Origin of the sequence: Mycobacterium colombiense (assembly GCF_001672755.1) — a bacterium.
GTDB lineage: Bacteria > Actinomycetota > Actinomycetes > Mycobacteriales > Mycobacteriaceae > Mycobacterium > Mycobacterium colombiense_C.
Map to the genome: position 1 here is coordinate 1 of NZ_LZKI01000005.1, position 53,723 is coordinate 53,723.

The following is a 53,723-nucleotide window of genomic DNA, read 5'->3' on the forward strand; positions in this document are numbered from 1 at the left end:
GCGGGCGGTCTGGCCCAGGTTGCGGGCCTCGTTGCCGTCGTTTCCGGGGACCGTGATGATCAGGTTGTCGCCGTCGACGACGACCTCCGAACCCGAGACGCCGAGCCCGTTGACCCGGGCACCGATGATCTGCTGGGCCTGCGCCAACGCCTCACGGCTGGGCTTCGAGCCGTCCGGGGTGCGCGCGGTCAGTGTGACCCGGGTGCCGCCCTGCAGGTCGATACCGAGCTTCGGGGCGGCCCGCTTGTCCCCGGTGAGAAACACCAGCAGGTAGACGCCGACGAGCAATAACAAGAAGACCGACAGGTAGCGGGCAGGGTGCACCGGCGCCGAAGACGATGCCACGTTCCTTCTATCTCCTCGAAAATCGGTTAGTTACCCCGGACAGAGCCTACGTGGCCCGCACTTGCCCGTTGCGCAAGCGGTCCGTTGCAGCGATCGGTGGGCAATCCCGGTCAGAAATCCTTGGTGATCGAGTCCTCGTCGGCGGAGTCGTCGCCGTCGGCCAGGTCCTCGTCGTCGTCGGGCAGGATCCGGTCGCGGATCGCCAGCTTCATCCAGGTGGTCACCACGCCGGGTGCGATCTCCAGGTCGACGTTGTCGTCGGTGATCGCGACGACGGTGGCCTGCAGGCCCGACGTGGTGTGCACCCGGTCGCCGGGACGCAGCGACTCGTGCAGGTCGATGGTGGCCTGCATCGCGCGCTTCTGCCGGCGCGACGCCAAGTACATGAACCCGCCCATGATGAGCAGGAAGGGCAGGAACAGGATCAAACTTTGCATGGACGCGCCTGTCTTTCGTCGTAAATTATCGGGGCTTTCCTGGTGGCTGGGTGCCGGTACGACTCAAGCGTCGCGCACCTCGTAACGGTCCAGTGTGCCCGTTCAGTCTGGCAGGCCGCGGGTCACGACCGACCGCCACGGTGCACGGAGTGCCCGCCGGCGCCAGGGTCGATAGGCTTTTGGTGCGACGTGAGACGCGCGTCGCGGGGAGGAGTTATGTGGTGGCCAGGCTCGAGCAGACTCGCCAGCTGGTCACCGAGATCCCCGGTCCGGCATCGCTGGAACTGACCAAGCGCCGCGCGGCGGCGGTGTCGCACGCGGTGAACGTGTCGGTGCCGGTCTTCGTGAAGCGCGCCGCCGGCGGCATCATCGAGGACGTCGACGGCAACCGGCTGATCGACCTCGGTTCCGGCATCGCGGTGACCACCATCGGCAACTCGTCGCCCCGGGTCGTCGAAGCGGTGCGCGCGCAGGTGGCCGAGTTCACCCACACCTGCTTCATGGTGACGCCCTACGAGTCCTACGTCGCGGTCGCCGAGACACTCAACCGGATCACCCCGGGTTCGGGTGAGAAGCGCTCGGTGCTGTTCAACTCCGGCGCCGAGGCGGTCGAGAACGCCATCAAGGTGGCGCGCGCGTACACCCGCAAGCCCGCCGTGGTGGCGTTCAACCACGCCTATCACGGCCGCACCAACCTGACCATGGCGCTGACCGCCAAGTCGGCCCCCTACAAGAGCGGTTTCGGCCCGTTCGCGCCGGAGGTCTACCGCGCGCCGCTGTCCTACCCCTACCGGGACGGCCTGATCGACAAGGAACTGGCCACCGACGGGGAAAAGGCCGCCGCGCGCACCATCAACGTGATCGACAGCCAGATCGGCGCCGACAACCTGGCCGCGCTCCTCATCGAGCCCATCCAGGGTGAGGGCGGGTTCATCGTTCCGGCCGAGGGCTTCCTGCCCACCCTGCTGGACTGGTGCCACAAGAACGACGTGGTGTTCATCGCCGACGAGGTTCAGACGGGGTTCGCGCGCTCGGGCGCCATGTTCGCGTGCGAGCACGAGGGCATCGAGCCCGACCTGATCTGCACCGCCAAGGCCATCGCCGACGGACTGCCGCTGTCGGCGGTCACCGGCCGGGCGCAGATCATGGACGCGCCGCACGTCGGCGGTTTGGGCGGCACCTTCGGCGGAAACCCTCTAGCGTGCGCGGCCGCGCTGGCCACCATCGAGACGATCGAGAACGACGGATTGATCGAACGGGCCCGGCAGTTGGAACGCCTGATCACCGAACCGCTGCTGCGCCTGCAGGCCGGCGACGACCGGATCGGTGACGTGCGCGGTCGGGGCGCCATGATCGCCATCGAACTGGTGAAGTCGGGAACCGCCGAGCCCGACAAAGAACTGACGCAGAAGCTGACCGTCGCGGCCGCCGCGGCCGGCGTGATCGTGCTGACCTGCGGCATGTACGGCAACATCATCCGCCTGCTGCCGCCGCTGACCATCGGTGACGAGCTGCTGACCGAGGGCATCGAAATCCTCGGCGGACTCCTGCGCGACCTGTAAGACAGGGCGAGCCCCCCGCCCCGCGTGGGCAATCTCACAAACACCACAAAGGCCGGATCATGGTGGAATACCGTTACTTTAGCTAACGTTCTATGTGTCAGCGCGTACAGCGCAAATTGACTCGCTAACTTTCATTTGCAAGGGATCTGTTATGTCGACTGCTATTCATGACGAAGAACTCGACCGCCGTATCGAGCAACTCATTGCCAACGACCCCCAGTTCGCCGCCGCCCGCCCGGACCCGGCGATCACCGCTGCCACCGAACAGCCCGGGCTGCGGCTACCGCAGATCATCCGGACCGTGCTGGACGGTTACGCCGACCGGCCGGCTCTGGGGCAGCGCGTCGTGGAGTTCGTCAAGGACGCCAAGACCGGACGGACGTCGGCCGAGCTGCTCCCCCGCTTCGAGACCGTCACGTATGGCGAACTCGGCCAACGGGTTTCGGCCCTCGGCCGCGCCTGGGCCAGTGACTCGTTAAGCGCCGGCGACCGCGTCTGCGTGCTGGGCTTCAACAGTGTCGACTACGCCACCATCGACATTGCGCTGGGGACCATCGGCGCCGTGTCGGTGCCGCTGCAGACCAGCGCGGCGATCTCGTCGCTGCAGCCGATCGTGGCCGAGACCGAGCCCAGCCTGATCGCCTCGAGCGTCAACCAGCTGGCCGACGCGGTGGAGCTGATCCTGGCCGGCGAGCACCTGCCCGGCAAGCTTGTCGTGTTCGACTACCAGCCCGAGGTCGACGACCAGCGCGAGGCAGTGGACAGCGCCGTAGCACGGCTGGCCGGAACCGGTGTGGCCGTCGAGAAGCTCGCCGACGTTCTGCAGCGCGGCAAGGACCTGCCCCCGGTTCCCGAGCAGCAGACCGACGAGGACTCCCTCGCGCTGCTGATCTACACCTCCGGAAGCACCGGCGCCCCCAAGGGCGCGATGTACCCGCAGAGCAACGTCGGCAAGATGTGGCGGCGCGGCAGCAAGAACTGGTTCGGCGAGAGCGCCGCATCGATCACCCTCAACTTCATGCCGATGAGCCACGTCATGGGCCGCGGAATCCTCTACGGCACGTTGGGCAATGGCGGCACCGCCTACTTCGCGGCGCGCAGCGACCTGTCCACCCTGCTCGACGACCTCGAGTTGGTGCGGCCCACCGAGATGAACTTCGTCCCGCGCATCTGGGAGACGCTGTTCGGTGAATTCCAGCGCCAGGTGGAGCGCCGTCTGGCGGACGGTGGGGACCGCGAGGCGGTCGAGGCCGCGGTGCTGGAGGAACAGCGTCAGTACCTGCTGGGCGGGCGGTTCATCTTCGCGATGACGGGCTCCGCGCCCACCTCACCGGAATTGAAGAAGTGGGCCGAGTCGCTGCTGCAGATGCACCTGATGGACGGCTACGGCTCGACCGAGGCCGGAATGGTGTTGTTCGACGGGGAGATTCAGCGGCCGCCGGTGATCGACTACAAGCTGGTCGACGTTCCGGACCTGGGCTACTTCAGCACCGACCGCCCGCACCCGCGCGGTGAGCTGTTGCTGCGGACCGAGAACATGTTCCCCGGCTACTACAAACGGGCCGAGACCACCGCCAACGTTTTCGACGACGACGGCTACTACCGCACCGGTGACGTGTTCGCCGAGATCGCTCCGAACCGGCTGGTGTACGTCGACCGCCGCAACAACGTGCTCAAGCTCGCACAGGGCGAGTTCGTGACACTGGCCAAGCTCGAAGCGGTGTTCGGCAACAGCCCGCTGATCCGCCAGATCTACGTCTACGGCAACAGCGCCCAGCCCTACCTGCTGGCCGTCGTGGTGCCGACCGAAGAGGCTTTGGCGGACAACGACATTGAGTCACTCAGGCCGAAGATCGCCGACTCCCTGCAAAAGGTCGCCAAAGAGACCAACCTGCAGTCCTACGAGGTGCCACGCGACTTCATCATCGAGACCACCCCGTTCACGCTGGAGAACGGTCTGCTGACCGGGATCCGCAAGCTGGCGTGGCCGAAGCTGAAGCAGCACTACGGCGAACGGCTCGAGCAGATCTACGCGGATCTGGCCGCCGGACAGGCCAACGAGCTGGCCGAACTGCGCCGCAGCGGCGCCGAGGCACCGGTGCTGCAGACCGTGAGCCGGGCCGCGGCCGCCATGCTGGGCGCCGCGACCAACGACCTGTCCCCCGACGCCCACTTCACCGATCTGGGTGGAGACTCGTTGTCGGCCTTGACATTCGGCAACCTGCTGCGCGAGATCTTCGACGTCGACGTCCCGGTGGGTGTCATCGTCAGCCCGGCCAACGACCTGGCGGCCATCGCCACCTACATCGAGGCCGAGCTCCAGGGCTCCAAGCGGCCGACGTTCGCCGCCGTGCACGGACGCGGCGCCACCACGGTGCACGCCAGTGACCTCACACTGGACAAGTTCCTCGACGAGGCCATCCTGGCCGGCGCGCCGAGCCTGCCGAAGCCGGCGACCGAGGTGCGCACGGTGCTGTTGACCGGGGCGACCGGATTCCTGGGCCGCTACCTGGCACTGGACTGGCTCGAGCGGATGGACATGGTCGACGGCAAGGTCATCGCCCTGGTGCGGGCCAAGTCCGACGAGGAGGCGCGCGCCCGGCTGGACAAGACCTTCGACAGCGGCGACCCGAAACTGCTGGCGCACTACCAGGAGCTGGCCGCCGACCACCTCGAGGTCATCGCGGGCGACAAGGGCGAGGCCAACCTCGGCCTGGACCAGCAGACCTGGCAGCGACTGGCCGACACGGTCGACGTCATCGTCGACCCGGCGGCGCTGGTGAACCACGTGCTGCCCTACAGCGAGCTGTTCGGCCCCAACGCCCTGGGCACCGCGGAGCTGATCCGAATTGCGTTGACGTCCAAGCAAAAGCCGTACACGTACGTGTCGACGATCGGTGTGGGCGACCAGATCCAGCCGGGCAAGTTCGTCGAGAACGCCGACATCCGGCAGATCAGCGCCACCCGCGAGATCAACGACAACTACGCCAACGGCTACGGCAACAGCAAGTGGGCCGGCGAGGTGTTACTGCGTGAGGCACACGACCTGTGCGGTCTGCCCGTCACGGTGTTCCGCTGCGACATGATCCTGGCCGACACCACCTATGCCGGGCAACTCAACCTGCCGGACATGTTCACCCGGCTGATGCTGAGCCTGGTCGCCACCGGTATCGCGCCCGGTTCGTTCTACGAGCTCGACGCCGACGGCAACCGGCAGCGGGCGCACTACGACGGTCTGCCGGTCGAGTTCATCGCCGCGGCGATCTCGACGCTGGGAACGCAGATCACCGACACCGACACCGGCTTCCAGACGTACCACGTGATGAACCCGTACGACGACGGCATCGGACTCGACGAGTACATCGATTGGCTGGTCGAGGCCGGGTACTCGATCGAGCGCATCCCGGATTACTCCGAGTGGCTGCGGCGGTTCGAGACCTCGTTGCGGGCCCTGCCGGATCGGCAGCGTCAGTACTCGCTGCTGCCGCTGTTGCACAACTACCAGAAGCCGGACACGCCGATCAACGGCTCGATGGCACCCACGGATGTGTTCCGCGCGGCGGTGCAGGAAGCGAAAATCGGCCCCGACAAAGACATTCCGCATGTGTCGGCGCCGGTGATCGTCAAGTACATCACCAATCTGCAGTTGCTCGGACTGCTCTAACGGCAACAACGAAATCGCCCAGTCCCGTTGCGGGACTGGGCGATTGCTATTGGTCGACGCGAACTACTGCTGCGGGTGCGGCCAGCGCAGGTACGCGGCGTTAGCCCCGGCCCCCGCACCGGCGCGGTTCTTGCGCCATCCCCGCTTGGGCTCAGGGTCCACCGACGACCGCGGCTTGGTCAGCGCGCCCGAGGAGACCTCGGCCGGCTCGTAGACCGAATCCCGGTAGGGCTCAACGCCCGGAGCGGCGACGGGTTCGCCCGGCACCGGATGCACGTCGCGGGCCAGGCGCACGGCGGTGCGCGCCAGCACAACGCCGCCCACGAAGATGATCAGCGCGCCCAGACCCGAGAAGTACGTCACCTCGAGCACCGCGCGCTTGCGGTCGGTTGCGGCGATCGGATCACCGGCCGAACCGATTCCCAACAACGGGGCGACCTGGCCGCCCACTACGAACCAGGCGCCGGCCAGCACGGCCAGCCAGCCGCCCAGCATGGCGGCGACCCGGTTGCCGGCGACGATCAGTAACAGGCCGCCCAGTGCGGCGGCCGCTCCCGGCGCCACTTCCAGCCAGCCCCGGGCCGTGCTCCATGCCCAGTCCCGGTCGGGTGTGTAGGCGAAATTGAAGTGCGGACCAACAAACGGTATTAACGCCCCCCAAGCTCCCAAAATGACCAGGAGCAATCCGCTGACCGCGCCGCGCGAGCGCGGCATACTCAGCCCGCGGGGTCGGCCGTCTTCTGCGTATTTCATGACATCCCCTCGTTGAATACCGGGTCGAATTCCGGCCTGGGCTGGTTACCCAGCGCCTTCCACTACTAACCCACGAGGAGCGCGAAAGCCACCGGTAGTCGTGGCTTTTGAGGCTGTTGGGGCTGGTGTTACTGCTGAAGGCCGAGCAGCAGCAGCACGATGGCGATCGCCGGAAGGGTGCCCTGCGTCGCGGCGGCGCGCGCCTTATCGCGATCGGACGCGATCAGCACCACCGCGGCCGCGGCCATCGACCCGACGCCCGCGAAGATCAGCGCCGCTCCAATCCCTGTGTGCCCCAGAGCAATTGCGGCGATGCCCACAGCGGTGACAATGGCCAGGAACAAGTTGTAGAAACCCTGGTTGAAGGCGAGCAGCTTGGTGGTTTCGGCTTCGGCCGGGGTGGTGCCGAAGGTGGCTCGGGTGCGCTCCGAGGTCCAGGTCAACGATTCGATCACAAAGATGTAGACGTGCAGCAACGCCGCCAGTGCGGCGAACACCAACGCGGTGGTGATCATCGCTCCTCCTCGCCGGTCGAGGCCCGCGTGGCGGCGGCCACATTTTCGCTTGTCTCGGCCGGTGAACATTACCGACCGGCGGTGAGCCGGGCCACCCTGACGCGAAGAGGCACCGGTAGCCGGGCTACCGGTGCCTCTCGCCTTGGAGACTGCGCGCTACGCGCCGGCGTGGTGGTGCCGGTGGAACAGGCCACCACCGGTGCGCCGGCGGAACAGGCCGCCGCCGCGCCCGCGGGGCGCCCGCTCGGCCGCGACGGCGTCCGCCGGCGCGCCCGCCGGGCCGCGGGTCTCGTCATACATGGCCGGTTGGGCCGCCGGGACGGCCTCGCCCGCCACCGGCGCCGGTTGCGCCACCACGACGTCACGCGCATGCCGAACCGCCAGGCGTGCCACCGCGGCCCCACCCAGGAACACGATCAGGGCGCCCAGGCCGGTGAAGTAGGTGACGTCGAGCAGGGCTCGTTTGAGGTCCGTCGACGCCATCGGTTGACCGATGTCGCCGATGCCGAGCGTCGTCGCGAACGCGCGGCCGACCACGAACCAGGCGCCACCGGCGACTGCCAGCCAGCCGCCGAACACGGCGCTGGCACGGTTACCGGACATCAGGACCAGCAAGCCGCCCACCGCGGCCGCGGCCCCGGGAAGCACCTCCAGCCAGCCTTTGGCCGTGGTCCACGTCCATGCCGGGTCGGCCATATAGGCCCAGTCGATGTTGGGCCCGAAGAAGGGCACCAACGCGCCCCACGCGCCCAGCAGAATCAGGAGTAACCCGGTCAGCGCGCCGCGGGAACGTGGCATGTACAGCGCGCGAGGGCGATCGTAGTCGTGGCTCGTGGTCCTCATTGGAACCTCCTTCAGACAGGTATGACTGCTGTGAGGCTGGTTACCCGACGGCGCCGGGGTGTAACCGGTCACGCGCAGGTTGATGTTTGCTGGGGCCACCGGAACGGGCTCCGAGGGGCGATGGTCGCGGCCGCGCTGTCCTTGGCGCCGACGGCCTGAGCTGGACGGATACCGCGCCCGACGAACGTTCCCAACCGGCCGGGCGCAAAGGTCACGATTTGGCCGCGAAATGCCCGGGGGCGGTTGCCGCTAGTCGAACAGGCCGGCCTGGCCGAGGCCGGTCACCCCGGCCGGCGGCGTCATGCCGAGGTGCGTCCAGGCCTTGGCGGTGGCGACCCGGCCCCGCGGCGTACGCGCGATCATGCCGGCGCGGACCAGGAACGGCTCGCAAACCTCCTCGACCGTGGTGGCCTCCTCGCCCACCGCCACCGCCAGCGTCGACACCCCGACCGGGCCGCCGCCGAAGCTGCGGGTCAGTGCCGAGAGCACCCCCCGGTCGAGGCGGTCCAGGCCCAGCTCGTCGACGTCGTAGACCGCCAGCGCGGACTTGGCGACGTCGCGGGTGATCACGCCGTCGGCGCGCACCTCGGCGAAGTCGCGGACCCGGCGCAGCAGCCGGTTCGCGATGCGTGGGGTGCCGCGCGAGCGCCGGGCGATCTCCTCGGCCGCCTCGGCGCCGAGCTCGATGCCCAGGATCCCGGCCGAGCGCGCCAGCACCCGCTCCAGCTCGGCGGGCTCGTAGAAGTCCATGTGCGCGGTGAAGCCGAAGCGGTCGCGCAGCGGGCCGGTCAGCGCGCCGGACCGGGTGGTGGCGCCCACCAGGGTGAACGGCGCCACCTCCAGCGGAATCGACGTCGCCCCGGGGCCCTTGCCGACCACCACGTCGACCCGGAAGTCCTCCATCGCCAGGTAAAGCATCTCCTCGGCGGGGCGGGCGATGCGGTGGATCTCGTCGATGAACAGCACGTCGTGCTCGACCAAGTTGGACAGCATCGCGGCCAGGTCGCCGGCACGTTCCAGCGCCGGGCCTGACGTCACCCGCAGCGAAGACCCGAGCTCGGCCGCGATGATCATGGCCAGCGACGTCTTGCCCAGCCCCGGCGGACCGGACAACAGAATGTGATCCGGTGTGTTGCCCCGGTTTTTGGCTCCCTCGATGACGAGCTGCAGCTGTTCGCGCACCCGCGGTTGGCCGATGAACTCGCGCAGCGAGCGCGGTCGCAGGCTGACGTCGATGTCGCCTTCCGCCGGCGCCAGCGCCGCTGAAACTTCCCGAAGCTCTCGGTCCTCGTAGTCGTCGGTCATCGGGACTTGCCCAGCAACGACAGCGCGGCCCGCAGCGCGGTCGACGTCGTGGCGTCGTGTTCAGCGGCCAGCACCTTGTCGGTGGCCTCCTCGGCCTGCTTGGCCGCAAACCCAAGGCCGACAAGGGCTTCCACGACCGGACTGCGCACCGCGTGGCCGTTGAGGCCGGCGCCGGCCGGTGCGTCCGCCGCGCCGACGCCGACCTTGTCGCGCAATTCCAAGACCATCCGTTCGGCGCCGCGCTTGCCGATCCCGGGGACCCGGGTCAGCGCGGTGACATCGCTGTCGTGCAGCGCCTGGCGCAACGCGGCGGCGTCGTGCACGGCCAGGGTCGCCATCGCCAGCCGCGGCCCCACTCCCGACACCGACAGCAGCGTCAGGAACAGATCGCGAGTCTCGGTGTCGGCGAAGCCGTACAACGTCATGGAATCCTCGCGAACGACCATCGCGGTGATCAGCCGGGCCTCGGTCCCCGACCGCAGCGTGGCCAGCGTCGACGGCGTCGCGTTCACCCGGTAGCCGACGCCGGCGGCCTCGATCACCACGTGATCGAGCGCCACCTCGAGCACCTCTCCGCGCACCGAGGCGATCATCGCGCGGCCTTCAGCTTGGCCTTGTACTTCTGTCGCTGCTCGGCGGCCAGCGCCTCGGCGGCGGCCATCCGGGCGATCATCGGCGCCCGCCAGCAATGACATATCGCCAGGGCCAGCGCATCGGCCGCATCGGCCGGCGTCGGTTTGGCTTGCAGCTCAAGGATTCTGGTGACCATGGTGGTGACCTGTGCCTTATCTGCGGCGCCGTTGCCGGTGACCGCGGCCTTGACCTCGCTGGGGGTGTGGAAGTGGACATCGACGCCGCGCCGGGCGGCCGCCAGGGCGACCACGCCGCCGGCCTGGGCGGTGCCCATCACCGTCGACACGTTGAGTTGGGAGAACACCCGCTCGATCGCCACGACGTCCGGCCGGTGGGTGGCCAGCCAGTGCTCGACGGCGTCGCTGATCTTCAGCAGCCGCTCGGCCAGCGGGGCGTCCGCGGGGGTGCGGACCACGTCGACGTCCAGCGCGACGACCGTGCGCCCGCGCCCGCTCTCGACGACCGACAGACCGCATCGGGTCAGGCCGGGATCGACGCCCATCACCCGCATTCCCGCTCCCACCTAGTAGAACAGCTGTTCGATACCCTAGCGGCCGGCGCCGACGGGTCCCGGTAGGACACGCGGCCGTGCCGCCGATTCCCACGGTGGCGTTAGGGCGCCGAACCCGAGAAAAAGCTGTTAGCTTTAGCCCACGTTCGCTCGAGCAATGTGGCAACGGAGGGGTTGGCGTGGGATCTCTGCTGGTCATGGTCGCCGTGGTGCTCTTCACCGCGTCCATCGTGGTGCTCGTCGTGGCTTTGCGGCGGCCGAAGCAACCGGCCCAGCGCGGCGGGCGCCAGGACCCGATGGCCGCCGATGCGATGCCGCAGTTCGGTCCCCGCCAACTCGGGCCCGGGGCCATCGTCAGCTACGGCGGCATCGACTACATCGTGCGCGGTTCGGTCACCTACCGCGAAGGCCCCTTCGTCTGGTGGGAACACCTGCTGGAGGGCGGCGACCAGCCGATCTGGTTCAGCGTCGAGGAAGACGACGGGCGCCTGGAGCTGGCGATGTGGGTCACCCGCAAGGACGTGCCGCTGCGGCCCGGCGACCCGTACGTCGTCGACGGCGTGATGTTCCACGAGTCCGAACGCGGCCGCGCCTCCTACACGACCGAGGGCACCACCGGCCTCCCGGCCGGTGGCGAGATGGAATTCGTCGACTGCACCAACGCCGACGAGTCGGCGCTGCTCTCGTTCGAGCGCTGGGCCCCCGACATGCCCTGGGAGGTGTCGACGGGCAAGTCCGTCTCGCCCGGCGAGATCACCGTGTACTCGGCGCCCCCGCCCAGCCCGGCGTAGACCACGAGGCCTCCTCGGTGCCCCTTCATCGGCTCGCCGTGACCCCGGCCGACGTATCCGGCGAACGGCTGGGACTCGCGCTCAACGCGCCCGTACCCACGCCGCTGGCCAGCTGCCGGCTGGACCACCCCGGCGGCGGCGCCGCGCTGCTGCTCGGCGTGCTCGGCGCCTCACACGTCGTCGCCGTCGAGCACGCGTTCTCCGAGGAAATCTCCTGCACCGCACGCAGTCTCGGGGCCGACCTGCCCGAGCGCACCGAGGCGCCCGGCTACCGCCTGCGGTCCCGCACCGACGCCCACGACGAGGCGAGCTTCCGCCGCCTCGCCCGGGACCTGCGCGGCCGTTGCGCCCACCGGGCGGGCTGGCTCGGCGGCACGTTTCCCGGTGACGACGCCGCGCTGACCGTGCTGGCCGCCGAACCCGACGGCGCCGGCTGGCGCTGGCAGACCTGGCACCTCTACCCGGGGCGACCCGCCGGCAACGGCGGAACGGTGGTGCACACGGCCAGCCGGTGGCGCCCGTGAGCCGCAACCGCCTGTTCGTGATCGCCGGTGTGCTGGGCGTGGCCGGGGTGACGTGTCTGATCTTCGGAATCCTCTTGCTGCAGAAGAACATTGCGTCGTATGTCGCCGGTCACTACCACGAGTACGCCCGCGACGTGAACGGGACCCGCTACCAGTGCACCGGATCGCCCGACCAGGTGGCCGACGCGCTCGCCGACTACGCCGAACCCGACGCGCGGGCCGACAACGGCAAGACCGAATACCTGCGCTACAGCAACAACATCGTGATCGTCGGCCCCGACGGCACCTACCCGTGCAGCATCCGCGTCGAACCGCTGAGCGCCGGATACAGCCACGGCGCCTTCATCTTCCTCGGCCCCGGCTTTTCCCCGGGATCCCCATCGGGCGGCGCCGGGGGCACCCCGGGCGGCCCCGGCGGAATCAAGTGAACGCAAAGGAGAACACCATGTATCTCGCCGTCGAGATCGGCACCGTCGACCTCAATCCCGTGCTGAAAGGCGCAGTCGCGACGATCCTGTACTTCGTCGTCGGCATGGCTGTGCTTCTCGTCGGGTTCTACGCGGTCGACGTGCTGACCCCGGGAAAGCTGCGCCAGCTGGTGTTCATCGACCGCCGGCCCAATGCCGTGGTGGTCGCGGGCGCGATGTACATCGCCCTGACCGTCGTCATCATCACCGCCATCGCCAACAGCTACAGCCAGCTGGGCCAGGGACTCGTCGGGGTGGCGGTGTACGGGCTGATGGGCGTCATCCTGTTGGGCGTCGCGCTGCTGGCGATGCACCTGCTGATCCCGGGCAGTTTTCACGAGCACATCGACGAGCCGGATTTGCATCCGGGATCGTTCGCGGTGGCGCTGATACTGCTCGCCGTTGGAGGGGTGACCGCCGCGGCGGTGTCATGAGCGCCGTCAGGTCGGCGGGCGATGTGCGGGCGCCCGAGGCGACGCCGCCCGCGGCGGTGTCCGGGCGGTGGCGCGCGCTGTTGCTGGCCGCCGTGGCGGCGTGCGCGGCTTGCGGCATCATCTACGAACTCGCACTGCTGACGTTGTCGGCCAGTTTGGACGGCGGCGGGATCGTCGCCACATCGCTGATCGTCGCGGGCTACATCGCCGCGCTGGGCGTTGGCGCCCTGCTGATCAAGCCGCTGCTGGCGCACGCCGCGATCACCTTCATCGCCGTCGAGGCGGTACTGGGCATCGTCGGTGGGCTGTCGGCGGCGGCGCTGTACGTGGTGTTCGCGTTCCTGGACGGGTCCGTCGGGTCGACGTGGGTGCTGGCGGCGAGCACGGCGCTGATCGGTGGCCTGGTCGGCGCCGAGGTGCCGCTGTTGATGACGCTGCTGCAGCAGGGCCGGACAGCGGGAGCCGCCGATGCCGGACGCACGCTGGCCAATTTGAACGCCGCCGATTACCTGGGCGCGCTGCTGGGCGGGCTGGTCTGGCCATTCCTGCTGCTGCCGCAGCTGGGGATGATCCGCGGTGCGGCGGCCACCGGCATGATCAACCTGGCGGCCGCCGCGGTCGTGGCGATTTTCCTACTGCGCCAAGCGGTTTCGATACGGCAGCTGCTGCTGGCGCTGTGCGCGCTGGCCGCCGCCGTGGGGTTGCTCGCCGCCCTGCTGCTGCGTTCGGCCGACGTCGAAACAACAAGCAGGCAAAGGCTTTACGCCGACCCGATCGTCGCCTACCGGCACACGGCCTATCAGGAGATCGTCGTGACCCGCCGGGGCAACGACACCCGGCTGTATCTGGATGGGGGCCTGCAGTTCTCCACCCGCGACGAATACCGCTACACCGAAAGCCTCGTCTACCCCGCCCTCGGCAACGGCGCCCACTCGGTGCTGGTGCTCGGCGGCGGCGACGGCCTGGCGGCCCGCGAATTGCTGCGCCAGCCCGGCATTTCCAAGATCGTGCAGGTCGAGCTCGACCCCGCGGTGATCGACATCGCGCGCACCACGCTGCGCGCAGCCAACGGCGGTTCGTTGGACAACCCGCGGGTGGCGGTGCTGACCGAGGACGCGATGACCTGGCTACGCGGACCGAACATGGACCGCTTCGACGCGGTCATCGTGGACCTTCCCGATCCCGACACACCCGTGCTGGGCCGGCTGTACTCGACGGAGTTCTACGCACTGGTCGCCCGGGCGCTGGCTCCCGGTGGGCTGATGGTGGTGCAGGCGGGCAGCCCGTTCTCCACCCCGACGGCGTATTGGCGCACGGTTTCCACGATCCGGGCGGCCGGCTACGCGGTCACGCCGTATCACGTGCACGTGCCCACGTTCGGTGACTGGGGATTCGCCCTGGCGCAGCGCGCGGACGTCGCGCCCACCCCGAAGGTGCCCAGCGACGCGCCCCCGCTGCGTTACCTCAACCAGCAGGTGCTCGACGCCGCCGGCGTGTTCGGCGGCGACATCGGCCCGCGCCCGGTGGAGCCGTCGACTCTGGACAATCCGCGCATCGTCGAGGACATGCGGCACGGATACGACTAGCTACTCTTCGTCGAGCGCCGCGAGCACCTCGTCGGACAGGTCGACGTTGGTCCAGACGTTCTGCACGTCGTCGCTGTCCTCCAGCGCGTCGACCAGCTTGAACACCTTACGCGCGCCCTCGACGTCGACGGGCACGCTGACCGACGGCTGAAAGCTGGCCTCGGCCGATTCGTAGTCGATGCCGGCGTCCTGCAGCGCGGTGCGCACCGCCACCAGGTCGGTCGGCTCGGAGATGACCTCGAAGCTCTCACCCAGGTCGTTGACGTCCTCGGCGCCGGCCTCCAGCACGGCGGTCAGCACGTCGTCTTCGGTCAGGCCGTTCTTCTCCAGCGTGACGACGCCCTTGCGGGTGAACAGGTAGGACACCGATCCGGGATCGGCCATGTTGCCGCCGTTGCGGGTGACTGCCACCCGGACCTCACCGGCCGCACGGTTGCGGTTGTCGGTGAGGCACTCGATCAGCACCGCCACGCCGTTGGGGCCGTAGCCCTCGTACATGATCGTCTGGTAGTCGGCGCCGCCGGCTTCCTCGCCCGCGCCCCGCTTGCGGGCGCGCTCGATGTTGTCGTTGGGCACCGAGGTCTTCTTCGCCTTCTGGATGGCGTCGTAGAGCGTCGGATTGCCGGCCGGGTCACCGCCGCCGGTGCGGGCGGCGACCTCGATGTTCTTGATCAGCCGGGCAAACTCCTTGCCACGGCGCGCGTCTTTGACGGCCTTCTGGTGCTTGGTGGTGGCCCACTTGGAATGGCCGCTCATCGGTGTCCTATCTGAAAGTCCTCTTGTTTTTGTGGCCAGACGAGTCTACGTGGACGGTTCGGGTGAGTTGCCCGGCGACTACGCGGCCGTCTCAGCGGCCCCAGGAGTCACAGCATCGCGGGGATATGCCCGCCGTGGCCGGTGTATACCGGCCGAACCGTCAGCCGGTGACGAGATCGACGAACAGGTGGTGGATGCGCCGGTCGCCCGTCATCTCCGGGTGAAAAGCCGTGGCCAGCTTGCGGCCCTGCTTGACTGCGACGACGTGCCCGGCCGCGCTGGCCAGCACCTCCACGCCCTCACCGGCGCGCTCGACCCACGGCGCGCGGATGAACACCGCGCGCACCGGATCGCTGAGCCCCGCGAACGGGATGTCACCCTCAAAGGAATCGACCTGACGCCCGAAAGCGTTGCGCCGCACCGTCATATCGATGGCGCGCAGCGGCAGTGCCTGGCGCCCGCCCGCACCGGCGTCCAGGATCTCACTGGCCAGCAGAATCATCCCGGCGCAGGCGCCGTAGGCGGGCAACCCGTCCGCCAGCAGGCCCCGCAGCGGCTCCAGCAGGCCGAGGTCGAGCAGCAAATGGCTCATTGTGGTCGATTCCCCACCGGGAATGACCAGCCCGTCGACCGCCTCGAGCTCGCCGCGCCGGCGCACCGGCATCGACTCGGCCCCGGCCTCGCGCAGGGCGGCCAGGTGCTCGCGGGTGTCACCCTGCAGCGCCAGGACCCCGATCCGCGGGGCGCTCACTGGTTGGTCGGCTGGTATCCGCGTTTGAAGCGGGTCAGCCCCTCTTGCATGACGGCCGCGACCATCTCGCCGGACTGCGTGAAGATCTTGCCCTGGCACAGCGCGCGACCGCCGCTGGCCGACGGCGAACTCTGGTCGTAGAGCAGCCACTCGTCGGCCCGGAACGGGCGCATGAACCACATCGCGTGGTCCAGCGAGGCCACCTGCAGGTGCTCCCGCACGTCGAGATGGGTGACCTGCGCCGACCCCAGCAGGGTCAGGTCGCTCATGTAGGCCAGCGCGCAGATGTGCAGGACCGGGTCGTCCGGCAGCGGGTCGCGGTGGCGGAACCACACCTGCTGCTGGGAGGCCTTGCCCGGCAGCAGATGCAGGCGCTCGCGCGGCACGATGCAGACGTCCCACTCCTCGAACTGCTTGAACCCGGCGTCGTCGAAGACCTTGATCGAATCCAGGCCCGGCAACCCGTCGGGCGGCGGCGCCGCCGGCATCGGGTCCTGGTGGTGAATGCCCTCCTGATCGGTATGGAAGGAGGCGCCCATGCTGAAGATGATTTCCCCGTGCTGGATGGCGTTCACCCGCCGGGTGGCGAACGAGCCGCCGTCGCGGGAGCGCTCGACGATGAACACCGTGCGCGCTAAAGCGTCACCGGGCCGCAGGAAATAGCCGTGCAGCGAGTGCACCTGATACTGCGGGTCGACGGTGCGCACCGCCGACACCAGCGATTGCCCGGCTACATGGCCCCCGAAGGTGCGCTGCAGGAAGCCCGACTCTGGGCTGAAGATGCTGCCACGGTAGATGTTGACCTCGAGCTGCTCGAGATCGAGGATCTCTTCGATCGCCACGGACTGTTTTTACCAGCCGCGTTCGGCCAGCCGATGGGGCTCCGCGATCTGCTCGACGTTGATGCCCACCATCGCCTCGCCCAGCCCGCGGGACACCTTGGCCAGCACGTCGGGGTCGTCGTAGAAGGTGGTCGCCTTGACGATCGCGGCGGCGCGCTGCGCGGGGTCACCGGACTTGAAGATGCCCGAGCCCACGAACACGCCCTCGGCGCCGAGCTGCATCATCATCGCCGCGTCCGCCGGGGTGGCGATGCCGCCCGCGGTGAACAGCGTGACCGGCAGCTTGCCCGCCCGGGCCACCTCGACGACAAGGTCGTAGGGCGCCTGCAATTCCTTTGCGGCGACGTACAATTCGTCTTCGGACAGCGACGTCAGGCGGCGGATCTCGCCGCCGATCGCCCGCATGTGCGTGGTCGCGTTGGAGACGTCGCCGGTCCCGGCTTCACCCTTGGAGCGGATCATGGCCGCGCCCTCGCTGATGCGCCGCAGCGCCTCGCCGAGGTTGGTCGCCCCGCATACGAACGGCACGGTGAACTTCCACTTGTCGATGTGGTGGGTGTAGTCGGCGGGGGTGAGCACCTCGGACTCGTCGACGTAGTCCACGCCGAGGCTCTGCAGGATCTGCGCCTCGACGAAGTGGCCGATGCGGGCCTTGGCCATCACCGGGATGGTCACCGCGGCGATGATGCCCTCGATCATGTCCGGGTCGCTCATCCGCGACACCCCGCCCTGTGCGCGGATGTCGGCGGGCACCCGCTCCAGCGCCATGACGGCGACGGCGCCGGCGGCCTCGGCGATCTTGGCCTGCTCGGGGGTGACGACGTCCATGATGACGCCGCCCTTGAGCATCTCGGCCATACCGCGTTTGACGCGCGCCGTTCCGGTTCGCCCGTTGCTCGGGTGGGCGGTAGTCACTGCATGATCTCCTTCAACCGTTGTCGACCCAGTCTAATGAGGCGCTTTTTCCGGCGTTGACTCCACGGAGTCAGCGGATGGACACCAGCGGCCCGGGGGTGCGGCCGCTGGCGAGCGCGGCCGCGTCGGTGAGCAGTCCGGATAGTTGCATGGGGTACACCGTCTCCCCCGCCGCGACCAGCGCAGCGATGTCAGCAGCGTCACACCAGCGGTGGCCGTGGATGTAGCTGCGTTCCAGCTCGGTTCGGCCCGTGCGCGACGGCTCGAACCGCTGGGTGCGGTAGACGAAGTAGAACTCCTCGCTGTCGATCAGCGAGCCGTTGAACTCGAAGACCTCGTCGCGCCGCCACACCGGCCCGACCATCTCGGCAGGCGCGACCCGCAGACCGGTTTCCTCGGCCAGCTCCCGCGCGGCGGCCTCGGCCAGCCGCTCCCCTTGCTGCACCTCGCCGCCCACCGTGAACCACCACTTCGGCGCGTGCTGGTGAGCGAGCGCGGGATCCGACCCGCACAGCAGCAGCACCGCGCCGGTGTCGTCGAGCAGCACGATGCGCGCCGAGGTGCGGTGGTTGAGGACGCCGTGGTCGCCGTGAGCCAGCGCGTGCGGCCGCTCGACGATCTCGAAATAGCTGGGCAGCGAGGCGGTTCCGCCGAGGTGGAAGAGCCGCACCAGCGGCCGTTCGGCAAGCGCCAGGGTGTCCCGGACCGCGTCGTTGTGGAAGCGACGGGCCAAGACCACCCGGGCCTCGGCGTCGGCCAGCTCGGCGATCAGCCCGGCCGGCAGCGACGCCGGATCCACGATGGCCAGCGCGGCGGACAGCTCGTTCTCGGCGTTTTCCCGCGCGGGCCGGGGTGCCCCCTCCGCGGCGTCGGCCAGCGCAGCGAGCCGCCGCCCTTCCGACGCACCGCCGTAGGCGTCGATGGCGACGGCGCGCGACACCACCGCGCGCCGAGCCAGTGCGCCGTCCAGCGCCTGCCACGACAGGTCGTAGCGGACGTGCAGTCGGTCCAGCCGGTTGGCCGTCCGGTAGGCCCACGCGCCGAAGACCGCCAGCACCGCGACGAAAACCGCGATGGCGACAATCAGCCATGTCATCAACTGGCCACCTCAACCTTGGCGCCTGACGCGGCGACCGTCTCGTACACCCGCATGATCTGGCTGGCCACCACCGACCAGTCGTAGCGCTGGACAGCGGCCAAACCGGCCGTCACATAACGTTCCCGCAGCACATCGTCCTCCAGCACAGCGATCAGCGCATCGGCAAGCGCGTCGCCGTCGCCGACGGGCACCAGGCACCCGACGTCGCCGTTGCCCAGCACGCGCCGGAAGGCGTCCAGATCGCTCGCCACCACCGGGGTGCCGGCGGCCAGCGCCTCGACCAGCACGATGCCGAAACTCTCCCCGCCGAGGTTGGGCGCGCAGTACGCGTCGGCGCTGCGCATGGCCGACGCCTTCCCCACGTCGTCAACCTGGCCGAGGAAGCGGATGTGGTCCACCAATTCGCCTGCCTGGACGCGCAATTGGTCCTCGTCGCCGCGACCGACGACCAGCAGCTGCACGTCGGGAAAACGCTCTACCAGCCCCGGCAGCGCGTCGAGCAGCACGGACATGCCCTTGCGTGGCTCGTCGTAGCGGCCCAGGAACAGCACTGTCTTACCGGCGCGCGGGTAGCCGTCCAGGCGCGGCGCCGAAGCGAACGAGGCGACGTCGACGCCGTTGGGGATCTCCACCGCGTCGGTGCCCAGCGCCTCCATCTGCCAGCGGCGGGCCAGGTCGGAGACCGCGATGCGCCCGACGATCTTCTCGTGCATCGGGCGCAGGATGCCCTGAAACACCGTCAGCGTCAGCGATTTGGTGGTCGACGTGTGGAACGTCGCCACGATCGGGCCCTCGGCGATGTTCAGCGCCAGCATGGACAGGCTCGGCGCGTTGGGCTCGTGCAGGTGCAGCACGTCGAAATCGCCGTCGACGAGCCACTTCTTCACCTTGCGGTGGGTGGCCGGCCCGAACCGCAACCGGGCCACCGATCCGTTGTAGGGAATCGGGACGGCCTTGCCCGCCGAGACGACGTAGTCGGGCAGCGCGGCGTGCGGCGAGGACGGCGCGAGCACGCTGACGTCGTGGCCCCGGGCGCGCATCACCTCGGCCAGTTGCAGGACGTGCGACTGCACCCCGCCCGGAACGTCGAACGAGTAGGGACAGACCATCCCGATCCGCATCAGGTGTCCTTCAGCCGGGCCTGCTTGGCTTCGGGCAGGTCGGCCAGCCACTGCGGCTGCATCATGTGCCAGTCCTCGGGACGGGCGGCGATGTTCTTCTCGAACTGATCGGCCATCGCCTGCGTGATGGCACCGACGTCGCCGCTGGTGCAGTCCAGCGGCGACTGGATGGAGACGCCCCAGCCCCGATCCTCGAACCAGCAGTGCGCCGGCAGCAGAGCCGCCCCGGTCGCGATGGCGAGCTTCGCCGGCCCGGCCGGCAGCCGGGTGGGCTCTCCGAAGAAGTCGACCTGCACGCCGGTGCGGGTGAGGTCGCGCTCGGCCATCAGGCACACCACCCGGTTGTCCCGCAGCCGATCGCACAACACGTCGAACGGCGGCCGTTCTCCCCCGGACAGCGGCAGCACCTCGAAGCCGAGGCTTTCGCGGTAGGCAATGAAGCGCCGGTACAGCGACTCGGGTTTGAGCCGCTCGGCCACGGTGCTGAACGTGCCGTGTGTCTGCGCCAGCCATACCCCGGCCATGTCCCAGTTGCCGCTGTGCGGCAACGCGATCACCGCGCCGCGGCCGCGGGCCAGCGCCGCCTCGATATGGTCGTTCCCCAGCACCGAGTCGTGCAGCTCGCGGCCCAGCGCGGCCAGGTCCATGCCCGGCAGCCGGAACGCCTCGCGCCAGTAGCGGGCGTAGGAGGCCAGCGAGGCCCGCATCAGCGAGTCGGGCACCTCCTGGGGCGGCACCCCGATCACGCGGGCCAGGTTCTTGCGCAGCTGGTCGGGGCCGCCGCCGCGGGCGGCGTAGCGGGCCCCGGCCTCGAATGCGTTGCGCGCGGCGAACTCCGGCATCGCCCGCACCGCCATCCAGCCGGACGCGTACGCCCAGTCGGCGCCCCGTCCGCCCGTCAGCCGGCCCACCGTCCGGCTGGCCAACTGGCGGGCCATCCGGCGTTGCGTCCCAATCATTTTCATGCCCGGCGGAGTGGGAATCACGGCTCGCTCACCACCCGATCGGTCGCGCCCGGCGAGGTGCGCACCGCGTGCAACCGCTGCGCGCAGGTGACCAGGCTGGCCACCGCCAGCACCCACATCGCGACCGGCAGCGCGGGCGGCCACGCAATGAACGGAAAGTCGGACACGCCCGCGCCGACGAGCACGATGATCAGCCGTTCCGGCCGTTCGATCAGGCCGCCGTCGCCGCGCAGTCCGCTGGCTTCGGCGCGGGCCTTGATGTAGGAGGTCACCTGCGAGGTGACCAGGCAGATCAACGTGGCGGCCGCCAGCAGCTTATCGTGCAGGCCGAAGACGATCCACCACAGCAGCCCGCAGAACACGGCGCCGTCGCTGACCCGGTCGCAGGTGGCGTCCAGCACCGCGCCGAACCGGGTGCCGCCGCCGCGTTCCCGGGCCATCGCCCCGTCGAGCATGTCGAAGAGGACGAAGAACCAGACCACCAGCGTGCCGGCGAACAGCTTGCCCATCGGGAACAGCGTGAGCGCCCCGGCCACCGCGACGACGGTGCCCAGGATGGTGACGACGTCGGGGGTCAGTCCCAGCCGCAGGCATGCCCGTGCGGTCGGGGTGGTCAGCCGCGCGAACGCCGCCCGCGACAGGAACGGCACTTTGCTCATGGTTGCTTTGTCCACTCCGTGGCCAGCAGCTGGCGGGTCTCGCGCAGCAACTGCGGGATCACCTTCGACCCGCCGATGATGGTGATGAAGTTCGCGTCGCCACCCCAGCGCGGCACCACGTGCACGTGCAGGTGTTCGGCAAGCGAGCCCCCGGCCGACGTCCCGAGGTTCAGGCCGACGTTGAAACCGTGCGGCCGCGAGACGTTCTTGATGACGCGAATCGCCTTCTGAATGAAGGACATCAGCTCCGCGCTTTCCGGGTCGGTCAGGTCCTCGAGCTCGGAGACCCGGCGGTAGGGCACCACCATCAGGTGCCCCGGGTTGTAGGGGTAGAGATTGAGCACGGCGTAGACGAGCTCGCCGCGGGCGACCACCAAACCGTCTTCGTCGGTGAGGTGCGGAATGTCGGTGAACGGCTGCTCGGTCTTGCCGTTGTCGCGCTTCGTCGGCGCTTCGGCCAGATAGGTCATCCGGTACGGCGTCCACAGCCGCTGCAGGTGATCCTCCTCGCCGACCCCCCTGTCCAGGATGGTGTCGTCGGCGCCCCGCTCGACTGGTTCGCGATCACTCACGGTCACTCACCACTTGACACTTTCACGAGTTCGGCTGTGGGCACGGAGTTCTCACGATCGGCGATCCACTTCACGATCGCATCGACCGCGCTGTCGCGGGGCACGCCGTTGATCTGCGTTCGGTCACCGAAACGGAAGCTGACCGCGCCGGCCTGCACGTCGCGGTCACCGGCCAGCAACATGAACGGCACCCGCTGGGCGGTGTGGTTGACGATCTTCTTGGCCATCCGGTCGTCGCTGGAGTCGACCTCGACCCGCACACCGTGCGATTTGAGTTGTGCGGCAATGCTTTCCAGGTATTCCACGTGCTCGTCGGCGACCGGGATGCCCACCGCCTGCACCGGCGCCAGCCACGCCGGGAAGGCTCCCGCGTAGTGCTCGGTGAGGATGCCGAAGAACCGCTCGATCGACCCGAACAGCGCCCGGTGGATCAGCACCGGCCGCTGCCGCGACCCGTCGGACGCGGTGTATTCCAGCTCGAATCGGTCCGGCATGTTGAAGTCGAGCTGAATGGTCGACATCTGCCAGCTGCGACCCAGCGCGTCCTTGACCTGCACCGAGATCTTCGGGCCATAGAACGCCGCGCCACCGGGGTCGGGTACGAAATGCAACCCGGAGGCCTCGGCGACCTCCCGCAGGACTTCGGTGGCCTCGTCCCACATCTCGTCGGAGCCCGAATACTTCTCCGGGTCCTTGGTGGACAGCTCCAGGTAGAAGTCGTTGAGCCCGTAGTCGGCCAGCAGATCGAGCACGAAGCGCAGCAGCGAGGTCAGCTCGTCGCGCATCTGCTCTCGCGTGCAGTAGATGTGGGCATCGTCCTGAGTCATGCCGCGGACCCGGGTCAGCCCGTGCACCACGCCCGACTTCTCGTAGCGGTACACGCTGCCGAACTCGAAGAGCCGCAACGGAAGTTCGCGATACGACCGGCCGCGCGACCGGTAGATCAGGTGGTGCATCGGGCAGTTCATCGGCTTCAGGTAGTAGTCCTGCCCCGGCTTGCGCACCGTCCCGTCCGCGTTGAACTCCGCGTCGAGGTGCATGGGCGGGTACATGCCGTCGGCGTACCACTCGAGGTGGCCCGAGGTGATGTACAGCTGCTCCTTGGTGATGTGCGGGGTATTGACGAACTCGTACCCGGCCTCGATGTGCTTGCGCCGCGAGTACTCTTCCAGCTCGCGACGGATGATGCCGCCCTTGGGATGGAAAACCGCCAGGCCGGAACCGATTTCGTCGGGAAAGCTGAACAGGTCCAGCTCGACGCCCAGCCTGCGGTGGTCGCGGCGCTGCGCCTCCTCGAGCAGCTCCATGTGCTTGTCCAGCGCCTCCTGTGACTCCCAGGCGGTGCCGTAGATGCGTTGCAGGCTGGCGTTGCTCTGGTCGCCGCGCCAGTAGGCGGCCGAGCTGCGGGTCAGCTTGAACGCCGGGATGTGCTTGGTGGTCGGGATGTGCGGGCCGCGGCACAGGTCACCCCAAACCCGTTGCCGGGTACGGGGATTCAGGTTGTCGTAGGCGGTGAGCTCGTCGCCGCCTACCTCCATGACGTCGGGATCCCCGGACTTGTCGTCGACGAGTTCGAGCTTGTACGGCTCGTCGGCCAGCTCCGCGCGCGCCGCGTCCTTGGACTCGTAGACGCGCCGGTCGAACAGCTGTCCGTCCTTGACGATCTGGCGCATCCGCTTTTCCAGCTTGGTCAGGTCCTCCGGCGTGAACGGCTCGGTCACGTCGAAGTCGTAGTAGAACCCGTCGGTGATCGGCGGCCCGATCCCCAATTTGGCGTGCGGGAACAGGTCCTGGACGGCTTGGGCGAGCACGTGTGCGGCAGAGTGCCGGATGACGCTGCGTCCCTCGTCGGTGTTGGCGGCCACGGGGACGACGTCGGCGTCGGCGTCGGGCGTCCAGCTCAGGTCCCGCAGTTTGCCGTCGACGTCGCGCACCACCACGATCGCGTCGGGCGTGCCCCGGCGCGGCAGCCCGGCTTCGCCCACCGCGGCGGCCGCGGTGGTCCCGGCAGGCACCCGGATCGGGGCTTGCGGGACGTCGTTGGCGGGGGCGCTCATGAGGCTGGTTCTCCAAGGGTCGAGTTCTCGATGATCGTTGCCATGCTATCGGGGCGGACCTCGAAGAACCCCAAGGCATCAAGGCTCGGGGCGCCGCCGCTAGCGCTCAGGGCTGGCCAGGCTTGAGCCGTACGAACAGCGCGTCGGCTTCGGTCAGCAACTGATCGCCGTCGGTCAACCGGCCCGACACGAAGATCTTGCGCCCGTCCACCCGGTCGATGCCCGCGTCGAACTGCAGTTCCTTTTCCACCGGGACGATGTGGCGGTAGTCAATCTTGAGGTATGCGGTGCGCTGCCGTGGGTTGCCGGTGAGCACCGACGCCGACAACCCGAGGATGGAGTCGAACAGCATCCCCAGCGCGCCGCCGTGCACGGCGCCGTTGCGGCCGAGGTGGAACCGGGCGAAGCGGGCCTGGCCGTGGATGCGGCCGTCCTCGCCCTTGTGCGCCGACATCGGGATCGTCAGGATGTTGCCGCGCATCGGCAGGTCCATCCGCCGGCCCGACGGGGACGCCCACTCGTCGGCGTCGAACGGCGCCAGCAGCGCCGACACCTTCTCCAGCAGGTCAGCGGCCTCGGTGATCACCTCGTCGGGTGCGTCGGCGGCCCGGGCGTGGTCCTGCAACGAGCGCACGGCGTCGATGAACCTGCCGTAGTCGGGCCCGCCCTTGGTCGTCGGTTCCGGCGGGTTGAACCCGCCGCCGGGGTGTCGCTGATGTTCGGCCACCACAACACCGTATTGCCCGGCGGACGGGCTTTCGCGCGGTGGTTATGCGGGCTGCTGCGCCCCGGCGGCGGACAGCGTTTCGAATTCGTCGTCGGACAGCTCGATCTGGGCGGCGGCGACGTTTTCCTCCAGGTGCGCGACCTTGGACGTACCCGGGATCGGCACCATCACCGGCGAGCGCTTCAGCAACCACGCCAACGCCAACTGCGACGGCGACGCGTCGTGGTCGGCGGCGATGCGCTGCAGCGGGCCGTCGGGGGCGGCCAGCGGCCCGGCGGCCAGCGGGAACCACGGGATGAAGCCGATGCCCTGTTTGGTCGCGGCGTCCAGCAGCGGCTCGGCGCCACGGGCCGTCAGGTTGTACATGTTCTGCACCGACACGATCTCGGTGATGCGCAGGGCCGCGTTCAGCTGGTCGACGTCGATCTCGGACAGGCCGATGTGGCGGATCTTGCCCTCGTTCTTCAGGGTGAGCAGCTCGCCCACCTGATCCTCCATCGGGAAGTTCGAGTCGATGCGGTGCAGCTGGAACAGATCGATGGTGTCCACGCCCAGCCGGCGCAGGCTCATCTCGCATTCCTGGCGCAGGTAGCTCGGATTGCCCAACGGAATCCAGATGTCCGGGCCGGTGCGCAGCAGACCCGCCTTGGTGGCGATCACCAGGCCGTCGTAGGGATGCAGCGCCTCGCGGATGATGTCCTCGGACACGTAGGGGCCGTAGGAGTCGGCGGTGTCGATGAAGTTCACGCCGAGCTCGACGGCCCGGCGCAGCACCCGGACGCATTCGGCACGGTCGTCGGGCGGGCCCCACACGCCCTTCGCCGTCAGGCGCATGGCGCCGAAGCCGAGTCGGTTGACGGTCAAGTCGCCGCCGAAGGTGAAAGTTCCGGAGGCACCTGCAACGGTTTTCGAGTTTTCTGCGGTCACTGTTACGACCGTACGCGCCACATGCGGCCGCGCATCCCGGCGTGGCAAGCTGAGCAGGTGGACCTACGAGCGCTCGAGGAACTCCCCCTGACCTACGCCGAAGTGGGGGCGACGGCCTCCGGCGAACTGCCCGCCGGCTACGACCATCAACACGCCGAGCGCCAAATCGGCACGGGCGAACAGCGTTTCGAGCAAGCCGCTGCCGCAGTCATGCGCTGGGGCATGCAGCGCGGGTCCGGGCTGCGGGTGCAGGCCAGTTCGGAGATCGCCGTCGTCGACGCGGTGGTGGTGGTGAAGATGGGCTTTCTGCCGGCGCCCTGTCGGGTCGTCTACGTCGTCGACGAGCCCGACGTCCGCGGCTTCGGGTACGGCACCCTGCCGGGACACCCGGAGTCCGGCGAGGAACGCTTCGTGGTTCGCCGCGACCCGGCGACCTCGGCCGTGTACGCGGAGGTGTCCGCCTTCTCCCGGCCCGCGACCTGGTGGAGCAAGGCCGGCGGCCCGGTGGTGAAGGTGGGTCAGCGCCTGATCGCCAAGCGCTACCTGCGCGCGGTCTGACGGCTCACGCGCCGCGACGCCGTAGAAGCCGGGACCGGTGTGGCGTCGTGCTTACGCCCGGCCGCCGGTAGGTCCCCAGCGGGAGAGCAATCCCGCGGCGCCCGTGCACATCTCGTCGATGACATCGGCCACCGACGCATCGTTGCGGATCATCCCGACGCCCTGCCCGGCGTCCACCGGCGCGATCCGGTGGTCCCCGGCGGCGATGGCGGCGGCCAGCTCGTCGCAGGCCCCCGCGTCCAGCGCCTCCTCGTGGCCCGTCCAGTGCTCCACGAAGTCGTTGGCCAACACCCGCGACGGGAACCGCGCCGGCCAGGGCAGCCCCTTGGCGACGTCGAAGACCCGGGTGACCGCGGTGTCGGTTTCGGTCGCCGTGACCAGGGCACGACGGCCGGTGTCACCGGTAAGCGCCTCCGGGCATGCCGACAGCCGGGTGCCCACCCACGCTCCGCTTGCACCGGCCGCCAGCACCGCGGCCAGGCTGCGCGCCGAGGCGACACCGCCGCCGGCCAGCACCGGGACTGAGACGGCGTCCAAAACGGCGTCCAGCATCGGCAGCAGCCCCAACTTGTCCTCGCCGTGCCCGCCGCCCTCGGACCCGCGCGCCACCAGGATGTCGACGCCGGCGTCGACGGCCTGGCGTGCCCCGGCGCTATCGTAAACCTGTGTGACGGTAGGGATTCCGGCGTCATGCGCCTTGGCGACCCACGACCATTCGGTGCCGAAACTGACCGACAGCAGGGCGGGTCGGGCGGCCAGCGCGTCCTCGAGCAGGCCGGCCTCGTTGCGCATCACCCAGTCGACCATGCCGATGCCGAACCGCCCGTCGACGTGTCGTAGCTGCTCGGCGAGCAGCTCCCTGGTCGCGACGCTGCCCATGCCGACCATGCCGAGACCGCCGGCGGCGGTGACCGCCGCGGCCAGGCGGCCGCCGGCGACCCCGCCCATCGGCGCGTTGACGATGGGGACCTGCAGACCGAAATTCTTTGACCAGGGCGTCGAGAGCATCGGCGGCTAGCGCGCAGAGGGAATCGTCTTCAGCACGGTCAGCAGGACCACCGAGTCCTCGACCGCGTGCAGGGCGTGACGTTCGGAAGGAATCGCGACGTATTCACCGGCCTTGCCGTCCCAGGCGTCGCCGCCGGTCGTCAGGCGCACGTGGCCCTGCAGCACCTGCAGCGTCGCCTCGCCGGGGCTGTCGTGTTCGGACAAGTCGTGACCGGCCAGCAGGGCCAGCACCGTCTGGCGAAGCTCATGGGTGTGACCGCCGTGGATGGTGTGGGCGGCCCGTCCGCTGTGCGATTGCTTGGCTTCGGCGATCTTTTCGGACGAGAGGTCGGTCAGCGAGATGGATTCCATTGGGGGTCCTTCGGAGTTGCAAGGCCCGCACGGGCCTCGAGGGTTGCCGTTAACCGCTCAGTAGCAGTATCCCCGCTACGACGAGCCCAATGACTTTGACCGTCTCCAGGGCGACGTAGGCGTAGTGGGCGCGGGAGCGCGGTCCGTCCGATCCGGCGAGCACCTTGTCGGCACGACGGCTCAGTGCGGGACGCACCGCGACCAGCTGGATGGCCAACGCGGCCACGGCAACGGCGATCGCCACCGCGACGCCCCCCGGCGTCGGGCCGGCCACCACGATCGCCCCGATGACGAGCGCGAAGGCCACCTCGACGGTGTTGAGCGCGCGAAAGACCAGCCGCCCGATGCCGAGCCCGACCTGCAACGTCACATTGGGCGCCCGGAATTTCAGCGGGGCCTCCAGGAAGGAGATGGCGAGCACCATGCCGAGCCAGATGAAGGTCAGCGCCACGGCAATCGCTGTGCCGGTGCTCATTCGGCCGCCAGTGTCAGGTGGGCCAGACACAGATCCGGCTCGACGAACGGGTCGAGCCGGTCCACCGAGACCGGCGCTCCCCAGGTTTCCATGGCGCCCTGCATGAGGCCCAGGTGCACCGGGCAGACAACGCTCGTCCGGTTTTCGGCCAATTCCAGGAAGGGGCAGTGCCGCAGGCCGACCTGCTGCTCGCCGTTGCTCACCCGGCGCTCGGGCGCGAAGCCGAGTTCGTCGAGCACGTCGATCAGGTGGGCGATGGCCTCTTCGGCGCCGTCGGCGTCGTCGGGCACCGGGTGCAGTTCGGCGTCCATCCTCTGCCCCCAGGCGCGTCCCGCGGCCAGGGCCTTGGGCCCGGGATCACGCTCGGCGGCGAAGGCCGCGGCCAAGATCTCGGCCAGCAGCCGATAGTGCCGCGTCCCGCCGCGATCCATCTGCCGGACCGCGCGAAACATCAACGGCGGACGCCCCGGCCCCTTCCGATCGAGTTCGACGCGTTCCACCTGCCCGTCAGCGACCAGGCCGTCGAGGTGGAAGCGAACGGTATTGGGGTGCACACTCAGCACGGCGGCGATGCCGGCGATGCTCATCGGATCCGGCGAGGCCCGCAGCAGCCGCATCACTGCGCGCCGCCGGCCGGCCGATTCCCCGGTTGACGGGTCCTGCGGCTTCTGGGGATTGTCGGATTTCACAGGGGCCCTCCCGCTTCCAGTCCTTCACGCCCCGTCCGAATGGGTGGCACTGGGCTGGCCCGCCACCAGAGGTGTGTCGACGCCGAGCGGCCCGACCTTGCCGGCCCCACCCGGGGACCCGAGGGGGGCGTCGCGACCCGGCAGCGTTTCGGCGAAGAACGCCTCATTGTCGGCCAGGTAGGGTTTGAGGTCCTCAGGCAGGTCATCTTCGTAGTAAATCGCTTCCACCGGACACACCGGTTCACACGCGCCGCAATCGACGCATTCGTCGGGATGAATGTAGAGCGCCCGACCGCCTTCGTAAATGCAATCGACGGGACACTCGTCGACGCAAGCGCGGTCCATCACATCGATGCACGGCTTCCCGATCACGTAGGTCATGCGCTAGAGTTTACACAACATAACTTGTAAAAAGTAGGGCAAAGGTCGGAGAACCCATGGCCGCCAACGAACTTGACGTACGCCGGCTGCGCAAGCCGGACAAGCACCCGAGGATCTTCGCAACCTACGCCGCGCTGCAGGTCGGCGAATCGTTCGTTCTGGTCAACAACCACGACCCCAAGCACCTGCACGACGAATTCGAGGCCGACTATCCGGGCGGCTACGACTGGGAGTATCTCGACAAAGGCCCCACCGTCTGGCGGATCCGGATCGGTAAACTCATCGACACCCCACGCCCAGTGCGGCACCTCGGACATCTCGAGCTGGCCCTGGAGCCACTGGAAAGCTCTGCGCGGCAGGAGATCTGATGCCAGGACAACGAGCAGGTTCCGACCTTCCCCTACCGTCCTCGAGCCGCGCCGACGACGCGGTCGCCGGCCATTGGCTGCTGGCGCGGCTCGGCAAGCGCGTGCTGCGCCCCGGCGGTGTCGAGCTGACCCGCACCCTGCTGTCGCACGCGAAACTGAGCGGGGCCGACGTCGTCGAACTGGCACCCGGCCTGGGCCGTACCGCCACGGAGATCGTGGCCCGGGAGCCGCGGTCGTACGTCGCCGCCGAGAGCGACCCGGACGCGGCCAACGTGGTGCGCGGCGTGCTCAGCGACCTCGGTGCGCGGAACGCGGCCGTCCGGGTCGCGGACGCGGCCGCCACCGGATTGCCCGACGCGAGCAGCGATGTCGTCATCGGCGAGGCGATGCTGAGCATGCAGGGCGAGGCGGCCAAGGGGGCCATCGTCGCCGAGGCGGCGCGGGTATTACGGCCGGGCGGTCGTTACGCCATCCACGAACTCGCCCTTACCCCGGACAACGTGCAGGACGACATCAAGACCGACATCCGGCAGGCGCTCGCCCGGGCGATCAAGGTGAACGCGCGTCCGTTGACGGTCGCGGAGTGGTCGAGGCTGCTCGCCGAGCACGGATTGGTGGTCGATCAGGTCGCGACCGCGCCCATGGCGCTGCTGCAGCCGCGCCGGCTGGTGTCCGACGAGGGGCTCTTCGGTGCGCTGCGGTTCGCCAGGAATGTGCTCGTGCACCGCGACGCCCGCAATCGGGTCCTGACCATGCGCCGCACGTTCCACAAACATCGCAAGCAGCTGGCCGCCGTCGCCATCGTCGCCCACAAACCGGCGGCACCGGGCACCGCCTGACAACCGCTGCAGCGCTTCGACCTTCGCCTTTGCACCGCCGCCTACTTTGGGCCGGTTCCGCAATCTCTGCGTGACGGTTTAGTTACGTCGCCTGACAAAACTTGGCTGCGGCAGTTGCGGGGAGAACAAAGGAGCTTGCCGGTTATGGGTGCTACCCCACCGTTGTTGACGGATTCCGACCTCGATGCGTTGGCGTCGGATTTTCTGCAGTCGCACTACCTCGGGTCCATCTACGCCGATTGGTCTCCGGATCGACGGCTCGACATGTTCCTGCGGCGGCGCGGTCTCGCCCGGGTCGCCAACGACGGCGACCTGTCCCACAACGTCCTGGAACGCATCATGGCCCGCGGCCGCGCCACGCTGGCGCGGCACTGATCGGCCCGACATTTTCCATAGGACCAGGTAGGCGATCCGATGACAAAAAACCTGAAAAAAACCGGATTTCGCGCGGCGAAAATCCCGGCCAACGCATTGGTACAGACGTACTATTGTGCCCTAGAGCGCGACGCACCTCCGGGGCCGGACGAGGCGTCGAGGCTAGCGGGGAGGGGACGATGAATTCACCGAAATGGACGGTTCATTGGCCGCAGCGCAGGCCGACGGCCACGATCTACCAGTTGACCGACCGCCTCCACAAAGGACACGTCGCTCGCGTGCCCGCACACCAGATCACGGCGACGGTTGCGGCGTGGCTGGCCGACCTGGGAGCCGACAGCCCGTTGGTCGACGAACTCGAGCGCGCCGTCTGCGGCGGCGACTGGGCGGCCGCACACGCGCTGAGCGAATGCCTGTCCATCGAGATCGCGGTGGCCGACTAGTCAAGTCGTCGTCCAGCAAAGCTTTGTTCTTAATCGACATTATTGCTGGTTTTCATCGACAGTTTTGTTGACGTATATCGACGTGCCCAACAGTAACGGGCGTGTCCGACCTCCCGACACAAACGAAGTATCTGCAGGCCTCGAGGGGCAGGCGGGCGTCGCACTATCCCGGCGACGACCGCGAGCAGGCGATACTCGCCACCGCCGAGCGACTACTGCAGGAAAGGCCGCTGGCCGACTTTTCCGTCGACGACCTAGCAAAAGGCGCCGGGATATCGCGGCCCACCTTCTACTTCTATTTCCGGTCGAAGAACGCGGTGCTGCTGTCGCTGCTGGACCAGATGAACAGCAAGGCGCAGGCGGCGCTGCGGGCGCTCGACGTCGTGTCGTCCGGTGACCCCGAGGCGATTTGGCGGGCCCGCATCGAATCATTCTTCGAGGTGTCCGGATCGCACCGGGCGGTCGCCGTCGCAGGGGCGGCGGCCAAGGCGACCAACCCCGAGGTGCGGCAGCTGTGGTCCGCACTCATGAGCAAGTGGATCGCCTACACCACCATCGCGATCAAGGCCGAGCGCGGCCGCGGCGCGGCACCCGACACCGTCCCGGCCGCCGAGCTGTCCGTGGCGCTCAACATGCTGAGCGAGCGGATGATGGCCGCGACGTTCACCGCCGAGGATCAGGCGATCCCCGAAGACCGGGTGATCGACACGCTGCTGCACATCTGGCTGGCCAGCATCTATCAGCGGTGACCGACCGCCCGCGCCGCGCGGCCCAGGCTCTCGTCGATCAGCCGGTCGGCGGCGCCGAAGTACGTCGGCGACGGCTCCTTCCCGACCAGGTCGGCGATCGCCCGCTGCTCTGCTGAAACGTCTGCGGCATCCAGGTTTTCGGCCATGCGCTGCGCGTGCACGGTCAGCCCGGCGAGCAGCTCGCCGCTTTGGGATCCCGCGACGAGGGTGCGGCGGGCCAGCGTGCGCAGCGTGTCCCATTCGGCGTGCCACGCCCCGTCGGGGCGCTCGTCGTTGGCCAGCGCCGCCGCCGTGTGCAGCGTCGCGGCCAACGGCGGCGCGGCGATCGCGGCACGGCGGATCAGAATGGACAGCACCGGGTTTCGCTTGTGCGGCATCGACGACGAGGCGCCGCGGTCGGCGGCTGCCGGCTCGCCGAGCTCGGCGATCTCCGGCCGGGCCAGGGTGACGACGTCGGAGGCGATGCGACCCCAGGCGTCGGTGCAGCCGACGAAGGCGTCGGCCGCCGCGGTGATGGGCGCGCGGGCGGTGTGCCACGCGGGCCGATCCTGCAGACCCAATGCGGTCGCGGCGCTTCGCATCAGCTGCAGTGCGACGCCGGCCGGGTCCCCCGCGCCGGTGAGCAATCCGGCCAGTTCCGTCATTGCCGCCAATGTGCCTGCGGCGCCGCCGATCTGGATCGGCATGGTCAGCGCGGTCATGCGCTCGAACGCGTCGACGATCCCGGTAAGCCAGCTTGCGGCCTTGACGCCGAAGGTGGTGGGCGCGGCGGGCTGAGTGAGGGTGCGGGCCGGCATCGGCGTGCCCCGGTGCCCGGTGATGAGTTCGGTCAGCGCGAAAATCTGCTGCCTCAGCTGGGTTGTCAGGTCGTCGGCGACCCCGCGCACGCCCAGCATCAGGCTCGTGTCCAGGACGTCCTGGCTGGTGAGCCCGCAGTGGATCCAGGGCGCGATGCGAGGTTCGGCCCGCTGCCGCAGCAGCTTGACCAGAGGGATCACCGGGTTGCCGCCGTCCTCCGCCGTGACCGCGAGCGATTCACGGTCGGTGTGGCTGATCAGAGTCCACAGGTCCGCTTCGGCGCACTCGGCGGGTGCGAGACCGGCGGCCGCCAGCGCGTCGAGCCACGCGCATTCCGCCGCGATCATCGAGCCCAGCAGCGCCTCATCGGTCATGTGCTCGCCGGCGCGATGGTCCCCCGGCCACAACAGGTTGCTCATCGCGCGCCTTCGGAGTATGCGAGGAACACGGTCTCGGCCGGGCCCTGCAGGTGGATGTCGAAACGGTAAGCGGCGCCGTCGTTTTCGGCGATGCAGAACAATGTGGACCGGCGCGCGGCGTCGACCGCCGCCAGCAGTGGATCGGCGTGCGGTTCGGCGCCGGGCAGATAGGCGCGAGTGAACAGCCGGTTCAGCAGCCCGCGGGCGAACACGGTGAGCGCGAAGAACGGCGGCCGCCCGGCGGTCGCGGATCCGGGCGCCAGCGTGGTGAAGGAGTAGCTGCCGTCGGCGTCGGTCGCACAGCGGCCCCAGCCGGTGAACACCGTATGGTCGCGGCGCAGCGAACCGGCTTGCCGCGCAACGCCTCCCGCACCGTCGGGTTGCCACAGTTCCACCAGTGCGTCCGGGACGGCGGCACCGGCGCCGTCGTACACCACCCCGTGCAGTCGGATGGCCTGCGGATGACCGTCGTCGACCAGCAGGTTGTCACCGGGATACGGCAATCCCAGGTCGAGGAAGGGGCCGACGGTTTGCCCTGGCGTGCAGGCAGATTCAGTCATGCTCGGCCTCGGTCGGGGTTCGCGCGCCACCGGCCAGCACGATGTCCCACCGGTAGCCGGTCGCGTACTCCGGTTCGGTGACGTCGTGGTCGTAGCGGGCGATCAGCCGTTGCCGCGCGGCCGGATCCAGGATCGACTGGAAGATCGGGTCCAGCTCGAACATCGGGTCGCCCGGGAAGTACATCTGGGTGACCAGGCGCTGGGTGAAAGCCGTTCCGAATACCGAGAAATGGATGTGCGCCGGGCGCCACGCATTGTGGTGGTTGCGCCACGGGTAGGGGCCGGGCTTGATGGTCAGGAAGCGGTAGGTACCGTCCGGCCCGGTCAGACAGCGGCCTGCGCCGGTGAAGTTCGGGTCGAGCGGCGCGGGGTGCTGGTCGCGCTGGTGGCGGTAGCGCCCGCCGGCGTTGGCCTGCCAGATCTCCACCAGCTGGCCCACCACGGGCCGGCCGGATCCGTCGACAACGCGCCCGGTCACCACAACCCGCTCCCCGATCGGCTCGCCCGGATGACCGGCCGTCAGGTCGGCGTCGTGCGGGTCGACGTCCTGGTGGCCGAAGCACGGCGCCCAGCGTTCGACGCCCTCGGGATCGACGACGACCAGCGGTTGCTTCGGATGGCGCAGAATCGTGCTGCGGTACGGCGGATAGTCGAGCCGTGGCTGCTCTACGCGCCCGACTCCCCCGGCGCCCTGGTATTGCGCTGCGATGCGGGCGATCTCCGCAGTGATGTCACCCTGAGAAGCGACACACTCGGGGTTCATGTGCCGTGAGGCTACTCTCGGTGGCCCACCGAATCCGGCAAGCGGGCGGTGTGGTCGGGTCAGAGAGAGCGCACCAGCGCCGCTCGCCCCTTGGTGCGCATCTTATAGGTGGCCGAGCCGCGGTACTGCTCCATCCTGGCGGCCATCTTGTTGCCCAGCTCCTCGAGCTCGGCGTCGGTGATCTTCACCTCCGGCGGCGCGGGAATCATGTCGCGTTCCTCTTCGTCGGCGTGCGCCTCCAGCACCGTCTTGAACGAGTTCCACTCGTCCTCATAGCCGGGCGCGCTCTGCGGCGTCCGCAGCAGCACGGACAGCTGGTCGACCACCTGGCGGTGCTCGGCGTGGGCGACCGCGATCAGCTTGCTGGCATCCTTGAGCGCCGGGTAGTACAGGTCGTCCTCGATGCGGAAGTGGATGTCGAGCTCAATCAGCAGGTCGTCGAAAAGCTCATGCCGCTCTTCGGAATTCACCGGCGCATCGCTGATCTTGCGGCCGAGGCCCTTGATCACGATGTGGTGTTCCTTGAGCACGTCGTAGGCGTTCAATTGGCTCCTCCTTTTGCGATTCCTGCCGCGCCGCCGGGAGCATGTTGCTGCTCGCCACGGACCTCGACCACTCCGTCGACCAACCGGGCCTCGTAGCACGGCAGCGGCGCTGCTGCCGGGCCACGCACAACTTCTCCGGACTCGGCGGCGAACCATGAGCCGTGCCAGGGGCATACCAGCCGGCCGCGGTCCATCCAGCCGTCGGACATCGGCGCGGCCAGGTGCGGGCAGAATTCTCCATACGCGGCGACCTCACCGGGCTTGGTCTGGCAGACCACCAGGCCCACCCCGTCGACCTCGACCCGTACCGGCTTGCCGTTCAACGAACTTGCGGGCAGCACCGGCGTCCAGGTGGAGGTGCGCAGCCGCGGGCCGGACTGGTCGATGCCGATCCCGGACTCGAAGACCAGCGCGCCACCGAGGTAGCTGCCGGCCACGGTGATGCCGTAGCCGAGGGCGGTGAGCAGGATGCCGCGTCCGTGGCGCCCCTTGCGCCGGTCCCACCAGGACTGCATGTACAACGCGGTGGCGGCCACGTTCACCAGGCCGTGCACCGCACCGACCCGGCGGTCCTCCTCGTGGGTGTGCTGCCAGTCGGTGACGCCGGTGACGGCCGAACCGAGGCTCGCCAGGATGCCGACCCCGAGCGCTCGCGACGCGAACCGCGACGCGTCGACGACCTCGGATGCCGGCTGCCCGGGCAGCAGGCTGAGTGCGTCCAGCGCCACCGTCGTCCCGAGCGCGCCACTCGTCAGCGACGCCAGCGGCGGGTGCACCGGGTGACCGAGCCAAACCCCGTTGAGCGCGTTGGCGACGGTGTTGCGGGCGCCGCCGAGGCCGTTGTAGGCGAAGCTGAGCAGGTGTTCGAACCGATAACTCGGTCGATCAATCCACTCCTGGCGCCCGATAGCGGCCAGAACCTTCGATCCGACCTGCTGCAATCGACCCCCTCGTGGCCGACCCACCATGGCACCAGTCCTTCCTCAGATTCAGAAAAAACGGTGGCTAATCGCCGCAATACCGAACGATTACCCCTTGTTTACTTCGCGCTCACGTGCGCGGTGTGGCTGTTGTGACCCACCGTAGTGGCGGGCTTCCGCGTTTCAATTGCGTGCAACCTGTGAATTAGCACCAAGCATTCTTGTAGAAACCTGGCGGCGCGGCTGCCAGGTGATTGACCGGCGCCCAAGTCTGCGAGATTCTACTGAGCGGAGAGTAGCTCTGTAAGACAGAGAAATCGCAGAGGGGCCATGGCAGACCAGCGCGGCGAATTGGTCGAGGTCTTCGAGAACGTGCGCCGGGGAATGATCCCGGCCCACATCTACAACGACCGGGAACTGTTCGCGCTGGAGAAGCAGCGGCTGTTCAGCCGGGCGTGGACGTTCGTGGGGCACGAGTCCGAGATCGGCCAGGACGGCGATTACGTGGTGCGTCGCGTGCTCGACGACTCGTTCATCATCACCCGCGACTCGCAGGGCACCGTGCGGGCTCTGTTCAATATGTGCCTGCATCGCGGAATGCAGGTCTGTCGCGCGGAGATGGGAAACGCCTCCAACTTTCGGTGCCCCTATCACGGTTGGACCTACCGCAACGACGGCCGGCTCACCGGGTTGCCGTTTCACCGGGAGGCCTACGGCGGCGACGAGGGATTCGCCAAGGACCAAACCCTGTTGCCCGCACCGAATTTCGCGAGCTACAACGGCCTGCTGTTCATCAGCCTGGATCCGAAAGCCGAACCGCTGGAAGAGTTCTTGGGCGACTTCAAGTTCTATTTGGACTACTACACGAAACAAAGCGCCGGCGGTGTCCAGGTGCGAGGGCCGCAACGCTGGCGGATCAAGGCGAACTGGAAGATCGGCGCGGAGAACTTCGCCGGCGACATGTACCACACCCCACACACCCATGCGTCGATCGTCGACATCGGGCTGTTCCGCGAGCCGAAAGCCCAGAAGCGCAAGGACGGTGCCACCTATTGGGCGCACCGCGGCGGTGGGACCACCTACAAACTTCCGCCCGGCGGTTTCGAGGAGCGGATGCGCTACGTCGGCTACCCCGACGACATGATCGGCCGGATCAAAGACGTGTGGACGCCCCAACAGCAGCGAGTGGTCGGCGAGGACGGGTTCATGATCTCGGCCGCGACGTGCTTTCCGAACCTCAGCTTCGTACACAACTGGCCCAAGGTGCACGACCGCGAGGACCAGGTGCTGCCGTTCATCTCGATCCGGTTGTGGCAGCCGATCAGCGAGAACGAGACCGAGGTGTGCTCGTGGTTCGCGGTGGACTCCGCCGCTCCCGCACAGTACAAACAAGACTCGTACAAGGCCTATTTGATGTGCTTCGGGTCGACCGGCATGTTCGAACAAGACGACGTGGAGAACTGGGTGTCGTTGACCGCCACCGCGGGCGGTTCCATGGCGCGACGGCTGCTGCTGAACAGCCGGATGGGCCTGCTCGCCGACGACCGTCCGGTCATCGAGGCGTTGCCGCCCAGCGCTTTCCACGGCCCCGGACGCGCCCAGGTCGGCTACAACGAGCACAACCAGCGAGCGCTGCTGAACATGTGGGCCGACTATCTACAGAAGGCAGGCGTATGAGAAAGCCCTTGCCGTGCCTGCCTTTTAGCGACCCTCGCCACCTGGAGGCGCATCAGTTCCTGGTGGACGAGGCGTACCTGCTCGACGCCCAGCAGTATGAGGCGTGGCTGGATACGCTGACCGACGACGTGCATTACGCCATGCCGGTGCGCGTCACGACCGCGCGCGGCGCCGGGTTCGACACGTCGCCGGAAAGGGGGCCCGGCATGGACCATTTCGACGAGGACAAATACTCGTTATCCCAGCGGGTCGCGCGGATGGGCACCGAGCACGTGTGGGCCGAGGACCCGCCGTCGCGGCTGCGGCATTTCATCACCAACGTGCGCACCTTTGCGCCCGACGACCCAGAAGACACCGCCCACCTGGTGGTCGAATCGGCCGAACTGCTGTTCCGCAGCAGGGGCGACGTCAACGACAGCGCCCTGATGTCGTGCGGACGCCGGGACGTGTTGCGCCGGTGCGATGATCGCTGGAAGCTGGCGCGCCGCATGATCATCGCCGACGAGTCGGTGCTACGGATGCAGAACCTGGCGGTGTTCCTGTGAACGACGAACTGCGGCGGCTGCTCGACGGCGCTGTCGGCGAACCGATAAGCGTCGCAAACGAATTCACCGAGGTCGTGGTGCGCCGGGTCGACACCCGCAACGGGTCGCGCCTGCTGATCAGCGCGCCCAGGTCCGGGCAGTGGATCACCCTGGACGCGCTCGAGGTCGAGGCATTGACCTGGCAGAACCCCCGTACGCTGGCCGCCATGGTCGGCAATTCCCATGCGCCACTGCTGCCCGACGAGAGCGAACCTGCGCCGTGACGGGCTGGCTGGAGGGCAAGCGCGCCCTCATCGTGGGCGCGGGTTCGGGAATCGGCCGCGCCGTGGTAGCGGCATTCGGCGCCGAGGGAGCGAATGTCGCCGTGCTGGAACGTGATCCGCGCAAGTGTGACGCGTTGCGCCAGCAGTTGCCGCAGGTGCCGGTGGTCGAGGGTGACGCCACCACCCACGAGGCCAACGACCGTGCCGTCGCCGCGGCGGTGGACGCCTTCGGCGGGCTGGACACCCTGGTCAACTGTGTCGGCGTCTTCGACTTCTACCGGGGGTTGGGCGACATCGAGGCCGCCGCGCTCCCCGATGCGTTCGACGAGATGTTTCGCACCAACGTGCTGAGCCACCTGCAGTCGGCGAAGGCCGCGATCCCGGCGCTGCGCCGCGCGAGGGGCTCCTCGATCGTGCTGACCGAGTCCGCGTCGTCGTTCCATCCCGGACGCGGCGGCGTGCTCTACGTATCGTCGAAATTCGCGGTGCGCGGCCTGGTCTCGGCGTTGGCGCACGAGCTGGCGCCGGACATCCGGGTCAACGGGGTGGCGCCCGGCGGCACCCTCAACACCGACCTGCGCGGCCTGTCCAGCCTGGGACTCGACGAGACGCGCCTGGACGACAGCCCGGACCGGGCGCGAGACGTCGCCGCGCGCACGCCCCTGCACGTCGCGCTCACCGGCGAAGACCACGCGTGGAGTTACGTGTTCCTGGCGTCCGAGCGGTCCCGCGGGATCACCGGCGAAACCGTCCGGCCCGACGGCGGATTCGGGCTCGGCGCACCGCGATGACGGACCTGGGTCAGCAGCGCGCCCTGGTGGCGCAGGGTTGCCGCGTCGCGGCGGCGCGCGGACTGGTCGACGGCATCCTCGGCCACCTGAGCCTGCGGGTCGACGACGAGCGTCTGCTGGTGCGCTGCCGAAGCGAGTCCGACACCGGCGTAGCGTTCACCCGGGCAGACGACATCCGGCTGATCAGATTCGACGGCACCGCCGGTGCCCCAGGCGAACTCGACGGGTATCGCGTTCCCAACGAGCTGCCGATCCACGTCGAGACCATGCTGGCCGACCCGGGGCACGTCGCCGTCGCGCACCTGCATCCCCCGGCCGTGGTCGCCGCCGATCTGGCGGGCATCACGATCCGGCCGATCTATGGCGCCCATGACATTCCCGGCGCCTGGCTGGCGCGCGGCGGTGTGCCCGTCTACGAACGCGCCGTGCTGATCCGGAATTCGCGGCTGGGCAAGGAAATGGTGGCGGCGATGCGCGGGCGGCCGGTGGTGATCTGCCGCGGGCACGGAATCACCAGCGCCGCCGCCACCGTGCAGCAGGCGGTGCTGCAGGCGATCAGCCTCGACGCGCTGGCCCGGATGTCGTTGCGGGTGCGCGCGGCCGGCGGCACCCTGCGTGACATCGACGACGCCGACTGGGAGGACCTGCCGGACCTGGGGCCCGCGTTCACCGCCGAGGCGGCCTGGCGCCACGAGGTGGCACGGCTTGCCGGCGGTTAGCCGAGCTGATCGCCAATCTCCTTGGCGGCGGCCACAAGTGCGGCGGCCACCGCGGGATAGCGGGAGGCCGCCAGCCGGTTTTGCGGCGCGGCGGCGTTGAGCGCAAGCCGCAGCCCGGGCGCGCGGGTCGGAATCGGCACGGCGACCGACGCGACCCCTTCCTCACTCTCTTCCCGGTTGGTGGCGTAACCGCGCTCGCGGATGCCGGCCAGCTCGGTTTCCAACTCGGTACGGCTGCCGATCGAATGCGACGTGATGCGCTTCAGCTGCTCGCGCGGCAGCAGCGCGCGCAGTTCGGGTTGCGGCAACTGGGCCAGCATGACCTTGCCCGTCGAGGTGCAGTGGGCCGGCATGGCACGGCCCAGCCGCGACGCCACCCGCACCGCCGCCGGCCCCTCCACGGCGGCGACGAAGCGGACGCTGGCGCCGTCGAGCATGCCGACGTGCACCGTCTCGCGCAATTGTTCGCTGAGGCTGCGCATGACGGGCGCGGCGGATCGCGCGATGTCGATGCGGCCGAAGATCGCGAACGCCACCCCGGTCAACGACGGACCGGGCAGATAGGCCTTGGACACCGGGTCCTGGCGGACGAACCCGCGGTAGGCCAGCATCGCCAGCAAGCGATGCGCGGTCGACGACGCCACGCCCAGATAGCGGGTCGCCTCGCTCAACCGGATCTGGGGCTGTTCACCCAGCAGCAGCAACAGCTTGAGCGCGTTGTCGACCGACTCGATCGGATACTGCGGCGCAAGCGAATCGGCGACCGGCTCGCGCTTCTTCTGCATGACCTGACGGTACTCGCGGCGCCGCGGAAAATTGCCTCGGTTAGAGCAGGCTCAGCATGATCGCGCCGAGTAGTCCTGCGGCCATCACGACGCACGTGCTGGCCGCGATGGCCTTCCAGCCGAAGCTGCGGGCGACCATCGCCGCACCCGGGATGCTGACGGCGGGAAGGGTGATCAAGAGCGCACCGAGCATTCCCGACGAGGCCCCGAGCAACGCCAGGCTCTGTAGAACCGGGATTTCGCCCGCCGTCGGAATGACGAGGAGAGTGCCGACGATCGCGGCGAGTACGACCATGACGAGGCCCTGCAGCAGGTCATGGTGCACCGGCTGAGCGAGTGTGAGCAGCCAGCCGCGACACGCGCCGACCAGGAGCACCAGGATTGCGTATTCCGGCAACAAGACCACGCACAGGCCCAGCAGCGCTCGCCCGAACCGGCGCCCCTTCCCCACCGGCTCGGGCGCATCGATCGCCGCGGTCACCGGCGGCGCACTGCCGTCCGCGGGAGTAACCAGCGCCACCGCCGCCGCGACCGCGAGCACCGTGGCGAGACCGACAACCACTCTGGTCAGCGTCCACTGCCAGGGGGCGACGAAGCACAGGAAGACGATCACCGCGGGATTCAGCAACGGGTTGCCCAGCCAGTACGCGACGGCAGCGGGCGATGTGACGCCGTTGCGCCGCAAGGTCACGGCCACCGGTGCGGCGCAGCACGTGCACATCATCGACGGCATGCCGGCGACCCCGCCGGCAAGCCCGCTTGAGATCGGATGGCGGCGGTTCATGGCTCGCGGCAGCCATGAGCGCGGCAGCAATGCCTGCACCGACGCGCTGATCAGCAATGCCACCAGCAGGGCCGGCCAGATCGATGACCAGTATGCGTGGAAGAACGTCGCGGCGGCATGCCACGAAGGGCTGTCGCCGGCGTGTACCGAACCCACGGTCAAGATGTTGCGGCCGGACCAATGATGGCTCCGCCCGGCGCTCACGGCCTTGCTCACATAGGGCATCCATTTGGCCCAGAGCAGTCCGGTCGCGAACACGGCCGATGCGGCCACAACACCTGATGCGACATCCACCCGTTGCAACGTCCCAAATGCCTTGACCGGCAATGGCTTCGCCATGGTCCATGACGCTAGACCAAAGCCGGTCCCAGGCGCGCCCGGGGTGGTCCGCGGCCACGGCGGGACGATGCTGCGTTTCACATGGTCCGGATTGGAGGATAGCTATTATTCTCGGCATCGTGAGCGGGGCTATTCACGCTGGATACCGCCGTTACGTGGCCATCGGTGACAGCCAGACCGAGGGCCTGTGGGACGGCGACGACACCATCGGCCTGCTCGGATTCGCCGACCGGCTCGCGGTGATGGTCGATTCGCTGTACCCCGGCCTGCAATACGCCAACCTCGCGATACGCGGAAAACGGATCGGCCACGTGCTCACCGAGCAGCTTCCGCAGGCGTTGGCGATGCGGCCCGACCTGATCACCGTCTGCGCCGGCATGAACGACGTGATTCAGCCCGGGCGATCATTCGCCCCCGCCCTGGCCGACCTCGAGCACATCTACGCCGCACTGGCCGATTCGGGCGCGACCGTGGTGACGACGACCTTCCCGAACGTCGCCCAGTTCCTGCCGCTGGGCCGGCTGGTGGCGGGGCGGCTCGCCCGGATCAACGGGGCCATCACCGCGGCTGCCCACCGCTATGGGTTCCGGCTCGTCGACCTGTACAACGCGCCGTCGATGCGCGAGTTGGACACCTGGGCCATCGATCGGGTGCACGCGTCCACCAAGGGCCACATGCTGTTCGCCGCCGCGGCCGCCGAGGCGCTCAATTTGCCTGACAGCAGCCATGATTGGGCGTGCGGCGGCCTCACCCCCACGCAGCGTTCCTTCGCGGCGGGCACGTTCGAGCAGCTGCGCTGGACGCAGGAGAGCTTCTTCCCGTGGATCTGGCGGCGGCTGCGCGGCCTGTCGTCGTACGACGGACGCGAACCCAAACGGCCGCAACTGGAGGCGCTGGACACCCTGAGCGAATTCAAGCGCACACCTTAAGGCACGGACCCGTGGCCGGTCAGGCATCCTTGACGCATGCATCTGGAGTCCTTGCTGCACTCGATTCCGCCGCTCGCGGTCTACCTGGTGGTCGGCGGTGTGGTCGGGATCGAGAGCCTGGGCATCCCCCTGCCGGGTGAGATCGTGCTGGTCACGGCGGCGCTGATGTCGTCGCACCATGACCTGGCCGTCAATCCGGTCGGGGTCGGCGTCGCCGCGGTGCTGGGCGCGGTGATCGGCGATTCGATCGGCTACGCGATCGGCCGCCGGTTCGGCATGCCGCTTTTCGACCGCCTCGGCCGGCGGTTCCCGAAACATTTCGGGCCAGGCCACGTCGCGCTTGCCGAGAAGTTGTTCAACCGCTGGGGTGTTCGCGCCGTTTTCCTGGGCCGCTTCATCGCGCTGCTGCGAATTTTGGCCGGCCCGCTGGCGGGGGCGCTGAAGATGCACTACCCGCGGTTCCTGGCGGCCAACGTGTCGGGCGCCGTCTGCTGGGCGGGCGGCACGACCGCATTGGTGTATTTCGCCGGCATCGCCGCCGAGCGCTGGCTGGAACGGTTCTCCTGGATCGGCTTGGTGATCGCCGTCGTGGCCGGGCTGACCGCCGCAATCCTGTTGCGGGAACGCACATCCCGGATGATCGCGGAATTGGAGGCCGAGCATTACCGCAAGGCCGGCACCACCGCCTCCGACACCGTCTGACTAAACGGCCTCGCCCGTGTCCGCGGTCATCGGCGGCCGGTGTTCATCAATCAGAAACCGGGCCATCTTGCGGGCGCGCAGTGCGGCATCCAGGTCCCCGACGGCGGCCAGAACGATCGCGCCCTTCATCAAAATGTGCCAGGACGAGGCGAATTCCTCGACGTCGGTCAAACCGGCGGCAACGGCGCGGCGGCGCACGATGTCGCGAACGTGGTCGATGTGGGTGATGCAGGCCCGACCGGCCGGGTGATCGGGTCCCACCTCGAGCAGCACGTTGATGAACGAACAACCCTCGTAGCGGTCGCTGAGCTGAAACCAGTCGTGCATGACGTCGAAGATCGCCAGCAACTGTTCCTCGGGGGTGTTGCCGCGCTGGCGCGACTGCTCCTCGATCAAGCCGCGGGTCCAGAGCTCCTCGCGGCGCGCCAGCACGGCCAGCACCAGGTCATTCTTGGTCGCGAAATGGCGGTACAGCGTCGCCCTGGCGACACCGGCCCGTGCGATCACCTCGTCGGTGCCCACTGCGCGGATACCACGCCGGCTGAACAGGTCATATGCGGCGGTCAGTACGCGTTCGCGAGGCGACGCGGTGGGTGCTCCGACATCCGGAGTTGTCATACAGGACTTAACGTACTCTTAGGCCTCCGCCGGTAGACAGACCGCCCTGTCTCGTTATACAAAAGAGATTCGCATCCGCGAACAGTCTGTCTTCAGACATTAGGACGGGCATCCATCGGGGCGCCTCAAGGCGCTTGTCGATCAGGGGGTCCACCATGAATTCCGCCATTGTTGAGGCGATGCCGACCAGTCATCTGACGTTGAGCACCAAACTTGTCTACGAGCTCGGCGACCCCAACTCCACGCTGCGGGCGACAGCGGATCGCAGCGGCCCGTCGGTGGTGATCTATGCCGGGGGCGAGATCGACGCCTGTAACGAGGACACCTGGCGCCACCTGGTGCGCGAGGCGGCCAGCGGCGTCACCGCGCCCGGCTTCTTCGTCGTCGACGTCACCGGGCTCGACTTCATGGGCTGCTGCGCGTTCGCGGTGCTGGCCGAAGAGGCCAAGCGCTGCCGCGAGCGCGACATCGACCTGCGCCTGGTGAGCTGCGAGCCGATCGTCGAGCGCATCGTCGACGCGTGCGGTCTCGGCAGCGTGTTGCCGATCTACCCCACCGTCGACTCCGCGCTGTCCGCGGCGGCTCGCTGGTAGACCCTCGGGCCGTCATCGGCTCATGGGTGACCATCCCACCTTTGGTGCCGAGGAAGAATTCCTCGTCGTCGATCCGCAGACCGGCGCGCCCGCCCCGCACAACGCCGCGGTGGCCGCGGCAGCCGAGCGGCACGGCGTCGAGCTGCAGCTCGAATTGAGCAGTTGTCAGGTGGAAACCACCTCGCAGGTGGCTTCCACCAGCGCCGAGCTGGGCGAGGAGCTGAGCCGGCTGCGGCGCACCGCGGCGCAGGCCGCCGAGTCCACCGGCGTCCAACTGCTGGCCTGCGGGCTTCCGCCGACCACACCGCACGAGTTTCCGGTCACCGACACCCCGCGCTACCGCAGGATCGGCGAAGAGTTCGGGATGATCGCCCACGAACAGGGCATCTGCGGATGCCACGTGCATGTGCAGGTGCCCGATCGCGCCGCGGCCATCCACGTCAGCAATTGGCTGCGGCCGTGGCTGCCGTCTTTGCTTGCGCTGTCGGCGAATTCGCGCGTGTACCGCAACGCGGACAGCGGCCACGCGAGCTGGCGCAGCGTGCTGTGGCGGCGCTGGCCCGCCGCCGGGGCGCCGCCGTTCTTCACCTCGCCCGACGAGTACGACGACGCGGTGCGCCGGTTGGTCGATACCGGGGTGATCCTGGACAAGGACATGATCTATTGGGATGTACGCCCTTCCGCGGACTTCCCGACGGTCGAGGTCCGGGTGGCCGACGTGCCGGCCACCGTCACCGAGACCGTTCTGCTCGCCACCCTGATCCGGGCGGCGGTGATGACCGCGCTCGACTCGCCCGATGACGTCGGGCGGCTACCGCCCGGTGCGCTGCGCGCGGCGTACTGGAAGGCCGCACACGATGGGTTATCCGGCCGCACACTGGATTTGATCCACGGCCGCGGCGCGGTGCCGGCGGGTGAGCAATTGGGGGCGCTCGTGCAGCGGGTGCGCCCCGCGCTGGAGTCGCTGGGCGAATACGACCGCGTCCGCCACGAACTCGACCGTGTCATCACCGACGGCAACGGGGCGATGCGTCAGTTGCGGGCGTGGCGCAAACGCGGCGAGGTGATGGATGTCATCGCCGAAGCCGCCGCGGCCACGCTGAGTTGAGGCGCGCCCGACGCGGTCAATCCCGTTGCCGTACCCAGACTCTCGTCAGGCCACAGCGAGCAGGCGATACAGGCCGATCAAACCCACGACCACGATGATCGCGCGCAGCGCGCCACCCGACAGCCGGCGCCCGTAACGCGCCCCGAGCAGCCCCCCGACCAGTGACCCCGCAGCGATCAGGCCGGCGGCCGGCCAGCTGATCCGGTCGAACGCGACCGATGTATAGGCAACGGCGGCAACCACATTCACCACAAGCGCCAACAGGTTCTTGGCCGCGTTCATCCGCTGCACCGACTCCGGCAACAGCGCACCCATCAGGCCGACCAGCAGAATACCTTGCGCCGCGGTGAAATAGCCGCCGTAGACGCCGACGGCGAAGGTGCCGAACACCAGCGTGGCCATCCGGCGCGGGCTGACGTGCTCGGGTGAGCGTCCCGCCTCCTCCGCGCGCCGGGCCGTCCACGCCTGGATTCGCGGCCCGATCACCACCAGCACCAGCGCCAGCACCAGCAGCACGGGCACGATCTCGGCAAACACCTTTTCGGGCAGGTGCAGCAGCAGATAGGCACCCACCACCGCACCGGCCAGCGATGCCGGGAGCTGCCACCGCAGCCGCTCCCACTGGCCGCCCAACTCGGCGCGATAGCCCCAGGTGCCCGACACACTGCCGGCGACCAGACCCGTCGCGTTCGACATGGTGGCCGTCACCGGCGGATAGCCCAGCGCCACCAGAGTCGGGAACGTGATCAGGGTGCCGGACCCGACCAGCGCGTTGATCGCGCCGGCACCCAGCCCGGCCAGGCATATGAGAAACATCTGAAACGGCGACACCGAAGAAAAACCTTAGCCTGCCGCCGATTTCGGCGCGACGTGACAATCGTCTCTGGCACCGCCGGTCAGGCGGGCGGGGCCTCGGCGCCGCGTTCCACGCCGGTCCGCAGCTTGACCGAGGCGGAATACGCCAGAGTCCGAAAGTGCAGCACCGGATCGTCGGAAGGCTCGATGCCATCGGTGACGCGCATCGGGTCGAATACCACGATATCGCCGCCGTGCTCGCGTTCGGTGTCCAGGCCGGTGACCGTCAGCGTGCCGACGGTGACGATCTGCGTGCTCTGCCAGGCCGCCGACGGGTCCACCGTCGAGTCGGTGGGCCCGGCGATCTGCACCCGGAAGTCGAACCGCACCGGCCCGTCGTCCAGCCGTTGCTTCAGCTCGTCGGTGAGGAAGTCCGGATCCTTGCCGCCGGCATCCGATCCCGACAGGTATTCCTCGGGTGCGGTCGGAACCAGATGGTAGCGAACGAATCTGGCGCTGCCGTCGGCAGCGATCCAGCGAAAGGCGTGCAGGCCGTGGTATTCGGTGGTGGCGTAGCTGGCCGGGACGCGGTTCGCCTCGCGCAGGATGGGCAGCGCGCCGAGCAGCCCCGGATGGAAGAGCAGGTGTCTGGCCAGGCGCAGCGGTGTGGTGAGGCCGGGCCGCATCGCCTTGAGCAGATCGATGAAGCCGTCCGGCGTGCTGGAGACGAACAGTCGGGCGGTCTGCGTCGAGACATCGGTGGTGGAGCCGTCGGGCAGGGTGAACTTCACCGCCATCCCCCGCACACCGGACGCGCCGTCGCGTTGCCTGGGGTTGCCCGATCCGTTCGAGAAGCGAATCAGCGCCGGAACGGTCGAGCCGTCGAGATGCTGTGCGCGCGAGAGCATGAGCGCGTCGGGGGTGGCCGTGAACGTGCCCCGATACAGGGTGCCTTTGGCGTGCAATGCGCGACAGCCGGGCTGTGCTCCCCCGGTGCCCCGGATCGCCTCGATCGCCTGGTCAGGGGTAAGTCCACCGCTCATGGACGAATCTTAGTCGGATCACCTGGGAAAGCCGAAGAGTTCGACGACACCGTGATCGCGACCGGCGGTGTAGCCGCCGTCGACGGCGAGGGCCTGGCCGCTGACGAACGAGGCGTCGGGAGACAGCAGGAAGGCGGCCATGGCGGCGACCTCTTCGGGCCGCCCCAGCCGCTGCAGGGCGTGTTCCTTGGTGATGGAGGCCAGCGGGCCCTCCATCCCGGGGATGCTGAAGACGCTGTGCGCCATGGGCGTTTCGATGAAGCCGGGGCAGATGACGTTGGCCCGGATGCCGCTGGGCCCGTAGTCGAGCGCGATGTTCTTGGTGAGCAGCACGACGCCGCCCTTGGCCGCGTTGTAGGAGCTGCCGCCCGCGGTGCCCTCGAGGCCCTCGACGCTGGCGACCGTCACGATCGAGCCCCGCTCTCCGTCGGCCCGGGGTTGTTCGATCATCGTGGCCAGGGCCGCCTTGGCCACCAGGAAGGTGCCGGTGAGGTTGATGCCGATCACCCGGTCCCATTCGGCGCGGTCGAGCAGGTGCACCGGACCTCCGCCGGCGACACCGGCGGCGTGGAAGAGGCCGTCGAGGCGGCCCGGCACCGCGGCCAGCACCGCGGCGATCGCGGCTTCGTCGGTCACGTCGGCGGACACGAAAGTGAACTGCGGGCCCAAGTCGTCGGGCGGGGCGGCCAGGTCGGCGCCGACCACGGTGCCGCCCTCGGCCAAGAGCCGCCGCGCGGTGGCCAGCCCGATTCCCGACGCGGCGCCGGTCACGACGAAGGTGCGGGAACGGGCGCGCTCGGGGTTCACCATGTCGGATCCTTATCTGATCGTCGGGCCGCTCGGCCCAGTCATGGTGACACACCGCCCCGCAGTCAGTTCGCGAATACCGTATTTGGTGTCAAATGGGTTCGCGCCGTGGGCTTTACAAAGCCATCCGACGCATTCATAGGTGGGTTGTATCACGCTATGAAATACCCATTCTTGGACATCGCCGCCGCCACTGGAGGACGATATGCCCACGGGCGAATTCGCAGCGCCCGACGGCGTTAGGAACAACGATGTCAGCAACTCAGCCTCAGCTGCCTCCCCGTCGAACCGGATGGCGCGTCGCGGCGATCAGCGCGGCCGCCCTGATCGCCGTGATCGTCCTGGCCTGCTCCGCCAACCGGACCGAGCGCACCGCCGCGATGACGCTGGCGTCCGCCGACGCGATCGCCATCGCGCAGGGCGTCTCGGTCACCCCCGCGCCCGGCTGGACGGTCGGACACCGCGGCCCGAACTGGGTGGCGCTGAACAACGCCGACACCAGCGCGCAGCTGCGGATCACGGTCAAGCCCGCGGGCGGCGCGGATGCCGCCGGGCTGCTGCGGGCCGACATCGACCAATTCACCAGCGGCGCCTCGGCCATCTTGACCGATGTGAACCGCCTGAACCCCCCCGACACCAAGCCGCTGCCCAGTGCCAACTTCCAGCAGCAAGCCTCCGTCAACTACACCGCGACCGTGGTGAACGCGCAGGACAGAATTCCCGTGATCGGCACGTTCACCGAGCTGCTGAACACCTCGAACGGCCGATCGGCGTTCATCGACTTCCGACAGGACAGCAGCGCGACCACCCAGGCCGCCGGCGACGGCGGAATGATGATCGGCTCCATGGAGTGAGGCGCTGGCAACCTGCGCCGGCCAGGGTCGGCGTGGCGTGTGCGCGACCGACCGCGTATTAACGACGTGAAGAAATCGAACGCGGAGGGGTCCATGCCACCAGCCGACACGACGACCAGCACGGCGGAGACGCTCGCCGGCATCGTGGAACGACATGCACAGCAGCGGCCCGACGCGATCGCCATCCGCTTCGGCGAGCGCGGATGGTCCTGGGCGGAGTGGAGCTCACGTATTCGTCGCACCGCCGGCGCGCTGCGCGAGGCCGGCGTCGAGCGGGGCCAGTGCGTGGCCGTCCTGGACAAGAATCACCCCGCCTGCCTCGAAGTGCTCATCGCGGGCGCCTCCATCGGCGTGGTCACCACCGTGGTCAATTGGCGGGTGATCGGCGACGAACTCGTGCACGTCCTGGCCGACAGCGGCGCCCGCGTACTGCTGGTCGGCACCGAGCTGCGCGCCGTCGCCGAGGCGGCAGCCGCGCGGGCGCCGGGCGTGCGACGCATCATCGAGATCGGCGGCGAGTACGAATCGCTGCTCGCTGCGGCGGCGCCGACGCAGCCCGACCCCAGCGTCGACGAGAACGAGACCGCGCTGGTGATCTACAGCTCGGGCACCACCGGACGGCCCAAGGGCGTGCTGCTGAGCCAGCGCGCGCTGGTCAATCACGCGTCGAACCTGGCTCCGGCGTTTCCCTTCGCCGACGGCGACGCGAATCTGGTCGCCATGCCGTTGTTTCATGTCGGCGGGATCGGCTACGCCTTGTTCGGAATCCGTTCCGGGGCACCGACGTTCATGACGCGCGAGCCCGACGCCGCGACGTTGATCGGCGCGGTGCGCGCGGGGGCCACCCACGCGTTCTTCGTCCCACCGGTGATCGCCCGGTTCCTGGATGCGGGTGAGGCGGCGACCGCCGCGATCGCCGGCTTGCGCTACATCGTCTACGGCGCCGCACCGATGCCGCTGCCCTTGCTGCACCGGGCGCTGGCCACGTGGCCCGACACGAAATTCGTGCAGGTGTACGGGCAGACGGAATTGTGCGGCGCGGTCACCGCGCTGTCCGACGACGATCACCGCGATGCCGCGCGGCCCGAGCTGCAGCTTGCGGCAGGAAAGGCGGTGCTGGGCTGCGAGATTCGTGTCGTCGACCCCGAGACCGGAAACCCGTTGCCGCCCGGGGTATCCGGCGAGGTGTGGGTGCGCAGCAACCAGAACATGACCGGGTACCTCAACCGTCCGGACGCGACGGCCGAGACGATCACCGCCGACGACTGGGTGCGCACCGGGGACATCGGGCGCCTGGACGCCGACGACTACGTCTACATCGAAGACCGCATCAAGGACATGATCATCACCGGCGGCGAAAACGTGTACGGCCCCGAGGTGGAAAGCGTGCTCATCGAGTATCCCGCCGTGGAGGATGCGGCGGTGATCGGCGTGCCCGACGACTTCTGGGGCGAATCCGTCAAGGCGATCGTGGTGGCCGACGGCGAGGTCGACGCGAAAGACATCATCGAGTTCTGCCGACGGCACCTGGCCGGTTTCAAATGTCCGCGCACGGTCGACTTCGTGGCGGAACTCCCCCGCAACGCCAGCGGAAAGATCCTGAAAACTCAGCTGCGCGAACCGTTTTGGCGCGACCGGGCGCGCGGGATATGAGCGCTCGCGTCGATGCGGCGCGGCGCGACGGTGCGATCAGGACCGCGCTACAGTCGTCCCTCGACGCGCAACTCCGGGTGCACCCAGTCGGGTGAGCGGCGTTCCTTGAACGAGCGGAAGCCCTCGATGGCCTCGGCGTCGGACAGGCTGGCGGTCATGCCGATGCGGTCATAGAGGCCCAGGTAGTTGTCGATGCTCGATTTGATGACGCCGCGGGCGCGTGGGGCAGTTCGACAGCATTGCGCGAGAACGTCTTTCGCCGCGTCCAGCAGGCCCTCGTGTGGCACCACGCGGGTGACCAGGCCCCAGTCGAGGGCCTCGACCGCGGTGAGCACACGTCCGGTGAACATCAGGTCGCGGGTGCGCACCGGCCCGATGACGCGGGTGAGCATCTGGCTGTAGTAGGTGTCGGCGTAGCCGCGGAACAGCTCGGGCACCCGGAAGGTCGCCCGATCGCTCACCACCGACAGGTCGCTGCACAGCGCGATCTGGAAGCCGCCGCCCTGACATAACCCGTTGACCGCGGACACGATCGGCTTGCCCGAGGTGCGCACCGCGTCGAACGGCGTCACATCCATGCCCAGCGCGGAACCGAAGGTGATCCAGTTGTCCTCGCCTCCCCCGCCGCCCATGTCGCCACCGGGGGCGAAGACGTCGCCGGTCCCGGTGAGCACCAGCCCGGCCAGGTCCTTGTCCTCGTTGAGACGTCCCACCGCATAACGGATCCCGAAGTACATCGCGGGGCTCAGGGCGTTGCGCGCCTCCGGCCGATCGATGGTGCAAACCGCGATCGGGCCTGACGCTCGAAGCGCAGGTATGGCGTGCCCAGCCAATCACCTTCGGGCGGACGGGGACTGTTCTGCGGTGCCTGCGCCACGGGACTCCTCTCGGATCAGCGTCGCCGCGGGTACGTCGCGCCGCAACGCCGCTACTGTAGCTCTTACGGTATCCGCGGTGCCGGGCGCCTACACGTAAGGCAGCGTCGTCGTCTCGGCCGTCGCGGACGCATCGGCCAGCACCGAGGCGAGCTTGGTTTGCAGGGTGGACGTGGTGTCCCCCACCGGCTTATCGCAGAACCTGCAGCGCGTGGTGAAGTTCGGCTGTTCGTCCTCGTCCGGCCAGAACCGGCGCGGCCCGACCTGGGCGCCGGGGTCGAACTGCACGGCCTGATGCGGGGCGTCCTTGAGGATGCGGCCGACGGGATGGCTTTGCGGGCATTCGAGTTTGAGCATGCCGACGCCCTCCTGGTTGCCGACCATGGTTCACCGTCCCCTCGCCGTCAGTGCAGGATCTGCGCGAGCTTGCGCCATCGTCGATGACGATGCCGGAACATAACCCGGACAAAGGCACGGGTCAGCAGCCCGTGCAGGCCATCGTCGGTCTCGATCTCGTCGGTGTAGCGGCAGCTGCCGTCGTCGATGGGTTCGAACGTCAGGCGGTGATTCCAGGTGTGGACGGGTCCGCCGTGCTCGTTGGTGTAGATCTCGGTCGGGTCGAGCCGCTTGATGGTGAGGTGATGCGTCCAACCCGGGATCACGCCGAACCACCAGAGACGCGCCGACCCCTGAGTGCCGACCTCGATGCGCTCGGGGACCTCGAGGCGGTAAGCCCGCAGCACCGGACTGAGGACGTGCTTCATCAGCTCTGGCTTGCGCGCCAGGGCGGAGGCCGTCTCGACCGGGATCGGCAGCTCCGTAGTTAGGGTCACCTTACTCATGCAGTTCATGGTGGCTTAGTGAGCGCCATCCGGCAAGGGCGCCGCCGTTTAGTGGGGCGGTTCCGGAGCCGCCGGGTTGGGCGCCTGGGCCGGCGAGGACGGTGCCGGCCGCGGAGCGGCCGACGGCGGGCAGTCCGGCATGAAAATCCACACCGACGACCATCTGGCGGTGATCTTGTTGCACGCCGCCGGGACGACCGGCGAGGCGTTGCTCGCCGAAATCAGCGCCGCAATGAGTCCGGTAACCAGCGCAGGAAGGAGGATCCGGGAGACGACGGTCAACATGATTCAGGCTACGACGGGAGCCGGCGGGCCGCAGCGTGAGAAGTCGGCGGCGCGCCACGGAAGAGGGCGGCGCGGTCAACCATTCATTGACCTGGATTGCTACTTGTGGTCCCGGCTGGGATCGAACCAGCGACCTTCCGCGTGTGAAGCGGACGCTCTCCCACTGAGCCACGGGACCGGCGCCGAGACGGCGAACGACGTCGAAGACTAGCACGCGCCAGCCCCCGACAATACCGGCCGCATCGTGTGGCACGTCGTCGCGATAGCCTAGACACGGCTCGTACCAAGAAATTTGTATGTGCCCGCTCACGTGGACTATCGTCGTGCTTCGCACCGGGCGACGATCTCGTCCGAGGCGCGCGGATGTAGCGCAGTTGGTAGCGCATCACCTTGCCAAGGTGAGGGTCGCGGGTTCGAATCCCGTCATCCGCTCGAAGGTGCAAGTGGCGTGGACCCCAACGGTGGAGTGGCCGAGTGGTGAGGCAACGGCCTGCAAAGCCGTGCACACGGGTTCGATTCCCGTCTCCACCTCCAGCTTTTGGTTTCCCGGCGCGATTAGCTCAGCGGGAGAGCGCTTCCCTGACACGGAAGAGGTCACTGGTTCAATCCCAGTATCGCGCACCAGAGTTATTGCAGGTCAGGAGCGGTTTTCAAGCCTCGAACCAGGCGGCGTGAACTACTTGTGAACTACTCGGTTGGCAACCACCCGAGGAG

At 68.5% G+C, this 53,723-nt stretch carries 62 protein-coding genes, 4 tRNA genes and 2 pseudogenes; 27 read left to right on the plus strand and 41 right to left on the minus strand.

From position 1 onward, the window contains the following. Together A5708_RS00315 and yajC are read right to left on the minus strand one after the other, a co-directional pair. A pseudogene (locus tag A5708_RS00315) lies at nucleotides 1-345 on the minus strand (protein translocase subunit SecD); the annotation flags it as partial. Between the two features lie 110 nt (nucleotides 346-455). Next, nucleotides 456-782 (minus strand): preprotein translocase subunit YajC, encoded by a 327-nt coding sequence (gene yajC, locus A5708_RS00320; RefSeq protein WP_065026716.1) that lies wholly within the window; start codon nucleotides 780-782, stop codon nucleotides 456-458. Between the two features lie 221 nt (nucleotides 783-1,003). On the opposite strand from yajC, the gene gabT reads away from it, so the two are divergent. After that, entirely contained in the window at nucleotides 1,004-2,344 is a 1,341-nt protein-coding gene (gabT, locus tag A5708_RS00325) for a 4-aminobutyrate--2-oxoglutarate transaminase (protein ID WP_065026799.1), read from the plus strand. 151 nt (nucleotides 2,345-2,495) lie between these two features. Further along, entirely contained in the window at nucleotides 2,496-6,008 is a 3,513-nt protein-coding gene (gene car / locus A5708_RS00330; RefSeq protein ID WP_065026717.1) for a carboxylic acid reductase, read from the plus strand. 63 nt (nucleotides 6,009-6,071) lie between these two features. Here the strand turns inward: car and A5708_RS00335 are convergent, their stop codons facing one another. From A5708_RS00335 to ruvC, 6 genes are all read right to left on the minus strand, one after another. Beyond that, complete coding sequence (locus A5708_RS00335) at nucleotides 6,072-6,761, minus strand: hypothetical protein (RefSeq protein ID WP_065026718.1); 690 nt, start codon at nucleotides 6,759-6,761, stop codon at nucleotides 6,072-6,074. 128 nt (nucleotides 6,762-6,889) lie between these two features. Then, nucleotides 6,890-7,276 (minus strand): DUF1304 domain-containing protein, encoded by a 387-nt coding sequence (locus A5708_RS00340; RefSeq protein ID WP_065026719.1) that lies wholly within the window; start codon nucleotides 7,274-7,276, stop codon nucleotides 6,890-6,892. Between the two features lie 156 nt (nucleotides 7,277-7,432). Next, nucleotides 7,433-8,119 (minus strand): hypothetical protein, encoded by a 687-nt coding sequence (locus tag A5708_RS00345; protein WP_065026720.1) that lies wholly within the window; start codon nucleotides 8,117-8,119, stop codon nucleotides 7,433-7,435. 249 nt (nucleotides 8,120-8,368) lie between these two features. After that, nucleotides 8,369-9,424, minus strand: coding sequence for a Holliday junction branch migration DNA helicase RuvB (gene ruvB, locus A5708_RS00350; RefSeq protein WP_065026721.1), 1,056 nt, complete (start codon nucleotides 9,422-9,424; stop codon nucleotides 8,369-8,371). Further along, a complete protein-coding gene (gene ruvA, locus A5708_RS00355; RefSeq protein ID WP_065026722.1) occupies nucleotides 9,421-10,017 on the minus strand; it encodes a Holliday junction branch migration protein RuvA in 597 nt (198 codons plus the stop codon). Before ruvA ends, ruvB begins: the two co-directional genes overlap by 4 nt. Then, nucleotides 10,014-10,568, minus strand: coding sequence for a crossover junction endodeoxyribonuclease RuvC (gene ruvC, locus A5708_RS00360; RefSeq protein ID WP_065026723.1), 555 nt, complete (start codon nucleotides 10,566-10,568; stop codon nucleotides 10,014-10,016). Before ruvC ends, ruvA begins: the two co-directional genes overlap by 4 nt. Nucleotides 10,569-10,747: 179 nt before the next feature. Between ruvC and A5708_RS00365 the strand changes: the two genes are divergently transcribed. The 5 genes from A5708_RS00365 to A5708_RS00385 are packed head-to-tail and all read left to right on the plus strand — an operon-like array spanning nucleotide 10,748 to nucleotide 14,370. Then, nucleotides 10,748-11,359 (plus strand): DUF4178 domain-containing protein, encoded by a 612-nt coding sequence (locus tag A5708_RS00365; protein WP_065026724.1) that lies wholly within the window; start codon nucleotides 10,748-10,750, stop codon nucleotides 11,357-11,359. 17 nt (nucleotides 11,360-11,376) lie between these two features. Continuing rightward, entirely contained in the window at nucleotides 11,377-11,883 is a 507-nt protein-coding gene (locus A5708_RS00370) for a DUF2617 family protein (protein ID WP_065026725.1), read from the plus strand. Next, entirely contained in the window at nucleotides 11,880-12,311 is a 432-nt protein-coding gene (locus tag A5708_RS00375; RefSeq protein WP_065026800.1) for a DUF4247 domain-containing protein, read from the plus strand. The genes A5708_RS00370 and A5708_RS00375 overlap by 4 nt, the downstream gene beginning before the upstream one ends. Before the next feature lie 17 nt (nucleotides 12,312-12,328). Then, nucleotides 12,329-12,784 (plus strand): DUF350 domain-containing protein, encoded by a 456-nt coding sequence (locus A5708_RS00380; RefSeq protein WP_065026801.1) that lies wholly within the window; start codon nucleotides 12,329-12,331, stop codon nucleotides 12,782-12,784. Then, the gene (locus A5708_RS00385) at nucleotides 12,781-14,370 is read left to right on the plus strand and encodes a polyamine aminopropyltransferase (RefSeq protein WP_065026726.1); all 1,590 of its coding nucleotides are present in this window, start codon (nucleotides 12,781-12,783) and stop codon (nucleotides 14,368-14,370) included. The genes A5708_RS00380 and A5708_RS00385 overlap by 4 nt, the downstream gene beginning before the upstream one ends. On the opposite strand, the gene A5708_RS00390 is transcribed toward A5708_RS00385, so the two are convergent. From A5708_RS00390 to A5708_RS00445, 12 genes are all read right to left on the minus strand, one after another. After that, complete coding sequence (locus A5708_RS00390) at nucleotides 14,371-15,126, minus strand: YebC/PmpR family DNA-binding transcriptional regulator (protein ID WP_065026727.1); 756 nt, start codon at nucleotides 15,124-15,126, stop codon at nucleotides 14,371-14,373. A gap of 160 nt (nucleotides 15,127-15,286) precedes the next feature. Then, nucleotides 15,287-15,877: a pyridoxal 5'-phosphate synthase glutaminase subunit PdxT gene (pdxT, locus tag A5708_RS00395; protein WP_065026728.1), complete on the minus strand. Its 591-nt coding sequence runs from the start codon at nucleotides 15,875-15,877 to the stop codon at nucleotides 15,287-15,289. Further along, a complete protein-coding gene (tesB, locus tag A5708_RS00400) occupies nucleotides 15,874-16,719 on the minus strand; it encodes an acyl-CoA thioesterase II (RefSeq protein WP_065026729.1) in 846 nt (281 codons plus the stop codon). The genes pdxT and tesB overlap by 4 nt, the downstream gene beginning before the upstream one ends. Nucleotides 16,720-16,728: 9 nt before the next feature. Continuing rightward, nucleotides 16,729-17,634 carry a pyridoxal 5'-phosphate synthase lyase subunit PdxS gene (gene pdxS, locus A5708_RS00405; RefSeq protein ID WP_065026730.1) on the minus strand — a complete coding sequence of 302 codons (906 nt, stop codon included), beginning with the start codon at nucleotides 17,632-17,634 and terminating at the stop codon, nucleotides 16,729-16,731. A gap of 70 nt (nucleotides 17,635-17,704) precedes the next feature. Beyond that, nucleotides 17,705-18,730: an NUDIX hydrolase gene (locus A5708_RS00410; protein ID WP_065026731.1), complete on the minus strand. Its 1,026-nt coding sequence runs from the start codon at nucleotides 18,728-18,730 to the stop codon at nucleotides 17,705-17,707. Next, the gene (locus A5708_RS00415) at nucleotides 18,730-19,854 is read right to left on the minus strand and encodes a glycosyltransferase family 4 protein (RefSeq protein WP_065026732.1); all 1,125 of its coding nucleotides are present in this window, start codon (nucleotides 19,852-19,854) and stop codon (nucleotides 18,730-18,732) included. Before A5708_RS00415 ends, A5708_RS00410 begins: the two co-directional genes overlap by 1 nt. Continuing rightward, nucleotides 19,854-20,792 (minus strand): phosphatidylinositol mannoside acyltransferase, encoded by a 939-nt coding sequence (locus tag A5708_RS00420; RefSeq protein ID WP_081292764.1) that lies wholly within the window; start codon nucleotides 20,790-20,792, stop codon nucleotides 19,854-19,856. The genes A5708_RS00415 and A5708_RS00420 overlap by 1 nt, the downstream gene beginning before the upstream one ends. A gap of 44 nt (nucleotides 20,793-20,836) precedes the next feature. After that, entirely contained in the window at nucleotides 20,837-21,478 is a 642-nt protein-coding gene (gene pgsA, locus A5708_RS00425; protein WP_065026734.1) for a phosphatidylinositol phosphate synthase, read from the minus strand. Beyond that, nucleotides 21,475-22,050, minus strand: coding sequence for an HIT family protein (locus A5708_RS00430; RefSeq protein ID WP_065026802.1), 576 nt, complete (start codon nucleotides 22,048-22,050; stop codon nucleotides 21,475-21,477). Before A5708_RS00430 ends, pgsA begins: the two co-directional genes overlap by 4 nt. A 2-nt stretch (nucleotides 22,051-22,052) precedes the next feature. After that, on the minus strand, nucleotides 22,053-24,107 hold the full coding sequence (gene thrS / locus A5708_RS00435) for a threonine--tRNA ligase (protein ID WP_065026735.1): 2,055 nt from the start codon (nucleotides 24,105-24,107) through the stop codon (nucleotides 22,053-22,055). Between the two features lie 106 nt (nucleotides 24,108-24,213). Continuing rightward, complete coding sequence (locus A5708_RS00440; protein WP_065026736.1) at nucleotides 24,214-24,837, minus strand: PaaI family thioesterase; 624 nt, start codon at nucleotides 24,835-24,837, stop codon at nucleotides 24,214-24,216. Between the two features lie 39 nt (nucleotides 24,838-24,876). Further along, nucleotides 24,877-25,761: an aldo/keto reductase gene (locus A5708_RS00445; RefSeq protein ID WP_065026737.1), complete on the minus strand. Its 885-nt coding sequence runs from the start codon at nucleotides 25,759-25,761 to the stop codon at nucleotides 24,877-24,879. 57 nt (nucleotides 25,762-25,818) lie between these two features. On the opposite strand from A5708_RS00445, the gene A5708_RS00450 reads away from it, so the two are divergent. Continuing rightward, on the plus strand, nucleotides 25,819-26,319 hold the full coding sequence (locus A5708_RS00450; RefSeq protein ID WP_065026803.1) for a DUF1990 family protein: 501 nt from the start codon (nucleotides 25,819-25,821) through the stop codon (nucleotides 26,317-26,319). A gap of 51 nt (nucleotides 26,320-26,370) precedes the next feature. Here the strand turns inward: A5708_RS00450 and A5708_RS00455 are convergent, their stop codons facing one another. The 5 genes from A5708_RS00455 to fdxA all read right to left on the minus strand — a co-directional run bounded on the left by A5708_RS00455 (nucleotide 26,371) and on the right by fdxA (nucleotide 29,223). After that, nucleotides 26,371-27,327, minus strand: a complete 957-nt coding sequence (locus A5708_RS00455) for an NAD(P)H-dependent flavin oxidoreductase (protein WP_065026738.1) — start codon at nucleotides 27,325-27,327, stop codon at nucleotides 26,371-26,373. A 6-nt stretch (nucleotides 27,328-27,333) separates the two neighbouring features. Further along, the gene (locus A5708_RS00460; RefSeq protein WP_065026739.1) at nucleotides 27,334-27,678 is read right to left on the minus strand and encodes a cupin domain-containing protein; all 345 of its coding nucleotides are present in this window, start codon (nucleotides 27,676-27,678) and stop codon (nucleotides 27,334-27,336) included. Between the two features lie 49 nt (nucleotides 27,679-27,727). Continuing rightward, nucleotides 27,728-28,153: a hypothetical protein gene (locus tag A5708_RS00465; RefSeq protein ID WP_065026740.1), complete on the minus strand. Its 426-nt coding sequence runs from the start codon at nucleotides 28,151-28,153 to the stop codon at nucleotides 27,728-27,730. After that, nucleotides 28,150-28,770 (minus strand): helix-turn-helix transcriptional regulator, encoded by a 621-nt coding sequence (locus A5708_RS00470; protein WP_231117785.1) that lies wholly within the window; start codon nucleotides 28,768-28,770, stop codon nucleotides 28,150-28,152. The genes A5708_RS00465 and A5708_RS00470 overlap by 4 nt, the downstream gene beginning before the upstream one ends. A 96-nt stretch (nucleotides 28,771-28,866) precedes the next feature. Continuing rightward, nucleotides 28,867-29,223, minus strand: a complete 357-nt coding sequence (gene fdxA / locus A5708_RS00475; protein WP_065026742.1) for a ferredoxin — start codon at nucleotides 29,221-29,223, stop codon at nucleotides 28,867-28,869. 56 nt (nucleotides 29,224-29,279) lie between these two features. On the opposite strand from fdxA, the gene A5708_RS00480 reads away from it, so the two are divergent. The 5 genes from A5708_RS00480 to A5708_RS00500 all read left to right on the plus strand — a co-directional run bounded on the left by A5708_RS00480 (nucleotide 29,280) and on the right by A5708_RS00500 (nucleotide 31,997). Further along, nucleotides 29,280-29,591, plus strand: a complete 312-nt coding sequence (locus A5708_RS00480; RefSeq protein ID WP_065026743.1) for a DUF2249 domain-containing protein — start codon at nucleotides 29,280-29,282, stop codon at nucleotides 29,589-29,591. Further along, entirely contained in the window at nucleotides 29,591-30,430 is an 840-nt protein-coding gene (locus tag A5708_RS00485) for a class I SAM-dependent methyltransferase (protein ID WP_065026744.1), read from the plus strand. The genes A5708_RS00480 and A5708_RS00485 overlap by 1 nt, the downstream gene beginning before the upstream one ends. Nucleotides 30,431-30,595: 165 nt before the next feature. Beyond that, complete coding sequence (locus A5708_RS00490) at nucleotides 30,596-30,805, plus strand: hypothetical protein (RefSeq protein WP_171975051.1); 210 nt, start codon at nucleotides 30,596-30,598, stop codon at nucleotides 30,803-30,805. Between the two features lie 179 nt (nucleotides 30,806-30,984). Further along, nucleotides 30,985-31,248, plus strand: a complete 264-nt coding sequence (locus tag A5708_RS00495; protein WP_065026745.1) for a hypothetical protein — start codon at nucleotides 30,985-30,987, stop codon at nucleotides 31,246-31,248. Between the two features lie 101 nt (nucleotides 31,249-31,349). Beyond that, on the plus strand, nucleotides 31,350-31,997 hold the full coding sequence (locus tag A5708_RS00500) for a TetR/AcrR family transcriptional regulator (protein WP_065026746.1): 648 nt from the start codon (nucleotides 31,350-31,352) through the stop codon (nucleotides 31,995-31,997). On the opposite strand, the gene A5708_RS00505 is transcribed toward A5708_RS00500, so the two are convergent. Genes A5708_RS00505 through A5708_RS00525 form a run of 5 tightly spaced genes read right to left on the minus strand, consistent with a single transcriptional unit; the run spans nucleotide 31,988 to nucleotide 36,050 of the window. Then, nucleotides 31,988-33,214, minus strand: coding sequence for a lyase family protein (locus tag A5708_RS00505; RefSeq protein ID WP_065026747.1), 1,227 nt, complete (start codon nucleotides 33,212-33,214; stop codon nucleotides 31,988-31,990). The genes A5708_RS00500 and A5708_RS00505 overlap by 10 nt on opposite strands. Beyond that, entirely contained in the window at nucleotides 33,211-33,774 is a 564-nt protein-coding gene (gene pcaG / locus A5708_RS00510; RefSeq protein WP_065026748.1) for a protocatechuate 3,4-dioxygenase subunit alpha, read from the minus strand. The genes A5708_RS00505 and pcaG overlap by 4 nt, the downstream gene beginning before the upstream one ends. After that, nucleotides 33,767-34,537: a protocatechuate 3,4-dioxygenase subunit beta gene (pcaH, locus tag A5708_RS00515; protein ID WP_065026749.1), complete on the minus strand. Its 771-nt coding sequence runs from the start codon at nucleotides 34,535-34,537 to the stop codon at nucleotides 33,767-33,769. The genes pcaG and pcaH overlap by 8 nt, the downstream gene beginning before the upstream one ends. 59 nt (nucleotides 34,538-34,596) lie before the next feature. Beyond that, nucleotides 34,597-35,082, minus strand: coding sequence for a hemerythrin domain-containing protein (locus A5708_RS00520; RefSeq protein WP_065026750.1), 486 nt, complete (start codon nucleotides 35,080-35,082; stop codon nucleotides 34,597-34,599). Then, the gene (locus A5708_RS00525; protein WP_065026751.1) at nucleotides 35,079-36,050 is read right to left on the minus strand and encodes a Rieske 2Fe-2S domain-containing protein; all 972 of its coding nucleotides are present in this window, start codon (nucleotides 36,048-36,050) and stop codon (nucleotides 35,079-35,081) included. The genes A5708_RS00520 and A5708_RS00525 overlap by 4 nt, the downstream gene beginning before the upstream one ends. Before the next feature lie 282 nt (nucleotides 36,051-36,332). On the opposite strand from A5708_RS00525, the gene A5708_RS00530 reads away from it, so the two are divergent. From A5708_RS00530 to A5708_RS00550, 5 genes are read left to right on the plus strand one after another with little or no spacing between them, the layout of a single operon-like run. Further along, complete coding sequence (locus tag A5708_RS00530; RefSeq protein ID WP_065026752.1) at nucleotides 36,333-37,679, plus strand: aromatic ring-hydroxylating dioxygenase subunit alpha; 1,347 nt, start codon at nucleotides 36,333-36,335, stop codon at nucleotides 37,677-37,679. Next, nucleotides 37,676-38,224: a 3-phenylpropionate/cinnamic acid dioxygenase subunit beta gene (locus A5708_RS00535; protein ID WP_065026753.1), complete on the plus strand. Its 549-nt coding sequence runs from the start codon at nucleotides 37,676-37,678 to the stop codon at nucleotides 38,222-38,224. Before A5708_RS00530 ends, A5708_RS00535 begins: the two co-directional genes overlap by 4 nt. After that, nucleotides 38,221-38,487: a dihydrodiol dehydrogenase gene (locus A5708_RS00540; RefSeq protein WP_065026754.1), complete on the plus strand. Its 267-nt coding sequence runs from the start codon at nucleotides 38,221-38,223 to the stop codon at nucleotides 38,485-38,487. The genes A5708_RS00535 and A5708_RS00540 overlap by 4 nt, the downstream gene beginning before the upstream one ends. Then, nucleotides 38,484-39,278, plus strand: coding sequence for a 3-(cis-5,6-dihydroxycyclohexa-1,3-dien-1-yl)propanoate dehydrogenase (gene hcaB, locus A5708_RS00545; protein WP_065026755.1), 795 nt, complete (start codon nucleotides 38,484-38,486; stop codon nucleotides 39,276-39,278). Before A5708_RS00540 ends, hcaB begins: the two co-directional genes overlap by 4 nt. Continuing rightward, entirely contained in the window at nucleotides 39,275-39,997 is a 723-nt protein-coding gene (locus tag A5708_RS00550) for a class II aldolase/adducin family protein (RefSeq protein WP_065026756.1), read from the plus strand. The genes hcaB and A5708_RS00550 overlap by 4 nt, the downstream gene beginning before the upstream one ends. Here the strand turns inward: A5708_RS00550 and A5708_RS00555 are convergent. Then, nucleotides 39,994-40,782, minus strand: coding sequence for an IclR family transcriptional regulator (locus A5708_RS00555; RefSeq protein ID WP_065026757.1), 789 nt, complete (start codon nucleotides 40,780-40,782; stop codon nucleotides 39,994-39,996). The two genes, A5708_RS00550 and A5708_RS00555, sit on opposite strands and share 4 nt — an antisense overlap. Nucleotides 40,783-40,822: 40 nt before the next feature. Further along, on the minus strand, nucleotides 40,823-41,905 hold the full coding sequence (locus tag A5708_RS00560; RefSeq protein ID WP_065026758.1) for a permease: 1,083 nt from the start codon (nucleotides 41,903-41,905) through the stop codon (nucleotides 40,823-40,825). A gap of 119 nt (nucleotides 41,906-42,024) precedes the next feature. Between A5708_RS00560 and A5708_RS00565 the strand changes: the two genes are divergently transcribed. Beyond that, nucleotides 42,025-42,834: an SGNH/GDSL hydrolase family protein gene (locus A5708_RS00565; RefSeq protein WP_065026759.1), complete on the plus strand. Its 810-nt coding sequence runs from the start codon at nucleotides 42,025-42,027 to the stop codon at nucleotides 42,832-42,834. Nucleotides 42,835-42,870: 36 nt separating this feature from the next. Beyond that, nucleotides 42,871-43,536: a DedA family protein gene (locus tag A5708_RS00570; RefSeq protein ID WP_065026760.1), complete on the plus strand. Its 666-nt coding sequence runs from the start codon at nucleotides 42,871-42,873 to the stop codon at nucleotides 43,534-43,536. Here the strand turns inward: A5708_RS00570 and A5708_RS00575 are convergent, their stop codons facing one another. After that, the gene (locus tag A5708_RS00575; RefSeq protein WP_065026761.1) at nucleotides 43,537-44,154 is read right to left on the minus strand and encodes a TetR/AcrR family transcriptional regulator; all 618 of its coding nucleotides are present in this window, start codon (nucleotides 44,152-44,154) and stop codon (nucleotides 43,537-43,539) included. 155 nt (nucleotides 44,155-44,309) lie between these two features. Between A5708_RS00575 and A5708_RS00580 the strand changes: the two genes are divergently transcribed. Together A5708_RS00580 and A5708_RS00585 are read left to right on the plus strand one after the other, a co-directional pair. Then, nucleotides 44,310-44,747 carry an anti-sigma factor antagonist gene (locus tag A5708_RS00580; RefSeq protein ID WP_065026762.1) on the plus strand — a complete coding sequence of 146 codons (438 nt, stop codon included), beginning with the start codon at nucleotides 44,310-44,312 and terminating at the stop codon, nucleotides 44,745-44,747. A gap of 22 nt (nucleotides 44,748-44,769) precedes the next feature. After that, nucleotides 44,770-45,855 (plus strand): glutamate--cysteine ligase, encoded by a 1,086-nt coding sequence (locus A5708_RS00585; protein ID WP_065026763.1) that lies wholly within the window; start codon nucleotides 44,770-44,772, stop codon nucleotides 45,853-45,855. A gap of 45 nt (nucleotides 45,856-45,900) precedes the next feature. On the opposite strand, the gene A5708_RS00590 is transcribed toward A5708_RS00585, so the two are convergent. The 3 genes from A5708_RS00590 to A5708_RS00600 form a co-directional block, all read right to left on the minus strand. Continuing rightward, nucleotides 45,901-46,671 (minus strand): sulfite exporter TauE/SafE family protein, encoded by a 771-nt coding sequence (locus tag A5708_RS00590; RefSeq protein WP_081292767.1) that lies wholly within the window; start codon nucleotides 46,669-46,671, stop codon nucleotides 45,901-45,903. A gap of 80 nt (nucleotides 46,672-46,751) precedes the next feature. Further along, complete coding sequence (locus A5708_RS00595; RefSeq protein WP_065026765.1) at nucleotides 46,752-47,693, minus strand: catalase family peroxidase; 942 nt, start codon at nucleotides 47,691-47,693, stop codon at nucleotides 46,752-46,754. Nucleotides 47,694-47,711: 18 nt separating this feature from the next. After that, complete coding sequence (locus A5708_RS00600; RefSeq protein ID WP_065026766.1) at nucleotides 47,712-48,503, minus strand: SDR family NAD(P)-dependent oxidoreductase; 792 nt, start codon at nucleotides 48,501-48,503, stop codon at nucleotides 47,712-47,714. A gap of 377 nt (nucleotides 48,504-48,880) precedes the next feature. Here A5708_RS00600 and A5708_RS00605 point away from each other — a divergent pair, with 377 nt between their 5' ends. Next, nucleotides 48,881-49,354, plus strand: coding sequence for a hypothetical protein (locus A5708_RS00605; RefSeq protein WP_081292768.1), 474 nt, complete (start codon nucleotides 48,881-48,883; stop codon nucleotides 49,352-49,354). Nucleotides 49,355-49,447: 93 nt separating this feature from the next. Further along, on the plus strand, nucleotides 49,448-51,007 hold the full coding sequence (locus A5708_RS00610) for a long-chain-fatty-acid--CoA ligase (protein WP_065026768.1): 1,560 nt from the start codon (nucleotides 49,448-49,450) through the stop codon (nucleotides 51,005-51,007). Nucleotides 51,008-51,054: 47 nt separating this feature from the next. On the opposite strand, the pseudogene A5708_RS00615 reads toward A5708_RS00610, so the two are convergent. The 5 genes and pseudogenes from A5708_RS00615 to A5708_RS00635 all read right to left on the minus strand — a co-directional run bounded on the left by A5708_RS00615 (nucleotide 51,055) and on the right by A5708_RS00635 (nucleotide 53,187). Continuing rightward, a pseudogene (locus A5708_RS00615) lies at nucleotides 51,055-51,930 on the minus strand (enoyl-CoA hydratase/isomerase family protein). Between the two features lie 42 nt (nucleotides 51,931-51,972). Continuing rightward, nucleotides 51,973-52,266: a hypothetical protein gene (locus tag A5708_RS00620; RefSeq protein WP_065026769.1), complete on the minus strand. Its 294-nt coding sequence runs from the start codon at nucleotides 52,264-52,266 to the stop codon at nucleotides 51,973-51,975. Between the two features lie 20 nt (nucleotides 52,267-52,286). Next, complete coding sequence (locus tag A5708_RS00625) at nucleotides 52,287-52,733, minus strand: hypothetical protein (protein ID WP_065026770.1); 447 nt, start codon at nucleotides 52,731-52,733, stop codon at nucleotides 52,287-52,289. A gap of 39 nt (nucleotides 52,734-52,772) precedes the next feature. Beyond that, the gene (locus tag A5708_RS00630) at nucleotides 52,773-53,009 is read right to left on the minus strand and encodes a hypothetical protein (protein ID WP_065026771.1); all 237 of its coding nucleotides are present in this window, start codon (nucleotides 53,007-53,009) and stop codon (nucleotides 52,773-52,775) included. A 106-nt stretch (nucleotides 53,010-53,115) separates the two neighbouring features. After that, nucleotides 53,116-53,187, minus strand: a tRNA-Val gene (locus A5708_RS00635). Nucleotides 53,188-53,368: 181 nt separating this feature from the next. Here A5708_RS00635 and A5708_RS00640 point away from each other — a divergent pair. The 3 genes from A5708_RS00640 (at nucleotide 53,369) to A5708_RS00650 (ending at nucleotide 53,633) form a co-directional block, all read left to right on the plus strand. Next, nucleotides 53,369-53,441, plus strand: a tRNA-Gly gene (locus tag A5708_RS00640). Between the two features lie 28 nt (nucleotides 53,442-53,469). Then, nucleotides 53,470-53,543: transfer RNA gene (locus A5708_RS00645), tRNA-Cys, on the plus strand. 15 nt (nucleotides 53,544-53,558) lie between these two features. Continuing rightward, nucleotides 53,559-53,633: transfer RNA gene (locus A5708_RS00650), tRNA-Val, on the plus strand. Nucleotides 53,634-53,723: the final 90 nt, after the last annotated feature.

Bases quoted from the DNA above. Each gene is read 5' to 3' on its own strand.
- A5708_RS00610 (WP_065026768.1), top strand. From the start codon at position 49,448: ATGCCACCAGCCGACACGACGACCAGCACGGCGGAGACGCTCGCCGGC.
- A5708_RS00460 (WP_065026739.1), bottom strand. From the start codon at position 27,678: ATGGAATCCATCTCGCTGACCGACCTCTCGTCCGAAAAGATCGCCGAA.
- A5708_RS00420 (WP_081292764.1), bottom strand. From the start codon at position 20,792: ATGGCCCGCCAGTTGGCCAGCCGGACGGTGGGCCGGCTGACGGGCGGA.
- A5708_RS00530 (WP_065026752.1), top strand. From the start codon at position 36,333: ATGGCAGACCAGCGCGGCGAATTGGTCGAGGTCTTCGAGAACGTGCGC.
- A5708_RS00595 (WP_065026765.1), bottom strand. From the start codon at position 47,693: ATGAGCGGTGGACTTACCCCTGACCAGGCGATCGAGGCGATCCGGGGC.
- A5708_RS00550 (WP_065026756.1), top strand. From the start codon at position 39,275: ATGACGGACCTGGGTCAGCAGCGCGCCCTGGTGGCGCAGGGTTGCCGC.
- A5708_RS00465 (WP_065026740.1), bottom strand. From the start codon at position 28,153: ATGAGCACCGGCACAGCGATTGCCGTGGCGCTGACCTTCATCTGGCTC.
- A5708_RS00385 (WP_065026726.1), top strand. From the start codon at position 12,781: ATGAGCGCCGTCAGGTCGGCGGGCGATGTGCGGGCGCCCGAGGCGACG.
- fdxA (WP_065026742.1), bottom strand. From the start codon at position 29,223: ATGACCTACGTGATCGGGAAGCCGTGCATCGATGTGATGGACCGCGCT.
- car (WP_065026717.1), top strand. From the start codon at position 2,496: ATGTCGACTGCTATTCATGACGAAGAACTCGACCGCCGTATCGAGCAA.
- A5708_RS00480 (WP_065026743.1), top strand. From the start codon at position 29,280: ATGGCCGCCAACGAACTTGACGTACGCCGGCTGCGCAAGCCGGACAAG.
- A5708_RS00380 (WP_065026801.1), top strand. From the start codon at position 12,329: ATGTATCTCGCCGTCGAGATCGGCACCGTCGACCTCAATCCCGTGCTG.
- A5708_RS00590 (WP_081292767.1), bottom strand. From the start codon at position 46,671: ATGTTTCTCATATGCCTGGCCGGGCTGGGTGCCGGCGCGATCAACGCG.
- A5708_RS00560 (WP_065026758.1), bottom strand. From the start codon at position 41,905: ATGGCGAAGCCATTGCCGGTCAAGGCATTTGGGACGTTGCAACGGGTG.
- A5708_RS00555 (WP_065026757.1), bottom strand. From the start codon at position 40,782: ATGCAGAAGAAGCGCGAGCCGGTCGCCGATTCGCTTGCGCCGCAGTAT.
- A5708_RS00495 (WP_065026745.1), top strand. From the start codon at position 30,985: ATGAATTCACCGAAATGGACGGTTCATTGGCCGCAGCGCAGGCCGACG.
- A5708_RS00570 (WP_065026760.1), top strand. From the start codon at position 42,871: ATGCATCTGGAGTCCTTGCTGCACTCGATTCCGCCGCTCGCGGTCTAC.
- A5708_RS00390 (WP_065026727.1), bottom strand. From the start codon at position 15,126: ATGAGCGGCCATTCCAAGTGGGCCACCACCAAGCACCAGAAGGCCGTC.
- ruvC (WP_065026723.1), bottom strand. From the start codon at position 10,568: ATGCGGGTGATGGGCGTCGATCCCGGCCTGACCCGATGCGGTCTGTCG.
- A5708_RS00605 (WP_081292768.1), top strand. From the start codon at position 48,881: ATGACGCTGGCGTCCGCCGACGCGATCGCCATCGCGCAGGGCGTCTCG.
- A5708_RS00535 (WP_065026753.1), top strand. From the start codon at position 37,676: ATGAGAAAGCCCTTGCCGTGCCTGCCTTTTAGCGACCCTCGCCACCTG.
- A5708_RS00335 (WP_065026718.1), bottom strand. From the start codon at position 6,761: ATGAAATACGCAGAAGACGGCCGACCCCGCGGGCTGAGTATGCCGCGC.
- A5708_RS00580 (WP_065026762.1), top strand. From the start codon at position 44,310: ATGAATTCCGCCATTGTTGAGGCGATGCCGACCAGTCATCTGACGTTG.
- A5708_RS00630 (WP_065026771.1), bottom strand. From the start codon at position 53,009: ATGTTGACCGTCGTCTCCCGGATCCTCCTTCCTGCGCTGGTTACCGGA.
- ruvB (WP_065026721.1), bottom strand. From the start codon at position 9,424: ATGACCGACGACTACGAGGACCGAGAGCTTCGGGAAGTTTCAGCGGCG.
- A5708_RS00455 (WP_065026738.1), bottom strand. From the start codon at position 27,327: ATGCTCTCGACGCCCTGGTCAAAGAATTTCGGTCTGCAGGTCCCCATC.
- A5708_RS00600 (WP_065026766.1), bottom strand. From the start codon at position 48,503: ATGGTGAACCCCGAGCGCGCCCGTTCCCGCACCTTCGTCGTGACCGGC.
- A5708_RS00415 (WP_065026732.1), bottom strand. From the start codon at position 19,854: ATGCGGATCGGGATGGTCTGTCCCTACTCGTTCGACGTTCCGGGCGGG.
- A5708_RS00585 (WP_065026763.1), top strand. From the start codon at position 44,770: ATGGGTGACCATCCCACCTTTGGTGCCGAGGAAGAATTCCTCGTCGTC.
- pgsA (WP_065026734.1), bottom strand. From the start codon at position 21,478: ATGAGCAAAGTGCCGTTCCTGTCGCGGGCGGCGTTCGCGCGGCTGACC.
- A5708_RS00575 (WP_065026761.1), bottom strand. From the start codon at position 44,154: ATGACAACTCCGGATGTCGGAGCACCCACCGCGTCGCCTCGCGAACGC.
- A5708_RS00340 (WP_065026719.1), bottom strand. From the start codon at position 7,276: ATGATCACCACCGCGTTGGTGTTCGCCGCACTGGCGGCGTTGCTGCAC.
- A5708_RS00625 (WP_065026770.1), bottom strand. From the start codon at position 52,733: ATGAACTGCATGAGTAAGGTGACCCTAACTACGGAGCTGCCGATCCCG.
- A5708_RS00525 (WP_065026751.1), bottom strand. From the start codon at position 36,050: ATGGTGGGTCGGCCACGAGGGGGTCGATTGCAGCAGGTCGGATCGAAG.
- A5708_RS00410 (WP_065026731.1), bottom strand. From the start codon at position 18,730: ATGACATGGCTGATTGTCGCCATCGCGGTTTTCGTCGCGGTGCTGGCG.
- pcaH (WP_065026749.1), bottom strand. From the start codon at position 34,537: ATGAACCCCGAGTGTGTCGCTTCTCAGGGTGACATCACTGCGGAGATC.
- A5708_RS00345 (WP_065026720.1), bottom strand. From the start codon at position 8,119: ATGAGGACCACGAGCCACGACTACGATCGCCCTCGCGCGCTGTACATG.
- A5708_RS00505 (WP_065026747.1), bottom strand. From the start codon at position 33,214: ATGAGCAACCTGTTGTGGCCGGGGGACCATCGCGCCGGCGAGCACATG.
- A5708_RS00620 (WP_065026769.1), bottom strand. From the start codon at position 52,266: ATGGTCGGCAACCAGGAGGGCGTCGGCATGCTCAAACTCGAATGCCCG.
- ruvA (WP_065026722.1), bottom strand. From the start codon at position 10,017: ATGATCGCCTCGGTGCGCGGAGAGGTGCTCGAGGTGGCGCTCGATCAC.
- thrS (WP_065026735.1), bottom strand. From the start codon at position 24,107: ATGAGCGCCCCCGCCAACGACGTCCCGCAAGCCCCGATCCGGGTGCCT.
- A5708_RS00485 (WP_065026744.1), top strand. From the start codon at position 29,591: ATGCCAGGACAACGAGCAGGTTCCGACCTTCCCCTACCGTCCTCGAGC.
- yajC (WP_065026716.1), bottom strand. From the start codon at position 782: ATGCAAAGTTTGATCCTGTTCCTGCCCTTCCTGCTCATCATGGGCGGG.
- pcaG (WP_065026748.1), bottom strand. From the start codon at position 33,774: ATGACTGAATCTGCCTGCACGCCAGGGCAAACCGTCGGCCCCTTCCTC.
- A5708_RS00470 (WP_231117785.1), bottom strand. From the start codon at position 28,770: ATGCGGCTGCTGCGGGCCTCGCCGGATCCGATGAGCATCGCCGGCATC.